The organism is Lwoffella lincolnii (assembly GCF_002014765.1).
Classification (GTDB): domain Bacteria; phylum Pseudomonadota; class Gammaproteobacteria; order Pseudomonadales; family Moraxellaceae; genus Psychrobacter; species Psychrobacter lincolnii.
On the sequence record NZ_MUYT01000012.1, the window covers coordinates 1 to 57671 of the forward strand.

Genomic DNA, 57671 nt, shown 5'->3' on the forward strand with positions numbered 1-57671 from the left:
GTAGTGTCAAGGGGTTTTTTAAAAAAATTCTGTTTTTTGAGCCTGGCTGATGGCAGGTGTCAGCCGGGAGCTATTGTTTTGACTGTATTTTTTGTTTAATGGTGGTGATAAATCCTGAAATGGCATAGATGATGCCAATGGCAAGGATGCCGACAGGAATGTCATTGATGACAATGCCCATCACAAGGACAGCAACGATAAGGGCGACAAAGGGAACTTTGCGTTTATCAAATTCTTTAAAGCTATGGTATTTAACATTACTGACCATCAGTAAACCACAGATAACCACCCAAACCGCTGCAATGATGGAGATGGTCAGACCAGAGGTGCCAACCAATTCACTGTGATCAATGGCAACCATAACAAAGCTGGTAACCAAAATGGCGGCTAAAGGGCTGGCTAAGCCAACAAAGTATTTTTTATCAACCACACCAATTTGTACGTTGAAGCGTGCCAAACGAAATGCTGCACAGGCGGTAAAAACAAAAGCACAGGCGATGCCAATGCGTCCAAATCCGCTTAAAGCGTAGCTATAAATTAAGATGGCTGGGGCAACACCAAACGCCAACATGTCAGCAAGTGAGTCAAACTGTTCGCCAAAAGGACTTTGGGCATTGAGCATTCTTGCGACTCGTCCGTCCATACCGTCTAAGATGGCAGATAAAAAAATTGCCAATGCAGCTTTGTAAAATTGTCCATTGGTACTCGATAAGATGGAAAAAAATCCAGATAAGAGTGAGATGGTGGTGATGAGATTGGGAGCAAGATAGACTCCACGACTGGCACGTTGTCCATTGGTGTGTGCTTCATTTTCGATGACTTCAAAAGTCAATCCGTCATAGTCATCAGTGTCTGCTAACCGAAGATTGTGTTCGTGTTCGGTATCGGCATGATATGTGGTATTGCCTTTGTGTGTGGTGCTGTTGGGTTTGGAGGTTTTTGGCTCTGTCATGGTGGTGTCTTTTAAGCGATTTGGTTTTAAACGATTGACTTTAGGTAATTGATTTTAAGCTACTGATTTTAAGTGATTTGGGTTGTCAGCCATGTGAGATGAGTACTGTGTCATCGTGATGTCGTGATTTTTTGCTTTATTCATTTTTTGCTTTATTCACCAACCAACCATTTGACTTGATGGCTCTGTTCGGCAGTCATGGCAGGGGCATCATTCGCTTTTAATATGGGGGCAAGATAACTTGTGATGTCTTTGGCATGACGGTCAAACTGCCAAGGTGGGTTAATAATCAACATGCCTGTGCCACTCAATCCGACTGGCACGTCAACAGGATAGGCATTCAGTTCACAAATCAGCTGACGTTTGATGCCTGTGCGTTTCATTTTTTTATGAAAAATTTGTACGGCATCTATATTTTTAATGGGATACCATAACACATAGATACCCTGTTGCCATTTATGGTATGCCAATTCTAATAAGGCAACCAAGGTGCTAAAATCTTTATGTTCTTGTTCAAACGGTGGGTCAATAAACACCATGCCTCGACGTTCTTTTGGGGGAATAACGCCCATGATTCCTTCGTAAGCATCACGATGATGAACACCTATGGGTAATTGGTGAAGTTGATAGTTTAAGGCATCAAATTCATCGGCATGTTTTTCAAAGGCTTCTGCTCGGATAAGAATGTCTTGGTTTTGGGCATTGTTATTTTGGGCATTGTTGGCTATCCACCAAGGAGAACCTGGATAGACATTTTTGTCATAAAACTTGCGAGCTTGAGCAAGTTGTTCAAGATAGGTTGTGATTGCTGATGGCATGGGTTGGTTGCTCTGCTGGGTGTGGACAGCTTGCTCAAGTTTGCCAATGCCGTTTTTAGATTCGTTGGTGGCGGTGGCTTCGTTGCTTTTTAAGGAGTATAAGCCACGACCACCATAGGCATCTAGTACATAGTAAGGCTTACCTTTGTGATTCATTTGGGTGAGCAGTTGTATCAATAAAATGTGCTTGACAACGTCTGCAAAATTGCCTGCGTGATAGGCGTGTCGGTAATTCATAACAGCAAATCCAGTCGATTATGTGAATTGTAACTATTTTATCATGTTAACACACTCAAGGATTGGCTTAAGAAATTTCTTCACCAAATTATGATGCCAAATTATGATATAATACAAACCACTTGCAAAAAAAGTCATCAGATGACATTAATAACTATGGCATTAATAACATGCTGTTTGACAGCATCATGATGAAACAAAAAAAAGCATGAGACAAGACACAAAACAAGGAGCTAACATGAACAACGACCATGGTCAAGCCAAACAGACTTTAGAGAGCTTAAAAGAAGAGTTGCTGACTCGTATTCGTAAAATTGAAGACCATTTATATAATCCTCAAGATGAGTTGAACGAACATTGGGATGACCAAGCCATTGCCATGCGAGATAATGACATGCGTAAAAACTTGCTGGTTGAAGCCAAACAAGAGTTACAACACGTCTATAACGCCCTAAGCCAAATTGAAAATGGCACTTATGGCGAATGTAGCGTCTGTGAGGAAGCCATCGAGCCTAAACGGCTTGAAGCCGTGCCATACGCCACTTTATGTATGCAACATGCCCAATAAATGGGGGCATTTAGTGGTTGGTGTATGGGCAGTGGTTGGTGTATGAATTGGGGCATGGTTTAAGTATATTTAGGTATAACGACGCATCGATAAACTTTGGATAATGTTTTCTGCATCACGCCAACGTATCGCTGAGCTGTCTGCACCCAACAGCACCACCACCGCAGGGCGGTTGTTAATGCGAGTTTCCATCACCACACAACGACCCGCCTCGCTAATAAATCCTGTCTTAGAGATGCCAATTGGGTATAGTTTATCTTTCACCAAATAATTTGTATTCGTGGCATAATAGCGACGGTTGCCACTGCTGTAATTCGAAACATAAAAATCATACTTTGGTGTGGTTGAAAAGCTTCTAATCACATCATATTGCCCTGCTGCTTGCACCAGTTTGACCAAGTCACTGGGTGATGCCACGTTGCGCTTATCCAACCCTGTTGGATCACCAAAGTAGGTAGATGTCATGCCCAATGATTGAGCTTTTTGATTCATGGCTTGGATAAAAGCACCATACCCCCCCGGATAATGGCGTGCCAACGTTTTGGCTGCTGGATTTTCAGATTTCATCAGCATCATCAGTATCAATTCAGCACGATTCATACGATCGCCAGATTGTAGGCGTGATGATGCTTTTTTTGGTCCTACAAAATCAATTGGCTCAAGCACAATCTCTTCGCCCATATTTTGCTCAGCATCTAGCAAAACTATCGCCGTCATGATTTTAGAAATAGAGGCAATCGGGCGAGATTGATGGGCATTTTTTTCATAGATACTACGCCCTGTGCTTAAGTCATAGACCATGACCCCACGAGAGCCTGTGCTGATGGCAAGTTCTTCAAAGGCATTATAATTGGCAAAGTTTCGTGGTTCACTGGGATAAGAATAAGCGGTGATGTTGTTAGCATCAGTGTTTTTGCCACCATAGCCAGTGCCACCATCACTGTTGTTGTACATAATGCTACGAGCACGTTCTAGATTATCTGAACCACCCCAAGCAATACGACCTTGTGATGTTTGGGGTGATGCTTGGTGAGATGATTGGTCGACACCATTGATGCTTAAACCTGCTTGTGCTGTCGTTGATAAGCATACTACCCCAACCAATATCATTGACGTTAAAAAAGCGGTTTTTCTTGCCTTCGCTGTGGTGTTGTCAAAAGATGGGGTTGTGTTTGCCATGCTGAGCTTTCCTTGTTGATGCCATGCCATAATGTCTAAATAAATATCTAAATAACAAAAAATAACCGTCAATTTTAAACAACATCAATTATTGTGTCATTGCTTCTTACCATCAATTAAGCACATGCGTTATTGGTAAAAAACCAATGTTAAATCGTGTGTTAAATTGTGTGAATAACATAACTTATCATCATGTATTTTACAAGTCTCTTATCATCACAAACCTTGATTTTTCAGACTTTCTTGCTGGTTTGTTACAGATATTAACTTTGTTATTTTGTGTAAATTTACTGTGTGTCAAGTCGTTTGACCTAAAGCAACTGTGTTAATCACCACGCATCATACCTATTGATTTATTCACGATTTTATTCATGATTGAGTGAATCATTTTCAACCACACAAAATATGTATAAAAAAATCCAACGTTACGATAAATTTAAGCAATAAATCATAAAAAAAAGATGACTTATCAGCTAATCCATCAAGTTCTGATGACACAGATGTTATAATAAATAGCAAATAAATTCACGGTAACTAATCCATACAGTAACTAAAAGAGACACAATTATGATTACAGTGATGGTGGTTGATGATCATGATTTGGTGCGTACTGGCATCAGTCACATGTTGCATGACCATGCAGACATCAACGTGGTGGCAGAAGCTGGTGATGGCAGCACCGCCTTACAGTTGGCTCGCCAATTACGCCCCAACGTGGTGCTGTTAGATGTCAATATGCCTAACATTGGTGGTGTGGAAGCAACCAAACGACTATTACAACTTGATAATGGCATTAAAGTGCTGGCGGTGAGCAGTCTAAGTGCTGAGCCGTATCCGTCCATGTTGTTAAAAGCTGGTGTGCATGGCTATATCACCAAAGGCACAGGGTTTGATGAGATGATTAAAGCCATCAAAAAAGTGGCTCAAGGTGGCCGTTATTTTAGCAGTGATGTGGCAGAACAGTTGGCACAGACCGTGTTAAACGAAACGCCCCAATCACCCTTTGACATACTCAGCGAACGTGAAAAGCAAGTTGCCATGATGGTGGTGAACTGCCAAAGTCCACAACAAATTGCTGATCAGCTGTTTGTCAGTGTCAAAACCGTCAATACTTATCGTTATCGTATTTTTGAAAAGTTAGGCGTGGACAGCGATGTTAAACTTACCCATTTGGCGATGCGTCATGGGTTAATAACACCATAATGATGACTCATCATGATACATTCATCATGACACATAATGATGGCAAAAGGGCATATCAAACCATAAAAAGGTAATAAAAATCATGGCGTTATTTAAGTCCTTATCTGAGCATTGGCAAACACAATCTAAGCTGTCTTTGCCACTTTCACAAATACGCAGAATTGGGTTACTTTATTACGCTTATCGCTTGTTCATCAGTGTGATATTGTTTGTTACCAGCTATGCGTTGGTATATGATGCCTCACGCATCATGGTAAGACTGCCATCTTTACTTCAGCAGTTGATACTGATGTTTTATATTCTGTTTAGTCTGTTTGCCATGACTTTATTTGTGTTGGTTAAGCATAAATCACAGCGTCAGTTGTTGGTGGCGTTTGTGGTTGATGTGATATTTTTTAATTTTTTGATATTCATTAATGGGGCAGCAGACATTCAGATGATGCTACTTATCATGGTGGTGGTGGCAGCCAGCTTTATGCTGTTGATTTCTTATCAAGCTGTTGTCATCACCATGTTGGCGGTGATTTTAATCATTTATCAGCAGTTTTTTTATGCCATCGCAGGGAGCATGACCCTACTTCGCTTTAGTGATGCCATGCTTATGGCATTGAGCTTTATCAGTGTGGGTTTTTTGAGCTGGACGTTGTCAAAGCGGCTGGCTCAAGTTGAACAGATTGCCAGTCAGCATGCTGAGACATTGGCAACACTCAACCGCATCAACACCGAAGTCATCAGTAAAATCAATCATGGGGTTCTGGTGTTAGACACAAAAAATAACATTTTACTGCACAATCATGCTGTTACCAGTTTGTTACATGTTACTGACTTGTATGTTACCACCACAAATAATGCCTTTTTTTCTGATACTCAGCATAAACCAGCCATTTCATCAGTAAGGTTGGGTAAAACAAGATTGGGTAAAAAAATGTCAGCAAGATTTAAACGGCTCATCGGCAGTCAAAGCCAAGAGTTTGAACAAGAACAGCTAAAAGCCGTTAATCAAAACAATCTTAAGCTCAATGAATTCATCAAAGAGCAACTGCCTAGGCTACAAGATAAGCTTGATGCTGCCCGTCTTATGCAACAATCACAATTTGAGCTACAACCGTTTAAACACATTGACCAACCATTACGGTTTAACACCACTTTATTACAAGATAATAGCTTGCTTGTCATCATCGAAGATGTCAAACGAGAACGCAATAACGCCCAACAGCTCAAGCTGGCGTCCTTAGGACAGCTCACCGCCAGCATTGCCCATGAAATTCGCAACCCACTTGCCGCCATTTCCCAAGCCAGTCAGCTATTGATTGCTGATGCTGACGAATGGCAGTTGACTGCCAATACCATCACCGCCTCTGCCATCAGCCCCAGCAATGATGCTAACGCCGAGTTGTATCAGATGATTTTTAAGCAGACCAAACGGGTCAATCGTATTATTGAAGATGTGTTAAGATTGTCAAGACAAGACAAGCCCAACCTGCAAGTATTGAATTTGATTGAATGGTTAACAGACTTTATTGCCAATCACTTTCAAGGACATGATGTGTTTTTACAGGGTCAATGTGATTGTCAAATATTTTTTGACCCCCATCATCTTGAACAAATTTTAATCAATCTGATTAATAACGGTCTAAAATTTAGCGGTAAGGTACACGCCCATGCCTTTGTTATTCTTAAGGTGGGTTGTGATGTGCATGTTACCATTGATGTCATTGATGAAGGCGTTGGGGTAACCCAAGCACAACAAGAACAGCTATTTATGCCATTTTTCACCACCGATAATCAAGGCACAGGACTTGGGCTATATTTGTCGCAATCATTTGCCCATGCCAATCACGCCCAGTTATCGTATGAAGCAGAACATGAGCATACGTGCTTTCGCTTGATGATACCCAAAGCGGTGCAATCGCCAACAGGACACATGACGCAATCATCACCTTTAAAATGAACAGTGAATGAACAGTAAAAATAAAAAAACACAGCAATAGTAAGGAATATCCATCTATGCCCCACGCCCTTGTAATTGACGATGAAGCAGATTTGTGCCGTTTGATGCAAATGACCCTAACCAAAATGGGAATCACCAGCGATATTGCCTATGAACTTGAGCATGCCAAAACCAATCTGGCAAATAAGGCATATGATTTTTGTTTGACTGACTTAAAACTCCCTGATGGCTCAGGGTTAGACATTGTGAAACTCATTACCAAAGAATATCCCTTAACCCCCGTTGCGGTCATCACCGCTCATGGCAACATGGACTTGGCAATCGAAGCCTTAAAGCTTGGGGCATTTGATTTTGTTAACAAGCCACTAGAGCTACCAAGGTTAAAACAACTTGTGTATCATGCCCTAAAAGTCGGTCAAGAATTCAAAGCCCAGCCGACAGACACGCTTAAGAACACCCCATCTCCCAGCCAACAATTGTTGGACAAACATCTGATTGGCACATCTGATACCATGACACAGCTTAAAAGCACCATCATCAAGCTTGCTCGCTCACAAGCCCCTGTGTTTTTATGGGGAGCATCGGGGACAGGCAAAGAAGTGGTGGCACGCATGATACACCAACTAAGCCCCAGACAAGAAGGGGCATTTGTCCCTGTCAACTGTGGGGCTATCCCATCTGAGCTGATGGAATCAGAGTTTTTTGGCCACAAAAAAGGCAGTTTTACAGGTGCAACCACGGACAAAATGGGTTTGTTTCAACAGGCCAATGGTGGTACGTTATTTTTAGATGAAGTGGCAGATTTGCCTTTATCTATGCAGGTTAAGCTACTAAGAGCCATTCAAGAAAAAACCATCAGAGCCATTGGTGATACCAAAGAAGTGCCTGTTGATATCCGTATCCTATCTGCCACCCATAAAAACTTATATGAGCTGGTTGAAAAAGGACAGTTTCGCCAAGATTTATTTTATCGAATCAATGTCATTGAGCTAAAACTGCCCACATTAAACCAACGCAGGAGTGATGTGCCAATGTTAGCAGGTCATTTTTTACGCTTAATTGAACAAGAATGGCAACTTGAGGAGCCATTACATCTCACTGACACTGCCATTGATTTTTTACAACATTATGACTTTGTGGGTAATGTGCGTGAGTTAAGAAATTTGCTTGAACGGGCAATAACCATGACCGACAGCACAGACATAGACGTCACTCATCTACAGCCCACACATCTGTCTCGTAACGCACCAACACAACACCAACAAACTCAACAAGACACTCACAGAGCCAATCAATTCAACAACCAAATGGCAAACAGCCCAACCATAAATAACGAACCAAGACCGAACCAAACCAGTACTTTATTGCCACCCCAACCCAACATCAGCATGAATGCCAATGCTTTAACACCACGCTATGGCAATGCCAATGTCAACATGCCAAGCTCCATCACCGTCAGCACAGCCCCCAACACCTCCCCTAATTTCACAAACAATACAAACAATACAAACAATACACAAAACCAACACCAAACTGATGCTTATCTTTTTCCCATAAGCCACTCACCCACAAGCCAGCATGACGATAAACACAATACTGGACAAAACAACATCGAACAAAATAATGATAAAAACACACACCAAGAAGAGATGAATCGATTGAGTGCCAATAATAAAGTGGGGGCTAATCTGACCATTTGGCAGAGCTTTTTAGATGAACATCTAAAGCCAAATAACCTGCCCAAATACGGCATAGAAGCGTTTTTACAAGAACAAGAAAGAATCCTGATTGCTGAAGCACTCAAATTGTCTGAAGGCAATAAAACAGAAGCTGCCAGATTGCTTAACTTGACCATGCGTTCTTTGCGTTATCGCATGGATAAGCTGGAAATTGACTATGAAGCCGATGATGCTGACATGTGATTAAATACAACAAAACAAACGCAAAAAAACAAACGCAAAGAAAAAAACACAAAGAAGCTTAAGTAAATTCTAACAAGATGACAGTGTTAAATATTAATGTCATCACATAAAAGTTACGGCATGTTATTTATCTGCCCAGATAAGCGTATGCCATGGGGAAAATGTGTGAGCCAAGTTTTGTGATTTTGGGGTTGTTTGGCATCTAATAGCTCTGGATTTAATGATTGACCTGTTACCCAAAGTAGGGCTTGTTGTAGCCAAGGGTCATCTGCCCCATCTGATCTGTCTAGAGGATTAAAAGGTTTGGGGATAAACTTATTGTCATCTGCTTGGGTGGGCATTGCTTGGATAGGCAATGGTAACAAGGCAACATCAGGCATGACACCTTGACCATGAATGTTTTGTTGATTGGCATCAAGATAATGAGCAACCGTCAATTTAATGGCATAATCTTGGTCAAGCTCAAACACACTTTGCACCGAACCTTTACCATAGCTGGTTTCACCCATGATAAGGGCAGTGGGATTGTTTTTTAAACCACTTGCCATGACTTCACTGGCAGATGCTGAATGGCGATTTTGCAACACCACCACCGGTAAGCCTGCCAATATTGCCCTACCCTTAGGATAAAACACCTCTTTGATGCCTTGCCGATTTTCGAGATAAGCGATGGGCTTATGATTGTTTTGAAACAAACTGACAATAGCAACCGCCGATTCCAAAACCCCACCAGGGTTATTACGCACATCAAATATGACTCCACGCACAGGTTCTGGGTAACGCAACAGCTCTTGCAAAATTTGTTGGCGGCTCACTTCTTGAAACACAGGTATGCGAATAATGGCAACACCATCTTGCCAAGACACAGACACCGATGCGTCTGTATTGATGCTACGTGCCAAACCAACTTGACGCTTTTGTCTGCCTGCCATCGACACCGACAGCTCAACGTAAGAGCCAATCAGCCCTATTAACTTGGCTTTGACGTCCTCAGGATTCAGCATTTTGGTCAGCTTAACCCCATCAATGGCATGAAGATAATCCCCAACATTGATGCCTTGCTGTTCTGCTGGCGATTCAGGCAACACGGCTTCAACCACCCAATGAGCCAAGTCGTCATGATATGCCACATCAATACCCACCTGACCCAAACCCCCTTGGGTGATTGTCTGTAGGTCATCATATTGTTGTCTGTCCAATAGCTCAGAATAAGGATCTAACCCCTTTAACATGCCTTTCATCGCTTGAACAAACAAGTTTTCATCATTAACAGCATATAGATATTGGGTTCTGATGGTATTTATCAAATCCACAAACATCGCCAACGTCTTTGGCGAGATGGCATTTAATGGCACGCTTTGGGTAACAGGAGACAATGGTTGGGCAGAGTCAACGGTGTCTGCCTGCCAACTTAGGTCTTTTTGCCCCAGAACTTCCACATCCAAACCATCATTAGAAGGAAGCGATTCTTCAACAGAAAAACCATGTTGATGGTTGGTCAGTAGTGATGATAAAGGGTTGGGATTGATGGCAGAAGAAGCCAAGGCAATGGGCATGATGACCATCTGTAAAACCAGCGATATCCCCCATCGCCATGCTTTATTTGAATGAGTGATGCCAACCACTGAACGTCTCATATCACGGTGGCTAACAAGGTGATTCATCGAACAAGATTTTATCAAGGCAAATGTTCGACATTCATTCATACACAGTACTCAATCAAAAAAACACCCAATCAAAAAACCAGACAGATACTTATTAACCCAAATATTGACCAACCTAAATATTAACTAACAAGCTATGACCTGTCATTTCATCAGGCTTATCAAGCCCCATCAAGTCAAGCAATGTCGGTGCAACATCGCTTAAACGACCACCTTCCACCACCTTAACAATTCTATTACCCACGTATATCAATGGCACAAGCTCGGTGGTATGTTGAGTATGCACCTGTCCGCTCACATAATCTTGCATCTGCTCACAGTTACCATGGTCAGCGGTGATGAGCAGATGTCCGTTGGCTTTTTTTATGGCATCAACCACCCGTCCAACACACCCATCCAAAGTTTCTACCGCCTGAACCGCTGCCTCAAACACGCCTGTATGACCCACCATATCGCCATTGGCATAATTCACCACCAACACATCATATTGACCTGATTCAATGGCTTCAACCAGTGCATCAGTCACCTCTTTGGCACTCATTTGGGGCTGTAAATCATACGTCTTCACATTGGGTGATGGAATTAAAATGCGTGTCTCACCTTCATACTTTTGTTCACGACCCCCACTAAAAAAGAAAGTGACATGGGCGTATTTTTCGGTTTCGGCAATGCGTAATTGGGTTTTTTTTTGGTTTTGCAAGTATTCGCCTAAGCTGTTGGTCAATTTGGTGGGCTGATATGCCACCAAAACATTAGGCTGACTGCTAAGCAAATCAGAATAAGGGGTCATCATCACAAAGGCGGACAATTTTGGGCATTTTTCTCGGGCAAAACCCGAAAACTCTCTGTCTGACAACAAAAATGCTGCTGACAACTCTCTGGCTCTGTCAGCTCGAAAGTTCATAAAAAACACCGCATCGTGGTCATTGACGGTAAAAGGTGTTTCACCATGCTCAATCACAGTGGTTGGGCTGACGAATTCATCGGTTTCTCGTGATTTATACGCCGCTTGTATCGCCCCATCGGCACGGGTTGCCATGCGTTCTGCCTTACCTTCGGTTAACAGCTCGTAAGCTTGTTGCACCCTATCCCAGCGTTTGTCCCTATCCATGGCAAAAAACCGCCCACAGATACTGGCAATCTGTACTTGGCTACCATAATGGTCGTTTAAGCCATTAAGATATCTTCGAAACCGCTCAATGTATTTATCCGCTGACTTTGGTGGGGTGTCTCGCCCATCTAAAAAACAATGCACATACACTTTGGTAACCTTATGCACCACCAAACTATGACACATGGCTTCGATGTGGTCAATATGAGCATGTACGCCCCCATCAGACAAAAGCCCCATCACATGCACCGAACCGCCTGCCTGCTTGACCTTATCAATGGCAACATCAATGGCAGGGTTTTGATAAAACTCACGAGAGTCAATTTCTTTGGAGATGCGGGTAGACTCTTGGTAAATAATCCGTCCAGCCCCTAGGTTCATGTGACCCACTTCAGAATTACCAAATTGCCCTGCTGGCAAACCCACATCTTCACCAGAGCCTGAAATAACCCCATGTGGATAATCTTGATAAAGTTGGTCTAAATTAGGCGTATTGGCATGGGCGATGGCATTGTCATTTTTTTCTTTACGATGACCAAATCCATCTAAAATCATCAAAACATGGGGGGTTTTTGCGTGTGGTTCTTTAGCCACATTAGCCACATTCTTTTGATTCATTAAGTTGTCTTGGCTCATAATATTGCTCCATTTTTTGTTATAAATTAAATGTTGCCATGATAGCACAGCCACCCCACAAAAGCTAATTAACCGACTTTAGTTTAATATTTAGCTAAACATATCATGTCAGCATGTCACACCAGTTATCACGCCAGTTGGTCATCACATCACTTGCATCTGAGCCTGTTTTTGATTACCATAGTCTCCTTCTGGAGTATTCGCCAGTGAATGGTATTCCCTGAGCCGATACGCATCACTTAGGACATGCAACCTACTGTTTTGTTGTGTATGCCTGCATCATGTTTGATATATCAGGAAACCTAAAAAGACAGTGTCATGTCCGCCCTGAACTTTACGGTTCATGGGTTCTCATCTCACAGCGGTACTCTGGTTTTTATTATTATTGTGCGGTTTTTGTTGTTGTGATGTTTGGTTTTTTTTAATAAAAAATCCCCAAAATTTATGGTTTTGGGGATTTTTTGGTTTGTGCTTATTTATTTTTATTCATCATTTTTATTGTTTATCTTTATCATTTATCAGGTTGATTACTCGTCGTTGGCAGAAGACAGTTTTTTGATGTTTTTTTTGACATCTTTTGCTGTTCCTTCTACTGTGGTGGTCGTGCGTCCAAAGTTGCCTTTAGCAAAACCACCGCCAAATGGTGATTTACCAGCATGATTAAAGGGATTATTGCCAAATGGATGTTGACCTTGTTGCCCCATGCCCCCCATTTGGTTTAAGTCGCCCATATTGGGAAATCCTGCCATACCCCCCATTTGCTTTGCCATCATTTGCATCATTTTTTCTTGGTTTTTTTGTACATAATTATTGGCAAAGGTTTTAAACTTATTTTGAACAGGTGGCAACAGCACAATGACCGCCAACACATCGCTGATAAGACCAGGAATGAGCAACAGCACCCCTGCCAATGCCATCGCCACTGTCTTTATGATGGTGGACTCAGGTGGTCGCATGGCAGGGTTGAACATACCACCTGACTTGATTTGTTTAGCCATTGGGTTTAGTACCGCCATGCCTTTACGCATCAGCATGATGCCAATAATTGCTGCCGCCACAAACCAAGCAAATACCCACCAACCGCTGATAAATTGGGCAATCAGATACCAAATCAACATTTCAATAATAAACCAAACCAAAGTAACGCCTACCGCTGTACCCATGCTCTATCCTAAGTCCTAATTTTTGTGTGAATTTGTGTGAATCAATCAATTAAATCAATTAATACGCTTACGCCCATCATATGGGGGCTGTTATAATGACATTCAATCTGTGACGATGCAAGTCAACATATTTTCTTGTTTATTAAGACTTGTTTTTTTCAAGATGATGTTTGGGTTTAAGAAGGTGTTTGGGTTTAAGATAGTATTTAGGGCATGTCCCTAATATCAACTGGGTGATAAGTTTATGGCATTGATTTTGGGCATTGACCCTGGTTCTCGAATGACAGGTTATGGGCTGATACAGCAAATAGGTGATAATTTGACATTCATTGATGCAGGCACGATACGCACCGACAGCGACGCCATGCCTGAGCGGTTACAACAGATTTTTTTTGGCATTGAACGAATTGTGCATCATTATGGGCGTTATCATCATCAACCCATTCTCGCTGCCATCGAGCAGGTATTCATGGCATCTAATCCTGATTCTGCTTTAAAACTTGGACAGGCGCGGGGGGCTGCCATTGCCGCTTTGGTGTCCAATCAACTCAAGGTATCTGAATACACCGCCAGACAAATCAAACAAGCCGTCTGTGGCTATGGGGCAGCTGATAAAGAGCAGATTCAAGCGATGGTGTGTCGAATTTTAAGCTTGGACATCACCCCACAGGCTGATGCTGCTGATGGGCTGGCATGTGCCATTTGCCATGCTCATTCTAATCACTCTGTTAATAAGCTGATGGGCAATATGTTGGGCAATACAGGCGGTGGTGGACACAATCGCAGTAAGAAAAAGGGGCGTTGGCGACTGACCGAAGAAGAACTTAAGCAGTTACGCTAAAACGGACTGGTCTTCAACAAACATGGCGTTTGTTGAAGACCATATCATGTCATTTATTTGACCCGATTAAGGTTATTTATTAGGGGCTGGGGTGATGCGTAAGTAAGGCTTGATTTCAGTGAAACCTTTGGGATAGTCGGTATCTTTGATGTCTTCAGTTTTAATGCTTGGTGGAATGATGACATCGTCGCCATCTTTCCAATCCACTGGTGTGGCGACATGATGGTCATCAGTCAGTTGTAGGGCATCAATGACACGCACGATTTCATCAAAGTTACGTCCAACACTGGGCGGATACGTCAGCGTCAGACGGACTTTATGCTCAGGGTCAATGATAAACACACTGCGTACGGTGACGTTGGCATTGGCTTTGGGGTGTATCATGCCATATAATTCAGCAATCTTTTTGTTTTCATCACCGATGATGGGGAAGTTGGGTGCGGCGCCTTGGGTCTCAGCTATGTCGCTTGCCCACTTTTTATGATCGTCCACATTATCTACCGACAAGCAAATGGGCTTGACATTACGTTTGTCAAATTCCGATTTTAAAGCAGCAGCACGACCTAACTCAGTGGTACAAACGGGGGTAAAGTCAGCAGGGTGCGAAAACAGCACCACCCATTTACCTTTGGACCAATCATGAAAGTTAATCTGACCTTCTGTGGTGTCAGCATCAAAGTCTGGGGCAATGTCGCCTAATTGAATATTCGCCATGATGGTGTTCCTATTTTTGATTCAAAGTTTTAATTGGCTTAAAAACTGTTTGAATCTTTATTCAAACAGTTAAACCAGTGTAAACGAACTTAATGGCATCAAACCACTGATATTTGTAACAGCTGATGACAATTTTGGCTAAAACCTTGCTGATTACCAACTGATGGGGTCAATGTCTAGGGTTAATCGCATGTATTTGGCATCGGATAAATCTTTGACTGGCAACCACCATGTTAATAACAATTGGTGTAAGGTCTGACGCTGTTGCGACAGCAACAATAACTGAGCGTGATGGCGGTTGTTTTTTTTTGCCATTGGGGCAGGAAAAGGGCCTAAAATTGCCAAATTATTGGCAGGTAATAAGCATTTGGCTTGTTGCAGTACATTTTGTACACTGGCTAATGATTTGCCTTCACAGCGTATCAAGGCTGCATGACTGTATGGTGGTAATCCCAGCTGTTGTCGCTCTGTTAATAACATGCGAGCAAAGGCTGAATAGCCGTTACGCATCAGCTTAAGAAGTAAAGGATTATCAGGTTGGCGAGTTTGGATAAGCACTCGTCCAGATTTGTTGCCACGTCCTGCTCGCCCTGCCACTTGAATGATTAGTTGAGCAGTCTGCTCAGGTGAGCGAAAATCTGCTGATAAAAACCCCCTATCTGCGTCAGGCATCACCACCATGGTAACATTAGCAAAGTGATGCCCTTTGGCAAGCATCTGAGTTCCCACTAAAATGGCTGGCTCACCGCCATTGATTTTTTGATATAACCGCTCCCAACTGCCTTTACGCCGTGTGGTGTCTCTGTCTATTTGAATGATGGGGTAGGTGCGTTTACTGGTTTGTGGGTTGGCAAATAGGGCATGTAAATTATCGCTAAGTCGGGTTGTTCCCATGCCTAGGGCAGTCAGATTGCGACTGCCACAACTGGGGCAAGATGATGGCATGGCACTTTGCCAATCACAATGATGGCATTTGAGCTGTCCTTTTTGCTGAGTAAGCTTATGGTGATGCACGGTCATGTGAGTGTCACAGCGAGGGCAATCGGCTTGCCAGCCACACGCATCGCACAGCAAGATGGGCGCATAGCCACGCCGATTAAGGAACACCAATACTTGCTCACCAGCATCTAATGTCTTAGCGATGTGATTGATGGTAATGGGGCTAAGCCCTGTGTCATCAGTGGGTTTATCAAACACCGCTTTATCATTGGTTTGAGCAAAATTGAATAAAGAGGGCTGTTTGACATATTCGGTGTGTGCTTGCTTTTTATCAGGTTTAGCACCACGCCTAAGGTCAATCAACTCAAACATGGGAGGCAACGCCTGCCCTGCCCGTTTGGTCAGTTTTAGCTCAGTTAATTTGCCATCATCAACCAGTTTAAGGTGTTCAAGTGCTGGTGTGGCACTGCCCAAAATGACAGGAATGCCCAATTGATGCCCACGATACAATGCCACATTACAAGCGTGGTATCGCAAGGTATCTTGTTGTTTATAAGAGCTGTCATGAGCTTCATCAACAATAATCATGCCCAAATTGGCAAAAGGATACAACACGGTGGAACGTGTGCCAATGATGATTTGAGCTTGCCCATTTTGACAATCCAGCCACCCTTGCATACGCTGACTGTCGGACAATCCTGAATGCAACAGACACAACCGTGCCGAAAAACGACCAGCAAAACGAGCCTGCGTTTGTGGCGTTAAGCCAATCTCTGGCACCAGTATCAACACCTGCCGACCTGCTTCTAAGACGGCCTGCATGACTTGTAAATACACTTCAGTTTTGCCAGAGCCTGTCACGCCATTTAACAAAAATCCTTGATAACGACTGGTGATGTCAGTTGGCTGAGTTTCAGCATACACAGACAATACCGCATTCACCGCTTGTTGTTGCTCAGCGTTTAATGGCAAGGGCAATTTAAGCAGTCGCACAGGCTTAGGGGCGGTTTTTTCTTCTTCAAAATGTTCAATAAGGGCTTTTTTGTGCAACGTTTTTAGCGTTTGTCGGTCAAAACCTTCCAGCATCAACACCTCTTCACTCGTACCATGGTACTGGTGCAGTGCCAACCAATTAATCAACTTCAGCTGTTTTTTAGCCCTGCCACTGACATTGTCCAACGCCTGTATGCCTTGATTATCAATACGCATCAAAACTTCTGGCAACAGTCGCCAGTGTCTTGTCAACCGCTGAATTGGCTTACCTTGCCTAATGAAACTTGGCAACATGACTGCCAATACATCTCCCAATGGATAATGATAATAAGCCGCCAACCACTTGGCAAAGTTCATCATCTGAACGTCTAAGAGGGGTGATGTGTCCAAAACAGCATCAATGGCTTTTAGCTTGCCAGTGGCAATATCGCTGTCATCGGCTGACACATGAGCAACAACAACCCCAATTAAGGTACGCTTGCCAAATGGCACTTGCACCCGTGAGCCAATGCCTGGTAAAGGAGAGCTTGGGGGGGTGGATTGGACAGGTAAATAATCAAAACAGCGGTACAAAGGCACAGGTAAAGCCACTTGGATAAGTGACTGCTGTGCTAAGTTGCCACAAGCCGTGTTTGATATGGATTGGGAAGACATTGATGTGTGTGAATGAGCATGTGTGAATGGGATTGTATAACCCACCAAAACCTATTCTTCAAACACCATGATTGCTTCAATCTCAACCACCGCTCCCTTAGGCAAGGCAGCGACTTGGACAGCAGCACGAGCAGGATATGGTTCGGTCAATCTATCAACAAACAATTCATTTAAAGCAGCAAAGTTATCAAGGTCAGTCAACGACACATTGAACTTCACCACATCAGACAAGCCACCACCTGCCTTTTGACAAATCGCTTCGATATTGTCCATCACTTGTCGAGCTTGTGCTTCAAAGCCTTTTTGTAAGGCCATGGTATTTGGGTCAAAGCCAATCTGCCCTGAAATATACACAGTATTAACCCCTTGATGGGTGATTTTGACCGCTTGTGAATATGTGCCAACGGCAGCAGGGGCGTTGTCTGTGTGAATGGTTTGCTTTTTCATGGGAATGCTCCTTTTGTGTGGCTTAAGGGTAATTTATGGGCATCAACATCATCACATCTTTATTGACTTTGATGATTGACATTGATGCCAATTAACGATGCTTTTTTGTGAAGCGTTTGTTTGTGAAGCGTTTGGCAGTTTTATTGAGTTTTTTTGTTGGGATTTTTTATTGGATTTCTTTTATTGGATTTCTTTTATTGGATTTCTTTTATTGGGTTTCTTTTATTGGGTTTCTTTTATTGGGTTTCTTTTATTGGGTTTCTTTTATTGGGTTTCTTGGCTTGATGGTCATCAAAGCGGTTGGGTGCGTACAATCGTTTAATGCTGATGAAGTTATACAGCTTTCTTAAAGCGTCAATGCCTTCTTGGGCATGACTGCGACTACGCACCACCACATAAAACACGCTATGGTTGATAAAGGTCACATAACGCACCACACCAATGTTAAGCTGTTTTAGCAATATCATGCCTTCACTGATTTGCTCTTCATCAAGCAACACTTGAATGCCCAAATAAGCGGTGAACTGAGCCCGTTCGCCTTGAGTAACCTGTTTTAGACTGTCTTTGTCACGCCAAGACAATGGAAATACTCGGTTAGGCTGTTCTTTTTTGGTGTTTAGTATTTCAAAACATTTGTGTCTATGCACAATCAAGCCTTGATTGACAGAGTTATAGCCTAAGATTTCATCACCATAAATGGCATTACAGCATTTGGCAAAGTTAATCTCTACCCCACTCATGTTTGCCAATAAATTACGGGGATGGCTTAAGTTGGCATTATCCTGCTCAGTTACGGCAATGTGGTCACTAAACAAGCGAGTCACCACCAACTGTGGCAACAATGCCCCTGAACTGATTTGTAAAAACAACCCTTGTTTGTCTGTTACTCCTTGCCACTCAAGCAAATCTGCCCAATCATCATCACTCAGATTACTTAAATGCTTATCATAAGTCGATAATGCCCGCTCAAGGGCTTGTTCACCGTGCTGGCATTTTTCGACATCAGGCAAGGCTCTGAGCCATTTACCAATCAGATTGCGTGCCTTAGTTGTTACCACAAAACCAAGCCATTCTGCTTTAGGCATACCTTGAGGGTCGGTGATGATTTCGACGGTTTGTGTGCCTGTCAGCACCGTTGAGAGACTGACCGCTTGCCCATTCACCACCGCCGACACAGCCGCATCTCCAATCTTAGGACCAACTGCATACGCAAAGTCTAAGGCGGTGGCACTGCGTGGCAATTCATACACTTGCCCTTGTGGGCTATAAATCAGGATTTTTCGCCCATTGAGATAATGAATAAGGTCATTGACCGCTTGCTCGCTAGAGTCAGCCTCATCAGCAGACCCTAAAAGTCCGATGGCGTTTTCACTGCTCACCAAGTCTTTCATGGCACTCAACGATGCTTGAATAACCGACTGACTGACTTTAGACGCATTTTCTAACGCCATCACCCCAAGACGAGCGGATTGTTGCATTTTTTTGGTCAAAATAGTCACTTGAATGGTGTCAGTGTCATAACGATAAGTCAAAGTTAAAGACTGATTGCCACCTGCTGGCGGATGCTTGATGTGATCTGCCACCTGCTCGTTGGGAATGTCATAGCGTTCAATAAAAAAGTTCGCCAGCTGATGACAATGCTCGATGGTCTCCACCACCACTTCAAAGGCATATTGGCGTAAGATGGCATTGAGTTCACCACGATTGCGAAAAAACTGACGAAACATGGATACTTGATGGTCAATGACCTGCACATGCCCTTTAATGTGCTGTTTATGTAGCACGTGCTGTAAGTTCTCTTGAATGAGATTTTTTTTATAATGACGCCCCAAGCCATGTTGAATCAGTTTATCAGACAACTTGCCATACATGTCATTATCCAAATTACGATAGCATAACAATTCAATGGCATTGGCAATGTCATTTAGCCCCATGACTCTGGCAAGCGGGATATAAAATGACAGCGTCTCTTGTGCGGTGGCACGTTGCTTTTCAGGTTTGACCGCTCCTAACGTGGACATGTTGTGCAAGCGGTCAGACAACTTAATGATAAGCACTCGTGGGTCTTTTAAAGTGGCATCGACAATTTTATAAAAGGTTGCCAGTTTGTTTTGATGCTTATTGTGGCCAGATGATTTTAATTTGGTCACACCATCGACCAATTTTGGCACGTCCCCACCAAATACCTGCTGTAATTCATCAAGGGTGACAGGCGTGTCTTCAACCGTGTCATGTAGAATGCCTGCAATCAATGTATCTCTATCCAAGCGAAACCCTGCTAAAATCTCCGCCACCGCCAATGGGTGGGTGATATACGGCTCACCTGATTTACGACGGTCTTGAATGTGTGCTTTGTCACCAAAGTGAGCCGCTGCTAAGATATCTGCTTGTTCGGCTTCGCTCAGATAACTGGTCGCCAGCATCAAACTGTGATAGGCTTCATCAACCAAAGTATGACTAAATTTAAACAAAGACTTTTTTGGCAAAACTGCCACTGGCAAGCCACCATCATCGGTGAATGAATACTGCTCAATGTCTTGTAAATGAATGGTTTTATCTTGTTCACTACGCTGTTTGGCGGTGGTCATAACCGCTTGAGATACCGCTTGTAATGCTTTGTCGGTCATGATGTTTTGCCCTATTATCTACCATAAATCCAGCTACTGAAGATGTTGATGTTGTTAAATTTTCTTAAAGCCTTGTTGTACAATCTTGTTGTTACTAGTTTTGTCATGTGATTGACACAATGTTGATAAAATTTAATGTTGACAAAATTAATGACAAAAAAAACCGCAACGAGAAAAACAGACCAAAGACAGGGATAACCATTGAATTTTATGGATTTAACGCAGTCCCTTTCATTCTTTTAACAGTCATATTTTCAGCGGTAATACGAGTGATAAACCTATAAACTACTCATTATCCCATATTTAGTCAATGCCTTTTATCTAAATAGTGATGCTGTTAATCGACAATCGCCCTTTTTTCATCGCTTGTTCTTTATCGCTTATTTTTTGTCATATGCTTCTGTCTTTCTTTATTTTACCTGCTTTCACTTTGTTAATAGGCAAAGTTGACAGGCAAAAAAATGATGATAAAAAATGACCGATAAAATCAGTTGCAAATCGATACGGACAAACAGATAAGAATTTGCTAAGATTTGGGATTATTTAGCCACATGACGCAAGCCAATAGGAACACATAGGAGACATGATGACCTCTTTTCACTTAACCAAATTTGACTTAAGCAAAACAAGCCAACAACGAACCAAATCAACCAATAAAGCCACCTCTATCTCATCGATGTTGGCAATGTATTTTGCGGTTTTTATTTTGTCAGCATCACCAAGTTTTGCAACCGCCGCCACCCCAAGTCAGCAGTCGGTAGAAAAACTGATGCGTATTTTACAAATGGACAACATGGCAGATGACATCCAAGCCCAATCAGCTGACCTTATCTATCAAGTCATCACAGCCGAGGTCATCAAAAATAACCAACCACTTAGCCAAGCACAAGACAAACAGATACATACCTTGGTTCAGCTAGATGCCTTGGTTGACAAATACGTCACTCAATTAAATCGTAAAACCAATCTCCAACAAATCCGCCAACAAATGAGCCAAAGCTATGTGCAAGCTGCCCAAACGCACTTTACCCAAGCAGAAGTAGATGCTCAAATTGAGTTTTATGGTTCTACCACAGGTCAAGCCATCTTAAAAAAACAACCTGAGGTCATGCAATCTTATATGCAGCATCTGTTACCCACCTTGATGCAACAGACACAAAAAAATCTCAATGAAATTTTACCCAGTCTAAAACAAGAAGTGCAACAAATATTGGCAGGGTCTTAGATGATGGTAACTGATGACGTAAGCATCTGATGGCACAAGCATCTGACAATAAAATAAACTGATAACAAACTGATAACAACATAAAAAAACCACACCATGAGAATGCCAGAACCAAGAAGCAGTCGCCAACTCAACCAGCTTGCCAGCCAACTGCAAGATGAGGCTCAAATCACTGGGGTAAATGCCAGTGGCACACAAATCTCTAGCCGTGCTTTTGATATGGTCACTGACTTTGTGCCATCAGGTGACCAGCCACAAGCCATTGACAAACTGGTCAAAGGGGTTGAATCTGGTATGCACGGTCAGTTACTGCTTGGCGTAACAGGCTCTGGCAAGACCTATACCATGGCAAAAGTCATCAGCCGTTGCGGACGACCCACCATCATCATGGCACACAACAAGACGCTTGCCGCTCAGCTATACGGTGAGTTTAAGGCATTTTTTCCTAATAATGCGGTGGAATATTTTGTCAGTTATTATGACTATTATCAGCCCGAAGCCTATGTGCCTGCCAGCGATACCTTTATCGAAAAAGACAGTGCCATCAATGACCACATCGACCAAATGCGACTGTCTGCCACTCGTGCCTTGCTGGAGAGACGTGATGCCATCATCGTTTCATCAGTGTCATCTATCTATGGTTTGGGCGACCCAGAAAGCTACCTAAAAATGTTGTTACACCTTGTGGTGGGCGATTGTATTGACCGTCATGCCATCATCAAACGCTTGGTGGAGTTGCAATATACCCGTAATGAGTTGGACTTTGGTCGAGGAACGTATCGGTTGCGAGGTGAGACCTTAGACATCTATCCTGCTGAAAGCGAACAGTTGGCAGTGCGAGTCAACTTATTTGATGATGAAATCGAAAAAATTGCTTGGTTTGACCCATTAACAGGTAAAAGTGTCCGCAGTGTGCCACGCATCACCATTTATCCAAAATCGCACTATGTTACCCCCAAAGACAAACTGGAAGCCGCTGCCAAAACCATTAAAGCAGAGCTAGAAGAACGCTTAACCTATTTTCAAGAACATGGCAAACTGATTGAAGCCCAACGCATCAAAGAACGCACCCAATACGACCTTGAGATGATACAGCAGCTTGGCTATTGTAACGGCATCGAAAACTATTCACGCCATCTGTCTGGCAGACCTGCTGGTGAAGCACCACCCACCCTGTTTGACTACATTCCACCTGATGCCCTGCTGTTTATTGATGAAAGTCACGTAACCGTACCACAAATCGGTGCAATGTACAAAGGCGATAAAAGTCGCAAAGAAACCCTTGTACAATATGGCTTTCGACTGCCCAGTGCCATGGATAACCGCCCCATGAAGTTTGAAGAATGGGAACGCATCGCCCCGCACACCATCTTTGTGTCTGCCACCCCTGCCTCATATGAACTTGAGCATAGCCAACAAGTGGTTGAACAAGTGGTACGACCCACGGGCTTGGTTGACCCCATGTTAGAAATTCGCCCTGTACTGACACAAGTAGACGATGTGCTGTCAGAGATTCATATTCGTCGTGAGCTGGACGAACGAGTGCTTATCACCACACTGACCAAACGCATGGCAGAAGACCTAACCAGCTATCTAAAAGAATACAACATCAAGGTCGCCTATCTACACTCAGACATTGACACAGTAGAGCGAATGAAAATTATCCATGAATTAAGAACAGGCGTACATGATGTGCTGGTTGGCATCAACCTATTACGAGAAGGTTTAGACATACCAGAAGTGAGCCTTGTTGCCATCTTTGACGCTGATAAAGAAGGTTTTTTACGCTCAGAACGCTCGCTGATTCAGACCATTGGGCGTGCAGCTCGTCATGTCAATGGCAAAGCAATTTTATATGCTGACAGCATCACCCCCAGCATGCAAAAAGCCATTGATGAAACTGAACGTCGCCGTGCCAAACAAATGGCGTTTAATAAAAAACATGGTATCACGCCAAAATCCGCTCGTCGCAACATCACTGATAAAATTGACACAGGTGAACATTTAGATGATGTCAATATTCATGTCAATGACAATCAAACCATTGCCAATCAGTCCAAACTACCCGATGTGGACATTGCCATTTTGCGTAGCCCAGATTTGCTCGCCAAAGAAATCAATCGCCTAGAAAAACAAATGCAAACCTTATCAAGAGAGCTAAAGTTTGAAGAAGCTGCCCAAGTGCGAGACAAAGTACTGACGTTAAAGGCGTATGTGATACAATAAGCACATCAACCAAAGCGTATAAACTACCTTACCAGCAATTCATCATATAATACAATCAAGCCAAACCATCAGGGCATAAACCAAATGAAAAAATAAAGGTCGCCACCAAACTGTTGACAATGACAAACGCCCAATCAATGCCTTGATGATGCAACACAAATTGTCCCAACGCCCATGACACAACCAACATCAGCACAAAAAATCCCATCAAAATACGAATAACCTTAGGATGAGTTAAGTCAAAATAAGATTGATTGGCTTGGAATTTGGGCATTTTTTCTAAATCATGTTTTTTTAGATGATGTTTTTCTAGATAATAAAGTCGCACTGCCCAACCCAACCCTAAGGCAATCACTCCCATCAGCAAATAAGTTAAAAATCCCATACGTTCCTTTTTTTACTTGTTAGTTATTAATTGTGTATGACTTGATTGCTTAAAGATACTGAATTTGTTTGTGGTGCATTGGCGATATCCACAACAATATCCACAGGGGCATCATCACACACCACTTTATAAATGGTATTTGCCCCCCGATAAATATATGCCAAATATTCACTATCAAGCAGTGGATCAAGGTTGGCATGGCTGGTTTGTACTTTAGCCAACACCATGAGCTTATCAGGGCGAGCAATGATGGCATCTAGCTTCTTTGCATCAATGGCAAAGTAATTTGCCACGTCTTTTTTTGTCAAAATTTCTAATGGTTCAGGGTTATCCCAAACTCGATTGGCATTGGCAGGTTCTTTCATTTGCATCACAAGCTTGCCTGCATGGGTGCTGATTTTGATTTGAGCAGGTTCATCATGACTGATGGTGTAACACCCTACAAACATTTGTGCCACATCAGAGTCAGATAAAGTTAACACTGTGTTAGTTGTATTGGCATCAAATTGCATTGGTGAATGTTGGTCATTTTGAGAATCACAGCCCACAAGCGTTGCCAAGCAAACAAACATCAATGTTATTTTTGTCATCATCATTTTTACTATAGACTGGAGGGTATTTTCTGTTATCATGTTGCTGTTCAAGTTTGAAAACCAAATGCAAAAACCAAGTTTAAAACCAAAAACCAAGTTTAAAACATAGTATAGCAAATTTGCACATTGTTCACCCCTTAAGACCGATGATGACAAATCATTACCTTTTATAGATGGTTTTTTAACACTTCTTCTTATGACTGACGCACACACCAATCCATTTTTTGAAGATGTCATTAACATCACACTCAAAACCAACACCACCATTGCTTATACCGATGGGGCGTGTAAAGGTAACCCCGGTCAAGGCGGTTGGGGCGTGTTATTGGTATTGTCAGATGGCAAACAACGCCAATATTATGGAGGCGATAATCCCACCACCAATAACCGCATGGAGATGATGGCAGCCATTAAAGCCATACAGCTTAGCCCAAGCGAACATGACATCGAACTGTGGACAGACTCAGGCTACCTAAAGCAAGGCATCACCACTTGGATACATGGCTGGAAAAAAAGACACTGGAAAAAAGCCGATGGCAAACCTGTGCTTAATCAAGATTTATGGCAGCAGCTTGATGCCCTTTGTGAACAAGATAAGCAACAGCATAAACGCCAAATTCATTGGCATTGGGTTAAAGGACATGCAGGACATGCAGGCAACGAAATGGCAGACAAACTTGCCAACTTAGGTGTGCAATGTCCCACAGGCAACACAGGTAATAATGATGTAGAAAAAAAGTCTGACGTAAAAAAAAAGCCCAAAACCATTTGGCTCAGCAACGTCAAACGCACGTAACAAACCACACAATCAACCATGCCAACCCTACAATGAACCACTCAACAGACGACTGGCTACATATTGATCCATTAGGTCTTGATACTCTAAATCTTGATACTCTAAGTTTTGATGACCCAAGTTTTGATGGCTTAAATAATGATACCAACCACATGCCCAACACACAGACCAACGCACAGCCAAACATACAAGCCAATATGAACATGCCACAAGACATGCCAGCCATGACTTTTAACGGTGATACCAGCCGAGCCAATCCTAGTTTTTGCCCCTTACTGCCCCCACCCATCAACCGTGGACAGTCAGAGCGTCAGCTTATCATGGATACTGAAACCACAGGCATGAACTTTACCGACGACCGCATTGTCGAAGTGGGCATTATTGAACTTATTGGACGCAAGCCCACAGGTGAAAAATTGCATGTGTACATCAACCCACAAATGCAAATGAGTGAAGAGGTCATAAAAATTCATGGCATCAGTAACGCCTTTGTGGCTGACATGCCTACCTTTGATAAAGTTGCTCAGCCAATTTATGATTTTATGATTGGTGCAGAAGTCATTGCCCACAACGCTGACTTTGACATGAACTTTTTAACCGCTGAATTCAACCGAGTGGGTCTGACTGATTTTGCCAAGCGTGTAACCATTACCGACTCACTCGCCATCGCCAAACAGCTCTATCCAGGACAAAAAAATTCCCTAGATGCTTTGGTAAAACGCCTAAATGTCGGCAAGCAAGACCGTACTTTTCACGGAGCATTGCTTGACTCAGAGATTTTGGCGGAAGTTTATCTGGCATTGACAGGCGGGCAAGTGTCCCTTGCCATTGATGACGCACTGCCCAACCAAGGCGGACAACCACATGCACAATTTACCAAACTTGCCAATCTGCTTATCAAAGACAACCACGATGACACCGCCCATAAAGATTGGATAAACGCCTTAAAAACCCAATACCCTGATGTGGTGGCACCATGGTCGTGATGTTTTTTATCAAAAAAATCACAACCACCATCAATATCCACCTTGCATCACAGCATGCTTCATGATGTAATGCTAGCAATTTATTCAAAAATCTGTCTTTACCGTATCCATGACCGCTTAAAAAAGCACCATACGACACAATAACAAACAATAGGAATTTTGTTCATGAACAGCACCCTCCCCACTGCTCAGCCAACTCACAGCACCACCAGTGCCACCAACTTTGATTTACCTTCTTTGCACATATTGCGAACTGAGATTAATGTGGCTTTGTCTGATGCAGAAAGTCATTTGAGTGAATTTAACGATGATGAAGAACAAGCCCCTCTACTTTTAGATTCTTATGAAGTCATGCTACAGTTGGCTCAAGTGCTTAACTTAATGAGCCTAGATGGTGGCAGTGACTTATCTGAAGCCCTAGGACTTAGCCTAAAACTGCTTCATGATAATGGCGATAACACCGATGATGAACTTATCATGGACATCTCTGAAGCCATCATGACCTTAGACCGCTATATTGAATTTGTCTTATTAAAAGAAACTCTAGAACCTATTTTATTACTGCCCATCATCAATAAACTGTACACCCACCTAGGCAAGTCGCAACTTGACAAACAAAACTTCCACCAACGTCAAAGTGGTCGCATTTCTATTTCTAACCCTGAAGAAAACTATCAATCTTTATCTCAGTTGCCTGTGGAAGTTGACACACTCAGCCATGCCTATCGTGCAGGCTTGGCGGTATTGCTTGCTAATCACGGACAAGCCTTAAGTGAGCCACAACTTAAAAAAATCCACACCATGCAACAAGCCAGCCAAATCATTGCCCAACAAAGTAACAGCTTGTTTTGGCAAGCATCGACCGCAGCGGTGATGGACATTGAAAAACATTTGCCCTTAACCCATGAACAAAAACGCATGTTTGTCTTTATCGAACAGCAGTTCCATGATTATCTGTCAATTAACGACAAACGATTTGCCGATTTGGTCAGTTTTGCACTCAAGCGTGATAATCCTTTGTCAAAGAGCATTCGTGAGCAATACGCCAACAACGCTTTGTCCGTTGAACAACAAGAGCAGTTAAATCGCTTTTTATTTGGTCCTAACCGAGAAGTAACCGACACATTAAACCAACTGATTCAAGAACAAATCAACAGCATCAAAGACCAAGTTGATGGCTTTGTTCGTGGTGATGGCAACATCAATACCCAAGGGCTTGGGGTGGAAGACATCGCCACTGAACTCAACAAATTGGCATCTACCCTAAAACTGCTCAACTTAGATGACGCAGCTCAAACCGTCATCAACGAATCCCAACGAGTGAGTCAATGGCAGTCCGCTGACCCTGATGAGTTAGATGAATTTTTGGTATCCATGATTGTGGCAGAAAATGCCGCCATTCATATGGCAAAACTGCACACGCCAGGGGCTGTGAACATGTTGCCATCAAACAAAAAAGTATCGCTACATCAGATTGACACCGCCCATCAAAAACTGGTGCTGGAGAGCCGTACCACCCTTGCCACCGTTGAGCAAGCAATCAATGACTACATCGCTGATGACAATCACGACCACTTACACATTGCCAATTTGCCAGAAATGCTCAAGCAAGTGGCAGGTTCGGTGCGTTTTTTATCCATGAAAGATTCAGGCAACATGCTTAATCGCTTGGCAAATTATGTGCAAGTGCATCTGCTTGACAAGCCAAAACCATATGACGACAACGTATTGGCAAAAATTGCTGACATTGTGGCAGCCGTGGATTATCAACTTGACGGTTTAGAAAACAACCGCCCTGTTGGCAAGCATGTGTTGAATGTTGGACACCACAGCTTAAACACCTTGTTGGCGGCGTGATGCTCGGTTTGTGTGATTTTTATTCATATTGATTGTGTTAATTTTTATCAATGATACATAAACCATGGACAATGACTGACCTGCCAACACTACTGCAAGCATTGCAACTTGATGCGTTAAATGCACAGACTCAAAAGCTCATTGCCACGGTTGATGCCTGCCTGCCACAAACGCAATGTGGGCTGTGTGAGCATCCAGATGGCTGTCTGCCCTATGCCCATGCCATCGTTGTGCATGGTGAACCCATCAACAAATGTGTGCCAGGCGGGCAACCTGTTACTGATGCCATCGCTGAAGCGTTGGCATCATCGACCCAGCACTCCAATTCAACAATCACCCCCACTGCTGCCCCCATTGCCACCCCATCTAAACACCCCATTGACCCTGCCACCAACCGCCCCCAAGAAATGCGAGCGGTCATCATTGAAGATGAATGTATCGGCTGTACCAAGTGCATTCCTGCCTGCCCTGTTGATGCCATTGTGGGGACGGGCAAACACATGCACACCATCTTCACCGACCTATGCACAGGTTGTGAGTTGTGTCTGCCCCCTTGTCCTGTCGATTGCATCAAACTTGTGCCAATCAAACGCACATTAAGCCAACAAGCACGAGAGCAAGAACAGCATGACTTACGTCAACGTTATCACACCCACTTGCACCGAGTACAAGCTCAGATACAAGATAAAGCCAATGCCAAACCTGTGGTCAGCATGGTACAAAGTAAGCTGAATAATGCCGTCAATGCCCAAATTAGCATTGATGCTGACGATGCCAAAGCCACCATTGAGACCGCCAAATTACGAAGCAAAATTAAAAAATTACAAAAGCAACTGTCGGTCAAAGACAATATGAACAAACGCCAAGAATTGGCTAACTTACAAGCACAATTATCGTCATTACTTCAGACATAAGGTTATGTTGATATCACGCATGAAATCCAATAAACCCCTTATTCGCCACAAAACTGCCGACACGCCCCCATCACGGCGAATGTCAAAAGCCAATGTACAGCTCTTTTTTGAAAAACTTGCCCAAACCATCAAGCAACCAGAGACTGAGCTTCATCATACTTCCAACTTTGAGCTTTTGATTGCAGTGATTTTATCTGCTCAAGCCACCGATGTCAGTGTCAATATTGCCACGGCTAAGCTGTTCAAAGTTGCCAACACGCCAGAGGCGATGTTGGCGTTGGGAGAAAATGGCTTAAAGGAGCATATCAAAACCATTGGTTTGTATAACGCCAAAGCCAAAAATATCATGAAAACCTGTCAAGATTTGATTGAGAAATTTGACAGTCAAGTACCCAATCATCGACCCGACTTAGAAAGTTTGGCTGGTGTGGGGCGTAAAACTGCCAATGTGGTACTCAATACCGCTTTTGGACAGCCAACCATGGCAGTAGACACCCACATCTTTCGAGTAGGCAATCGCACAGGATTGGCAACGGGCAAAAACGTCCGAGAAGTGGAGAACCATCTGCTTGAGCGAATCCCACCAGCATTTTTATTAGATGCCCATCATTATCTCATTTTGCATGGTCGCTATACTTGCCAAGCACGCACACCAAAATGTGATGCTTGCCCTGTTTATCAAGAATGTATGTTTAAAGATAAAGCCACCTTTGCTCAGCGATGATTGTTTGCTCAGCAATCGTCTTTAAACTTTGATGGTCTTTAAATTTTGAATCAGCCCAATAAAATCCAGCCAAATTTAGCTATGGTGATTATTGGTAAAATTGAGTAAAATGGTCAGATTTATCGTCAAATTGTTTATCATCAAATTTCAGTGGAAAAGTCCTTATGCGTGATTATCAACTGTTCACATCAGAATCTGTCAGCGAAGGTCATCCTGACAAAATGGCAGACCAAATCTCCGATGCCTTATTGGACGCATTTTTACAAAAAGACATTCATGCTCGTGTGGCGTGTGAAACCTTGGTAAAAACAGGCGCAGTGGTGCTGGCTGGTGAAATCAGCTCAACTGCCAATGTGGACATTGAACGCATCGTGCGTGATACGGTCAAAGGCATCGGCTATCAGCATTCGGACTTGGGCTTTGATGGAGAAACTTGTGCGGTCATCAACATGATTGGCAAGCAGTCGCCAGAGATTGCTCAAGGTGTTGACCGTGCCAAACCAGAAGAGCAAGGAGCAGGTGACCAAGGCCTGATGTTTGGTTATGCCAGTAACGAAACTGACGTACTGATGCCTGCTCCAATTGAGTTTGCTCACCGCTTAATGGAACGCCAATCAGAGCTGAGACGCTCAGGAAAATTGCCTTGGTTACGCCCTGATGCCAAAGCCCAAGTTACCTTAAAATATGACGGCGGACTGCCATCTGCCATTGATGCGGTGGTACTGTCTACCCAACACGACCCCAGCATCAGCCAATCTGACCTAAAAGAAGCGGTCATGGAAGAAATCATCAAACAAGTCATTCCCGCCAATTTGTTACATACCAATACTCGCTACCACATCAACCCAACAGGCAAATTCGTCATCGGTGGTCCTGTGGGCGATGCTGGTCTGACAGGGCGTAAAATCATTGTCGATACCTATGGTGGCATGGCTCGTCATGGTGGGGGTGCATTTAGTGGCAAAGACCCTTCTAAGGTTGATCGAAGTGCCGCCTATGCAGGGCGTTATGTTGCCAAAAACATCGTTGCAGCAGGACTTGCTGACCGCTGTGAAGTACAAGTCAGTTATGCCATTGGTGTTGCCGAGCCTACATCGATATCCATCAATACCTTTGGCACAGGCAAGATTGACGATGATGTCATCATTCGCTTGATTGCTCAACATTTTGACTTACGACCCTATGGCATCACCCGCATGTTAAACTTATTACAACCCATGTACCAACAAACCGCCACTTATGGGCATTTTGGGCGTGTGGGTAGCAACACCGCCTTTACTTGGGAATTGACCGACAAAGCTGATGCCCTAAAAGCCGATGCCAATTTGTAAGCCATCAAGTTGGCATCTATTAAATAGTCCATAACTCCATAGTAATACCCCATAAAACTTAAGCCCCATAGCCATCGAGAACACCCAAATGACAAACAATCACAATGCCAGCCCCAACCAATCTGGCAATACTGAGCCAGAAATCACCGAACAAATGCAAGCATTTTATCAGCGTGCCGATGCCATCATTGAATTGGCAAACAGTCAGCTTAGCTCGCAATCGCATTCTGGTCAGGTAGGGGCATCACTGCTGTATGCTGCTGCTCGCTACAGTGCGTCGGTGGCATCCATTGGGTTTGTTAAAGGTGATGACTTATTAAAAGAAAAAGAAGACATCATTGAGTTTTATGCCAAGCAATACCGACAGATGCTCAATGATAATTTGGAAGATTATGCCAATAATTTTGATGACTATGTACAACTAAATCAACAAAATTAATTTAAATCAGACGAATTTAAATCACATGAATTCAAATCAGTCATTAAAACATGCCACTGAATTGATTTGGCTAATATTGATTTAAGGGGCATGGCATGCGTTGGTTGTTTATCGGTGGGGTGATTTTACTGGTTGAGCTGTTTGGCTATTTGACCATTAAAGAATTGCTTTGGTTACTGGGCATCAACAAGCTTAACAACCCCCATAGATGGCGTGTGCTGTTTTGGGGACTTTTGGCATGTCTGAATGTGTGTGTTGTGTTTGCCATGTCAGGCATCATTCCATTTGGCTTTCGTTGGTTGAGTTATCTGTTGGTGGTGATGTTATACGCCCAATTTGCCACTGTGTTTGCAATCATTGCCCATCAGTTGGTTAAGCACATTGACAGAAAATTAACAAAAATTGACAAACAATCAACAAAAAAAGCAACCACAAAGGCGAACACTGTCAGCAAAATGCTGGTTGGTAAAAAAATGCTGGTTGGTAAAATGGTGGCAGTTGCCAGTTTTGTGGGGTTGTTTTGGCTAAGCCATCATAACGCATACACCCCTGTGGTCAAGCATTTGGCAATACAGATTGATAAACCCTTATCACAGCCGTTGCGTGTGGCGATGGTCAGCGATTTGCATTTGGGCAATCGGGTTGGGGTTAATGAGCTTGGGCGTTTGGCTCAGATATTAAAAGAACAACAAGCCGACATGCTATTGATACCAGGCGATATCATGGACGATGACATCGTCGCCTATACCAAGCAGAACATGCAGCCTGCTCTTGAACAAGTGGTGAATAGTGTGCCGTTGGGAGTCTTTGCCAGCCTAGGGAATCATGACCTTTATCAAGATGAAGCAGGAATCAGTCAAGCCGTTCGCAACACTGGCATACATCTGCTGGTTGATGAGGTGATGTCCTTAAATCTCAACGAACAAGATCGCATTTGGCTGGTCGGTCGCTATGATGACCATCACTCAGACCGTGCCAATACACAAGACTCATTGGCACACACCAACGTGCGTGAGCCTGTGATTTTGTTGGACCATCGTCCGACTCAGATTGAACAACACCAAGCGTTACCGATTGATTTACAAGTATCTGGACACACCCACAATGGGCAAATATTCCCTGCCAATTTGATAGTACAAGCCATCAACCGCATTGGCTATGGATACGAACAAATTGGACAAGGGCATTATCTGGTGTCTTCTGGCTATGGCTTTTGGCATTTGCCCTTGCGACTTGGCTCACAGTCTGAAGTGTGGATAATTGATTTGACTGGGCTAACTGAGCTGACTGGACAACCGCAATAACCCACTTGGTCTTACTGTCTGATAAACTGTCTGATAAAAAGAGCAATACCATGCAAGCACCTCAACAACATTACCCAAAAACCAGCAATCAAGACAGTCATGCTCCAAGCACTCAACACGCTCAACATACTCAACTAAGCCGTGTTAAAAAAATCACCATCACAGACATGCCAAGCGTTATCGACACACATAAACAGCTTGAAACACAAGCCTCAAAGCCATTTGAATGGCGGTTTTTATTGCCGCAATATTGGAGTATTTGGTTGGGCATGTCGCTATTATTACCGTGTGTGTTTTTGCCTTTACGTGGGCAGTTTTGGCTTGGGAGACAGTTAGGCAGGGTGTTTTATGCCTTGGCAGGCAGCCGCCGTCAGGTAACTTTGGTTAATCTAAAGTTGGCATTCCCCAACAAATCAGATGATGAGCATCAACGAATGGCAAAACAGGTATTTGTCAATCAAGGGATTGGTATTTTTGAAAGCCTATCGGCATGGTATCGCCCCAATCTATTTACCCGTACCGTATCGGTATCAGGCATGCAACACCTATTGACGGCTCAAAAAAACAACCAAGCGGTGATTTTACTTGGGGCTCACTACACCATGTTGGACTTAGGCGGACTGCTGTTTAGCCAATTTTATCCGATTGATTGCGTGTATCGACCACAGAACAACGCCCTATTTGAATGGTTGGTATTTAACGCTCGCCGTAAGATTTTTGGGCAACAGATTGACCATAACAACATGCGTCAACTGATTCGCCATATCAAACAAGGTCGCATCATCTGGTACAGTCCAGACCAAGATTATGGGCTAAAACAAGGGGTTATGGCAGACTTTTTTGGTGTGCCTGCCGCCACATTGACAGCACAGCGTCGCTTAGCCAAGATGGGGAATAAAACCACCCCCCCTGCCGTCATGGTACTGCATTTTTATCGACAAACACCAGATAATCTGCCTCGTGGCAAGCGTCCACATTATCACATCAGCGTTACCCCTGCTTTAGATGATTATCCAAGTGATGATGAAGCCCAAGATGCTCAGCGAATCAATGACATTTTTGCAAGCTTGATTTGCATTGACCCCACGCAATGGATGTGGTTTCATAAACGCTATAAAACCCAACCTGATGGTACGGATTATTATCAATAATTGGCTATCAATAATTGACCATCGGTGATGGTGTTGCATTTATCCATCAATAGACAATAGAAACACACTGAAATACTGACATATTGGAACATTAAAAGACAACATTAAGAGACGAGATATAGTATGACCACTGCAAGCAAACGCATTCTCACTGGCATCACCACCACAGGCATTCCCCATTTGGGCAACTATGTGGGAGCCATTCGCCCTGCCATTCGTTCAGTACAAAATCACGATGATGCCTTTTTCTTTTTGGCAGATTATCATGGCATCATCAAATGCCATGACCCTGAACAAATTCACGCTTCTACCAAAGCCATTGCTGCCACATGGTTGGCGTGTGGACTTGACCCTGAGCAAGTAACGTTTTATCGCCAATCTGACATACCAGAAATTCCTGAGCTTGCGTGGATACTCAACTGCAGTTGTGCTAAGGGGCTAATGAACCGAGCCCATGCTTACAAAGCCACTGTCGATGCCAATGCTGATAAATCTGATGTTGACCCTGACCATGGCATCACCATGGGCTTGTTTGGTTATCCTGTGTTGATGGCAGCAGACATATTGATGTTCAACGCCACCCACATTCCTGTTGGTAAAGACCAAGTACAACACATTGAAATGGCTCGTGACATCGCTGGCACATTTAACTTTAAATACAACGAGTTGTTTACCTTGCCCACCGCTGTGGTGGATGAAAACATGCCATTATTAACAGGCTTAGACGGCCGCAAAATGAGCAAAAGCTATGGCAACACCATTCCACTATTTGGCGACAATCCACACACAGATGGCGAAAAAGCCCTAAAAAAAGCAGTGATGCGAATTGTTACCAACTCACAACTGCCCGAAGAACCCAAAGACCCCAATGACAGCACGATTTTTGAGATTTATAAGGCGTTTGCCACGGCAGATGAGATTGCCCAATTACGCCATCATTTTGAGCAAGGCATTGGGTGGGGTGAAGCCAAAGAGATTTTATTTAACAAAATCAATGATGAGATTGCCCCATTTCGTGAGCGTTACCATCATTTAATGGCAAACCCTAAAGAATTAGAACACATCTTACAAATGGGGGCAGAAAAAGCACGTCGCCATAGCCGAAAACAACTGGATAAAACACGCCGAGCGATTGGCATTAAACCGTTGGCGAAGTTAAAAAATTAATTGTGGCTCATCAATGGTTCAAACCGCCCATGACCAATCTATCCATTCGACTTTATCAAACTGTTGTCCAGTCACTGCCTGAAGATTTATACATTCCGCCACAAGCCTTTGCCATTTGGCTTGAGCAGTTTGAAGGGCCACTGGATTTTTTGTTGTATTTGGTAAAAAAAAATAACTTCGACATCACCGAAACTGCCATTTTGCCCATTACTGAGCAGTACCTTGGATATATCAAAGAGCTGGACGAAGCCCATTTTGAACTGGCAGGGGACTATCTGTTGATGGCATCGACATTGATTGCCATCAAATCAGAATTGCTATTACCCAAACCAGATGTCAATGACGATGAGCATGACCCAAAAGCTGAGCTAATTGAGCGACTAGAAGCATACGCCCAAATCAAAGAAGCCAGTCGCCGTTTAGACGCACTGGTTCGCCTTGAGCGAGATGTGTTTTTGGCATTTGCCAGTTTGCCCAATCCTGAAGCGTTGGCAAAAGCTCATTTAGACAATCAGCCACCCTACCCTGCAACCCTGCTGACTGATAGTTTGCTTAAAATGCAATTAAAACCCAATCATCACATGCACCATATTAAGGCTGATATCGTACCCCTTGCTGACCGTATGGCGACGATTAGCCGAATGCTGGCAACTCAAGGGCAAAGCACATTTTTTGATATTTTGGATAAATCACAAGGCAAACTTGGCATTGTGGTGAGTTTTGTGGCAGTTTTGGAACTGGCAAAACAGCGAATGATTGAATTTTTGCTTGATGAAAAAAATGCGGTTGAGATGAATGGTTTCACATTAATCTGGGTAAATCAAGATTTGGGTAAATTAAATTGAGATTTTTTTTAATTAAAATCAGCACAGACAAAAACACCATATGCTTTCAATAACATACTCTCAATAAGGACAGAATATTGACCATTGCATTGCATACGTTTAACCAACAACACCAATCTGCCCAAAGCCACAGCAAAGCCATTGAAGCGATTTTGCACGCATCAGAAACCCCCATGCCTGCCAAACAGTTACGCCAACATCTTAACATCAGCCAAAATCAGCTGGACATGGCGTTGATGGTGTTGCAAGAACGGTTGTCCCTTGGTGCATTGACTTTAGCACACACCGCCACAGGCTATCGATTGCAAATCGCCAACGAATTTAGCCCAATTATCCAAAAAGTCTTTCCACAACGCCAAGAAAACTTAAGCCAAGCCCTACTTGAGACCTTAAGCGTGATTGCCTATAGACAGCCTGTGACTCGTGGTGATATTGAAATGGTGCGTGGGGTAACGGTATCGTCACATATTTTGCGTCAGTTGTTTGATAAAAGATGGATTATTGAAAAAGGTCATCGTGAAAGCATCGGTCGCCCTGCCTTATTACACACAACCGATGAATTTTTGGTGGCATTTGGATTAGATAGTTTGGCTCAACTGCCACCACTGCCTGATATGCAAGCCTCACAACCCTGATTTTAGACTCGCTTCAATAAACTGGTCTAAATCACCATCTAGCACCGCTCCTGTGTTAAAGCTTTCAACACCTGTGCGTAAATCTTTGATGCGTGAATCATCAAGCACATAAGAGCGGATTTGACTTCCCCAACCAATATCAGATTTACTGTCTTCTAAGGCTTGCTGAGTTTCCATGCGTTTTTGCATTTCTCGTTCATAAAGTTTGGCTCTGAGCATTTTCATGGCGGTGTCTTTATTGGCATGTTGACTACGCTCATTTTGACACGCCGCCACAATGCCTGTAGGCTCATGGGTGATGCGTACCGCTGAGTCAGTGGTGTTGACGTGCTGACCACCTGCTCCGCTTGAACGGTAAGTGTCTATGCGTAAATCTGCTGGATTGATGTCAATGTCGATGTTGTCATCAATTTCTGGGGACACAAACACCGATGCAAAAGATGTATGGCGACCATTGTTGCTGTCAAAGGGTGATTTACGCACCAAACGGTGTACCCCTGTTTCGGTACGCAACCAACCAAAGGCATAATCGCCCTTAATATGCAAAGTTGCTGACTTGATGCCTGCCACGCTACCATCTGACACTTCCACCACATCAACTTTAAAGCCGTGAGCATCACTCCAGCGGGTGTACATTCTTAACAGCATTTGAGCCCAGTCTTGGGCTTCTGTACCGCCAGAGCCTGACTGAATGTCTAAATAACAATGATTAGCGTCCATATCACCATTAAACATGCGTTTAAATTCCAAGTCTTCTACTCGGGTTTGGGCTTTGTCCAACTCAGCTTGTACGTCTTTTAGCAAGCTTGCTTCTTTCGCTTCTACTGCTAACTCTAGCATGGCTTTGGCATCTTCTAAAATGCTGTCTAACTGGTCAATGACATCAATCACGCCATCTAGCTGGGCTTTTTCTTTACTGATTTTGGTGGCAAGGTCAGGGTCATGCCAAATATTTGGATTTTCTAGCTCCAAATTCACCTCTTCTAACCGCTCTTGTTTACCAGCAATGTCAAAGATACCCCCGTAACGCTTGCCCACGTTGGCTTAAGTCTTTGATTTGCTCTTGATAACTGTTGATTTCCATGATGCCATTCCAAAATATCAAATAAAAAGGGGGTTAAATAAAAACGGGTAAATAAAAAAGACATAGTGTAGCAAAATTGGCAAGCTTTTGCTAAATCGACCAATCTTCCACCGCCCAGCCATGAGCCAAGGCATGGGCTTGCAACACATCATCAGGAGTTATGCACACAGGCACGTCCGCCCATTTTAATAATGGCAAGTCGTTTTTTGAATCCGAATAGGCATACGTTTTATCAAAGGTGATGCCTTTTTTTGCCTTGGTATCTAGCCATTTTTGTAAATGATATAGCTTGCCTGTTTGAAAGTTGGGTTTATCGGTGAGCTTGCCTGTGTACCGTTCGTTGCAGATTTCCAGTGGGGTGGCCAACACCTTATCAGCTGACACGCCCACTGCGTCGGCAATGACACTGACCACAAAGTCATTGGTTGCAGAAATGATGACCACGTCATGCCCTTGCCCTTGATGCCAACGCATGGCATTAAGGGCTTGTGGGCGAACATGGGGTAAGATTTCACTTTGCAGATAATCGGCTCGAATGCGACACAACTCAGGTAACGGCAGACTTGCCAAAAATTGGGCGACAAACTCGTTATATTCGGTGGCATCTAACGTGCCTGCCACATACTGTTCATAAAACGCTTGATTGGCGGTGCGGTAGCTGGCTTCGTCCACCAACCCTTTTTTAACCAGATATTCCCCCCAAGCATGGTCGCTATCAATGTCTAAAATGGTGTGGTCTAAATCAAACAATGCCAATACAGAGCTTGAATGCGGTTTGTGTCTTTCTGGCATGACGGCGCTCCTTTTATCAGTTTTATCAGCAAACATCAACATGATGTTTTCTAAGACGCTTTATCGTGTATTCATAACGATTCATAATAACAGAAGAAATCATTAAATTTAGTCAACAAAAAAAATAATTCTGCTTACTTTTTAGCAAAAAATTTAGCAAATCATTTGGCAAATAGGATACAATCAAATTACTCAACATTTATCATCTAACTGATTAAACGCTCAACATCATGAATTCATTAAACCACACCAGCCACCATCATACCCAGCACAATCCTACCGATTTAGAGCAACCCATTTTACCGACAGTTGTTGACATGGTTGATAAAAACATGGTTGATAACGACATGGTCGACATTGAGATTGATTTTACACAAAATAAAGACACCCGTTCACATCAACCATTCATCAAGTACTCTGTGGGGCAACCTACGGGGAAAATCGTGGCTTTACCAAGCACCTTTTCATCAACCAGCTTTGCATCAACCAGCTTAATGAATTCAACAGCCCCCAGCACATCAAAATCAAAGGCTTCCACGTTATCTGATTCTACTTTATCCGCTTCTGCTCTATCGGTCTCTACTTATACCCCGTCCACTTCCACCATGCCTAAACATGTGAGCAACAGCCCTGCTGTGGTCAACGCATCTGCCAGAAGACGACAGTCCCACACCCAACAACAAGAACAACAAGGTGTGACCGACCATTTGTTTTATGCGTTTATCTGTGGCGTGATGTTAGGCATGGTTGGTGGACTGATTGACGTGATGTTGATGGTCATTGGTTCTTTAACCACCACCATATCAACAATTCAGTGGCTATTTACCCCCATTTTGGCAGTGATGGGCGTGCTGTTGGGATTGTTCGCTGGCAATCATGCTGGCGGGCATGCCATGCAGCTGTTTCATGTCTTCGGGTCGGATAATTTCCCTGGCAACAATGATGATGCAGGGATTTTTAAAGCCATTGGTTTTGGGCTTATGTTATCCTGCTTAGGCTATGTTATGTTGATGATGATGGCATGATGTCAGATGGCATGGGCGTGAGTGTCTGAGCAAACTGTCTGGCCTTTTGTATGTATTGCTTGGCAGATTGTTGCAACATGGTGATTTGCTCTTCACTTAAGGTTTTAACCACTTTGGCAGGACTGCCCATGACCAACGAATTGTCAGGAATGATTTTGTTTTCTGTAACCAGCGATTTTGCCCCAATGACACAGTTTTTGCCTATTTTAGCATGATTCAGCACCACCGAACCAATGCCAATTAAGCTGTTATCTCCCACTTCACAGCCATGTAACATCGCCATGTGTCCGATGGTCACATAACGACCGACATTAACAGGTATGCCCACATCGGTATGAATGACGCTGTTTTCTTGCACATTACTGCCTTTACCAAGGTGAATGTGGTCATTATCCCCACGAATGACCGCCCCAAACCACACGCTGACATCTTGCTCGATGGCAACATCACCGATGATTCGAGCGGTCGGTGCTATCCAGCCGTTAAATGGGGTGGCCAGCGTTGGTGAAAGGTCTTTAAACGTGTATAACATGATGATTTCCTTAAAAATATATAACAAATCTTATCTTTGTTATCATATCGTCATGCTAAAATTCTGCCAAATTTATTTTATAAGTTTATTTGACGAGATTTTTTATGCTAAAACACTTTGGTTTTGACATCATTTTTACGCTCATTTGCTTGTTGGTCGCCAGCTGGTGGGGGTTTTCTCATGGTGGCATGGCAGGGCTTATCACTGCGTTATCGGTGACGCTGATGCTAGCGATATTGGAGATTTCTTTGTCTTTTGATAATGCGGTGGTCAATGCGTCGGTACTAAAAGGGTGGAATGCTTTTTGGAAAAAGATATTTTTAACCGTGGGTATTTTGATTGCGGTGTTTGGCATGCGATTGGTGTTTCCCATTGTCATTGTGGCAGTAACAGCAGACTTAGGGTTGATGGAAGTCATGCAGTTGGCACTGAAGCAACCTGATGTTTATGCCGATAAACTCAATGCTCACCACGCTGAAATCAGTGCCTTTGGAGGCATGTTCTTATTATTGGTATTTTTAAAGTTCATGTTTGGGGATAAAGAACATTTATGGTTTGCTTGGCTTGAGCGTCAGTTTTTACAATTTAGCAGTGTTGATGCCATTGCTATTTTTGTGGCATTGTGTGTGTTAATGCTGTCATTGACTTTGGTAGATGACAGCAAGCAAGCCGTGGTGCTCAGTGCTGGGGTATGGGGCGTGTTGATTTATTTGGCGGTGTCAGTGCTGTCTGCGCTACTAGAAGGCAATGATAACCATGATGTTCATACGGAGAATGACACTGATGCCAATACGGGCAAGCAAAATCATGGCACAGCTGGACTGTCTCCTGCTATTTTAAAGGGGGGCATGGTTGGCTTTGTTTATTTGGAGATTTTAGATGCGTCGTTTAGTTTTGATGGGGTGATTGGGGCATTCGCCATCACCAATGACGTGATTATCATCATGTTAGGCTTGGCGATTGGGGCGATGTTTGTGCGTTCGATGACCATTTTTTTGGTAGATAAAGGCACGCTGAGCGAATATGTTTATCTGGAGCATGGGGCTCACTATGCCATCGGTGCGTTGGCAATCATCATGCTGTTGTCAGCTCGTTTTCACATTCCCGAGCTGGTAACAGGCAGTATCGGCATTGTGTTTATTGGTTTGTCATTGTGGCATTCGATTGCATATAATAAAAAGTTGTCTGATGGGTAGCCAAAAGGTGTGATTGTCGCTATAATACGCAAAATCTAAAACAGCGAGTTGACCTATGAAAAAGCAAACCGCCTGTCCACGTATTCATACTGGATTAGGGTTGCTTTTTTTATAGTCTTCTCGTTTTTTTGTGGGTAAATTTTAGCAAAATTTACCAAAAAACAAACCAATCATGACTGACCATAAACTGCCCCTGTTTTGAGATGACCCTATTTTTATGCCCTTTATTTTTTTACCCCCTTTATTCGTCAACGGGAGATGAGATATGACCAAAGCGACAACCAAAGCCATTTTAGCCCTCGCTGACGGTACAATTTTTCACGGCATCAGCATTGGTGCAATGGGCAGTAGCGTTGGCGAAGTGGTATTTAACACCGCCATGACAGGCTATCAAGAAATCCTAACCGACCCAAGCTACGCCAAACAACTGGTAACCTTAACCTACCCACACATTGGCAACACAGGCACCAACAGCGAAGACGGCGAGTCTGGCAGTGAACATCGCATTTGGGCATCAGGGCTGATTATCCGTGATGCCACCATCATCAGTTCAAGTTTTCGCAACGATGAATCACTCACCGACTTTCTACAACGCCATGACACCGTTGCCATCGCCGAAATTGACACCCGAAAGCTGACCCGAATTTTGCGTGATAAAGGGGCTCAGCACGGTTGTATTTATACCATAGACAGCGACACGGACATCACAGCTGACGATGAAAACAAAGCGGTGCAACTTGCCAAAGAGTTTGCAGGCTTGACGGGGCTTGATTTGGCAAAAGAATGCTGCCACCCACAAGGATTTGAATGGACACAAGGCACTTGGGAACTTGCTGACAACCCTGCCACCACCGCCAAATATGGCAAAACAGACAGCCCAACAGGGGGTTATTTTAAACAGCTTGGCAAACACATTGATAAAAAATTTCATGTGGTAGCCTATGATTTTGGCACAAAAACCAACATTCTACGCATGCTGGTGGATAGGGGCTGTCATGTGACGGTTGTCCCTGCCCAAACACCAATTAGCGAGGTTTTGGCGAAAAATCCTGATGGCATTTTTCTCTCCAACGGCCCTGCTGACCCTGCCGCCTGCACCTATGCCATTGACAATATCAGACACATCATTGAGCAAACGGACATTCCAACTTTTGGTATCTGCTTGGGGCATCAATTATTGGGTCTGGCCAGTGGGGCAAAAACCATCAAAATGAAATCAGGGCATCATGGGGCAAACCACCCTGTGCAAAATTTGGCAGATGGCACGGTGATGATAACATCACAAAATCATGGCTTTGCCATTGATGAAGCGACCTTACCTGCCAATGTTAAAGCCACGCATCGCTCACTGTTTGATGGCACAAATCAAGGTATTGAGTTGACCGATAAACCTGCATTTGGCTTTCAAGGACACCCAGAAGCCAGCCCCGGCCCGCATGATTGTTCAGCTTTGTTTGATAGATTTATTATGGAGATGCAAAAGGCGGAAGTGTGAATTTGGGCAGTGACATTTTGGACGGTAAATTGGGTGCATTTGCTTTATGAAATACACCATCTAAAATAACTTGCTCTTTTGGAAAACTGTTATGAATTTTAATAATCGTGAATACCGTGATAAATGCCGTGCTTTAACATTAAAACTGATGGGTGATAATAAAGTTCGTAAACGCCAAGAGATTTATCAAGGCGTCATTCAATTGGGGGAATTTTCTGAGGAAATTTTGACCCTACGCTTTAATCATGGTCAGCCAAAAGTGGAAAATGCCATCGCTTGGTCAATCACCTCTCTAACCAAAGCAGGCATCTTAAATCGCATCAGTAAAGCCACCTATCAAATCACACCCATTGGTTTAAAAATGGCACAGCTTTGGCAAGATAAAACAGAAATTAGCGAAAAACTGTATGATGAAGCTGATTTACCTGATTGGAAAAGTTATTTAAAAAGTAGAGCAGAGATTAAACATAAAGAAAAATCATCAGGCAAATCCGCCATTAAAACTGATGATAATGATGACATGGATTTTGAAACCCAAGCTAAAAATGCCATTAAAAATCTTGAAACAGAAATTTCGGTTGAACTGTTAAATAAATTGCAACAAGGCACGCCTTTATTTTTTGAAAAATCAGTATTAAAGTTATTGCTTGCCATGGGATATGGCGGTAAAGAAAACTTGTTTGAACATACTGGCAAATCACACGATGGTGGCATTGATGGGGTCATCAAACAAGACCCATTAGGCATTCAAAATATCTACATTCAAGCCAAAAGATATGCCAGTGATAACATGATTGGTTCAAAAGAATTACAATCCTTTTCAGGGGCATTACAGGGCAATGGCGTGGAACGGGGTGTGTTTATCACCACATCATCATTTACCAAATCCGCCCAAGGATTTTCTCAAAAATTATTAGGCAGAATTGTCCTGATTGATGGGCAAGAGCTGGTTGGTTTGATGATTAAATATAAAGTGGGCATTCAAGTCAAAGAAGTGCTTGAAATTTGTGAAATTGATGAAGATTTTTTTGAATGAATATGCCCATCATGTTTGCTGACAAATTCAACCTAAGCCTTGAACAAAATCGGTTTTTGGCGAAAAAAAACATCGTTGAAGTCATTCACAGCATGTCACGCTTGGAAAATGTCAATACCACTTTTCCCCAGACCAAAACCATTATTGATGGCATGAGTGTGAGCGGCATTTCAACCCATGACATGCAAGTGCTGTTAAATCTAAAAAATGCGTGGCAATTTATTTTATCATCGGACAGTCAATTTGACCTGGCATTTGCGTGCAAAGTCAATGGCTTTGTGACATACAATGAAAGTTTGGCGTGGGGTGAGCTAAGAACTGGCAATGTTGGCATTAGTGGCGTGAGTTTTGTGCCAGACATTCCGCTTAAAAATAAGGTTGAACAAGCATTAAATGAATTGAATCACTTACCCATATCAAACACGCATCGTATTTTAAAAACCATGTATTATATGATGCGACATCAATTATTTTGGGACGGTAATAAACGCACAGCAATGATTTGTACCAATTACGAACTTATCATGGCAGGTTGTGGCGTGTTAAATATCAATGAAAATCAACTTGAAACATGGCATACATTATTATCAGCATTTTATGAAAGCAACGATGATAACAAGATTGTGGCGTGGACTTATGAGAATTGTTTATATGGCATGACAGTCTAAAACATCATTCATTAAAAATACCATTAATCCGATTTATATTTTCAATTTCAATGGAAAAAACATCAATGACAATGATTTTAAGCATTTTAATCCTATTTTTTATCATCAGACTGTTATTTTTAGCCGTCTCCATTAAACATGAAAAAGCCTTGATTGCCAAAGGGGCAACACAATACGGAAAAACCAATTCCACGGTGCTTGCGGTGGTTCATACGCTTTATTATTTGGCGTGTTTTATCTCGGTATGGCTTTTTGACACTGCTTTTAATGGCATATCCTTGGTTGGTACGCTGATGGTAGGTGCTTCATTTGTGATATTGGCGTTGATTATCAAGCAGTTGGGGGAGATTTGGACGGTTAAAATCTATATTTTACCAGAACATCAAATTAATCGTTCGTGGTTATTTAAAACATTTCGCCACCCCAATTATTTTTTAAACATCATACCTGAACTGATTGGCATCGCCTTATTGTGTCAAGCGTGGTATGTGTTATTGATTGGCCTGCCCATTTATTTGCTGGTCTTATTTAAGCGTATCCGTCAAGAAGAACAAGCGATGGCAACACTTTTTTAACCCATTTTATCAATCAAAAAAATTATCAATAATTTATCAACAAAGAGAACCACCATGCCAAAGCGTACCGACATTAAATCCATTCTTATCATCGGTGCAGGCCCCATTGTCATCGGACAAGCCTGTGAATTTGACTATTCAGGCGCCCAAGCCTGCAAAGCCTTAAAAGAAGAAGGCTATCGGGTGATTTTGGTAAACTCAAATCCTGCCACCATCATGACCGACCCGTCCATGGCTGATGCCACTTATATTGAACCGATTACCTGGCAGACGGTAGAGCAAATCATTGCCAAAGAGCGTCCTGATGCCATTTTGCCAACCATGGGCGGACAGACGGCACTTAACTGTGCGCTTGACCTTGACAAACATGGCGTGCTTGCCAAATATGGCTGTGAGCTGATTGGGGCGACCAAAGAAGCCATTGAAAAAGCCGAAGACCGTGAACTGTTTGATAAAGCCATGAAAAAAATCGGTCTGGAATGCCCCAAAGCAGAAATTGCACAGAGCATGGATGATGCTTTTGCCATTCAAGCTAAGGTTGGTTTTCCGTGCATTATCCGCCCATCATTCACCATGGGGGGTTCTGGGGGTGGCATTGCTTATAACCGTGAGGAGTTTATTGAGATTTGTGAGCGTGGGTTTGACTTATCACCCACCCATCAGCTGCTCATTGACGAGAGTTTAATCGGTTGGAAAGAGTATGAAATGGAGGTGGTGCGTGATAAAAACGACAACTGCATCATCGTCTGTTCCATTGAAAACTTTGACCCCATGGGCGTACATACAGGCGATTCCATCACCGTCGCCCCTGCCCAAACCTTAACCGACAAAGAATACCAAATCATGCGTAATGCGTCCATCGCTGTGTTGCGTGAGATTGGTGTGGAGACAGGTGGCTCAAATGTCCAATTTGGCATCAATCCAAAAACAGGGCGTATGGTGGTGATTGAGATGAACCCACGAGTCAGCCGTTCATCAGCATTGGCATCTAAGGCGACAGGCTTTCCCATTGCCAAAATCGCTGCCAAACTTGCCGTCGGCTATACCCTAGATGAGCTAAAAAATGACATCACAGGGGGCAAAACCCCAGCGAGTTTTGAGCCTGCCATTGACTATGTGGTTACCAAAATGCCACGCTTTAACTTTGAAAAATTCCCCCAAGCTGAGAGCGTGCTAACCACTCAAATGAAATCAGTTGGCGAGGTGATGGCAATTGGTCGTAATTTTCAAGAATCCATGCAAAAGGCACTGCGTGGTCTGGAAATAGGGGCGACAGGCTTTGATGAGCAATTAGACTTTGAACAAAATGATGACAGCATCATCAGCACCTTAAAACTCAAACTCAAAACCCCCACCCCAGAACGCATTTTTTATATCGCTGATGCACTGCGTTTTGGCTTATCGGTTGATGATGTTTTTGCTGACACCAACATTGACCCATGGTTTTTGGTGCAAATTGAGGACATTGTTCATACAGAAAATCAGCTAAAAACCCTTGGCATGGGCGACTTAACCCCCAATTTACTACGCCGTCTTAAACGAAAAGGCCTCTCCGATGCACGCATTGCCAAATTGATGGGCGTGTCTGAAAAACAATTTCGCAAAACCCGTTGGAACATGGGCATTTATCCTGTGTACAAACGGGTGGATACTTGTGCCGCTGAGTTTGAAACATCAACCGCTTATATGTACTCAACATATGATGAAGAGTGCGAGGCCAACCCATCAAATAAAGACAAAATCATGGTCATCGGTGGCGGCCCTAACCGTATCGGACAAGGCATTGAGTTTGATTATTGCTGTGTCCACGCCGCCCTTGCCATGCGTGAAGATGGCTATGAGACCATCATGGTGAACTGTAACCCTGAGACCGTTTCAACCGACTATGACACATCAGACCGTTTGTATTTTGAGCCAATTACCCTAGAAGATGTGCTTGAAATCGTACGCACCGAAAATCCTAAGGGCGTGATTGTGCAATATGGCGGACAAACGCCACTAAAACTTGCCCGCAGTCTTGAACAAGCAGGCGTTCCCATCATTGGCACAAGTCCTGATGCCATTGACCGAGCCGAAGACCGTGAACGCTTTTTACACATGATACAAAAATTGGGTTTGACACAACCCAATAACAGCATCGTTAAATCCTTTGAAGAGGGCATATCAGAAGCCACCAAAGTAGGCTACCCCTTAGTTGTACGCCCATCGTATGTTTTGGGCGGTCGTGCCATGGAGATTGTCTATAACGAAGATGAACTTAAACGCTACTTGCGTGATGCGGTGCAAGCGTCTCATGAAGCGCCTGTCCTGCTTGACCATTTCTTAGATGATGCCATTGAGGTGGATGTGGACTGTGTATCGGACGGCAAAGAGGTGGTGATTGGCGGCATCATGCAACACATTGAACAAGCAGGCGTGCACTCGGGCGATTCTGCTTGCTCCATTCCGCCTTACTCATTAAGTGATGACATTCAAGATGACATGCGTCGCCAAACCGTCGCCATGGCAAAAGAGCTTGGTGTGGTCGGCTTGATGAATGTGCAATTTGCCATCAAAGGTGAAACAGTCTATGTCTTAGAGGTTAACCCAAGAGCGTCTCGCACCGTGCCATTTGTCTCCAAATGTATCGGCGTGTCTTTGGCAAAAATCGCCGCCCGCTGTATGGCAGGACAGACTTTGGCAGAGCAAAACTTCACCCAAGAGATTGTGCCAAGTCATTATTCGGTCAAAGAAGCGGTGTTTCCTTTTGCCAAATTTCCAGGCGTTGACCCCATTCTTGGCCCTGAGATGAAATCCACAGGCGAGGTGATGGGTGTGGGGCAGACCTTTGGTGAGGCTTTTTATAAAGCGGTGACTGGTGGTAACCAAACCATTCCTGGTTTGCCCACCGAAGGTGAGATCAAAACTGTGTTTATCTCAGTACGTGACAGTGATAAGTCCCACCTTGCCAAGGTTGCCCAGCAGTTTAAAGACTATGGCTTTAAGCTGGTGGCAACAGGTGGCACACAAGAATATCTGACCAATCAGGGCATTGAATGCGAGCGTATCAATAAAGTACGTGAAGGCAGACCACACATCTTAGATGCCATCAAAAACGGTGATATTGACATCATCATCAACACCACCGAGGGCAAGCAGGCTCAAGAAGACTCATCATCTATCCGTCGCAATGCGTTGCAAAGTAAAGTATTTTATATGACAACATTAAGTTCAGCCCAAGCCACCGCCACCGCCTATCAGGTGCAGTTACCGTTTGCAGTTTATCAGTTACAAGACTTACATCAATCAACTCACATAAACCAACTTGCATAAACCAGGAGATGCGGTAAAATAGGCATATTATTTTATTGATATCGTGTGTTTGTGTTCATTATGATGATTTATTGACACTGGCAACCTTGCGTTTGCCAGTGTTTATTTATGTTTTTAAGGAAGAATTATGCAACGCTATCCCATGACACCCCAAGGTTACGCTGCTTTAGAAGCAGAACTCAAACAGCTAAAAACCATTGACCGCCCACGCATCACCGCCGCCATTGCCGAAGCTCGTGAACATGGTGATTTAAAAGAAAATGCCGAATACCACGCCGCCCGTGAGCAACAAGGGTTTTGTGAAGCTCGCATTCGTGACATCGAAGCCAAACTTGGCGGGGCTCAAATCATTGACCCTGCCAGCCTGCCACAAGAGGGACGAGTGGTGTTTGGGGTAACCGTTGTGATTGAAAACGTGGATACTGAAGAAGAAAAACGCTACAAGATTGTTGGTGATGATGAAGCTGATTTCAAAGCCAATAAAATTTCCATCAACTCACCCATCGCTCGGGGTTTGATTGGCAAATCAAAAGGGGACGAAGCTCGCATCGAGACACCCAGCGGTGTGGTGGAATATGAAATCATCGAAGTTCTTTATACATAAGACGTCTTTTATCATAAAGGCATATATCATAAAGGCATAACGTCATCAAAGCACCCACATGGGTGCTTTTTTTCAGCTATAATAAAGTGAGCTGTTGATAATAATTGACAATAATGGACGAATACACAGGTAAAAATCATAAAAGTAACATTCATAAGACTTCCTGCAAAACTGATGACCAATAATCGGATTATCCTTATTGTATAAGGCTTTTATAAAAAATCTGAACCTAATAAAATTGTGGTTTTGCAGGAAGTTTATATGAACTCACATAAAAAGGAAAACCGCCATGACCATGCTAAATGACCATCAAATCGCCCAAAACGCTGACATCAAACCCATTGATGACATTGGTAACAAAATCGGACTGACAGCCAAACATCTGATTCCCTATGGTAAGCATAAAGCAAAAATCGATTTAACAGACATGGCCAACCTGCCCAATCGACATGGCAAGCTGATTTTGGTAACCGCCATCAACCCAACCCCAGCAGGTGAAGGTAAAACCACCGTTACCATCGGTTTGGCAGATGCCATTAATCAGCTGACCCCATCAACAGGTAAAACTGCCATGGTCGCCATGCGTGAACCATCTTTAGGCCCTGTTTTTGGCATGAAAGGTGGGGCAGCAGGCGGTGGCCATGCCCAAGTCATTCCCATGGAAGACATTAACTTACATTTCACTGGCGACCTACACGCCATTGGGGCAGCCAATAATTTACTGGCAGCTCTAATCGATAATCACATCTATCAAGGCAATGCCCTTAATATTGACCCCAAACGAGTGCTGTGGCGGCGAGCCATCGACATGAATGACCGTCAATTACGCAACATCATCAGCGGTTGTGGTGATGCCACTGACGGCATGACTCGTGAAGATGGTTTTGACATCACGGTGGCATCGGAGGTCATGGCGGTGTTTTGCCTGGCAAATGACCTAAGCGATTTAAAAACCCGATTGGGCAACATGCTTGTCGCTTACAACCGAGACAAACAGCCCATCTATGCCAAAGACTTACACGCACATGGAGCAATGACAGCCTTATTAAAAGATGCCATCAAACCCAATTTGGTGCAGACCCTAGAAGGCACACCTGCCATTGTGCATGGTGGACCTTTTGCGAACATTGCCCACGGTTGTAACTCGGTGATTGCCAGCAAAACCGCCTTGCATTTAAGCGACTATTGCATCACTGAAGCAGGATTTGGCGCTGACCTTGGTGCTGAAAAATTCTGCGACATCAAGTGTCGCTTATCAGGACTACAACCTGACATGGCGGTGATTGTCGCCACCATCCGAGCATTAAAATACAATGGTGGTGCTAAAAAAGATGAATTAATACAAGAAAACTTAAGTGCATTGCAACAAGGTTTGCCCAATTTGCTAAAACACATAGATAACATGCAAGGCATTTTTGGTCTGCCTGTGGTGGTTGCCATTAACCGTTTTATCACCGACACTCAAGCAGAAATCGACATGATAACAGAAGCTTGTCAAAGTTTGGGGGTCAGTGTGGCGTTATGCGATGTGTGGGAAAAAGGCGGTCAAGGCGGTATCGAACTTGCCAAAAAGGTATTATCACTCACCGATGAATCAAAACACAACCCATCAAAAACAGCCCCATCATCATTTGGGTTTGCTTATGACGTCAATGACAGCATCAAAGACAAAATCCTTGCCATCAGTCAACGTGTCTATGGGGCAGATGATATTAAGCTGAGTGGCCATGCGCTGAATCAAATTCGCCGTTTAGAAAAATTAGGACTTGATAAACTGCCCATCTGTATGGCAAAAACACAATATTCTTTCAGCGATAACCCCAAACTATTGGGGCGACCCAAAGGGTTTACCATTCATGTGCGTGATTTGACCGTTGCCACAGGAGCAGGTTTTATCATCGCCATTTGTGGCAGTATCATGCGAATGCCAGGATTGCCCAAACAGCCAGCAGCGCAACACATTGATGTGAATGATGATGGTGAGATTATAGGACTGTTTTAACTGGCTAAGTTTTAACTGATTGGTTTTAACTGATTGGTTTTAACGGATTAACTAAATTGTGGCATCAGATTAAAGCCCAAAGAAGACAAAAACCCAAGGAGCTGTTTTTATGCAATCCCCCATCAAGATGCCCCAATCATTCACCGTTGATGATTTTGTGGTGAACTGGCAAGCACGGCTGACGGATGCTCATTTAGAGCGATTGGCCAATCAGGGGTTTGTGGTGTTAGATGATGTGTTCACCGACAAGGCATTAAAGGCATTGCAACTTGAAAGTGGCAGTTGTGAATATCAACAAGCTTCCTTGACCAAGGGTGAACAAATAACCCATATCCGTGGTGATAAAACCCGCTGGATAAACCAAGAGTGTGTTTTTGGCAGTCATTATTTAGCCAGCATTGACCAGCTGGCTAAACTGTGTAACCGCTTATTGTACACTGGCATTCAACACAGCGAAGCCCATTACGCCTATTATCCTGTTGGGCTTGGCTATCAATGGCATCAAGACAACCCACAAGGACGTCATGAGCGGATACTCTCAGCGGTGTTCTATCTTAATGATGACTGGGGTGATGAGGACGGTGGTGAGTTAAGCTTAATTGATTTGTCTGATAGTCAGCACCACATTTTACCAAAGGCCAATCGCTTGGTGCTGTTCCAAAGTGACTTAATGCACCAAGTGGAAATCACCAACCGCCAACGCCATTCCATCGCCACTTGGATGCGAAGATAATCACCCCATGAAGAACAATCACCCCATGTTGACCACTGGGCATTTTGGCGATGATGCGGACTTGACCACCTAAAGTTTTAATATGCTTTATACTTTTGTAAGGTGGATAGGATATCTGTGTGTCTTTGCCACTTTATGGTTGGGAACAAGTACACCCATGACATGCCCATAATTTTTATCAGTTGTGACTGGCTAAGACGTGATTAGGTAGAAGAGAACTTATCATGACCCTTATTTTTTCGTTATTTAAAAACATGATAAAAATCAACAAGTTACATCAAGGCAAAAAAAATAGGGTAAAAAAGGTTATTTTTACGATAAGCCTTGATATGACTTATGTTTATCGGTTAGAATGCTTGTTCACCACCACATGCGTGGCTTAGAAACAAAAGCTAATTTTGCAAGCATTGTTCTTTCACCATGGTCCTACCACATTTAGCACCCTGTCATCGCAATTGTTACAGGGTTTTTTATTGTTTTACGTTCTCTATTGCCCCTACCCCTTTTGCTCACCGCCAAATTTCGGTATGATGAAGCGTTTTAGGACGGAAAAAACTGACCATGAATGCCATAAATAAAGATAAAAACCAACCGCTCACAACCGCCCCCATCACTTCCCCACAAGGCACGCCCAAAGTCGGCGTTATCATGGGTTCACAATCAGACTGGGCAACCATGAAGCTTGGGGTGCAGTTATTGGCGGACTTTGATGTGCCATTTGTTTGTGAAGTGGTCTCTGCCCATCGCACCCCTGACAGATTATTTGATTTTGCCAAATCTGCCAAAGACAACGGACTACAAGTCATCATCGCTGGGGCAGGTGGGGCAGCACACTTACCAGGAATGTGTGCCAGCCAAACCCCTTTGCCTGTGCTTGGTGTGCCAATCAAGTCATCTACCCTAAACGGCTGGGACAGTCTGCTGTCTATCGTACAGATGCCCAAAGGGGTGGCGGTAGGGACACTGGCGATTGGTACGTCAGGAGCGTATAACGCTGGTTTGTTGGCGATACAAATTTTGGCATTGCAGGATGCGTCTTTGGCTGATAAATTAGACAGATTTCGTGAACAACAAACGAAGACCATTTTAACCAGCCCCATACCGGGAGTTATCAATTCTTAAGCATTGACAAACGGATTTTTAAACATTGACAAGCGATGGTTAAAACCTATTTTTATTAAAACCTATTGATTAAGACAGCATTATGACCACCAATCCAACCCCCAAAACCACCACAAACATAAGCACCAAGGCAACCAAAATCAAAACCATTGGCATCTTGGGTGGTGGGCAACTGGGTATGATGCTGGCTCAAGCCGCCTTACCACTTGGCTATCGCTGTGTGTTTTTGGAAGACAGCCCTAATTGCCCTGCCAGCTTGTATGGCAAGGTATATAGTAGCCAACAGTTTGAAGATTTTGCCAATCATGCAGACGTATTTACCTTAGAGTTTGAGAACGTTCCTGTCAAAACCGTGCAATGGCTACAAAAATTGTCTCAACCTAACCCAACGACTGACATTGATGTTGATGCCAATGTTGATGCTGATGACGCACACAAATACGGCATGTATCCCCCAGCTTATGCCCTACAAGTCGCTCAAGACCGTCTGGCAGAAAAAAAGTTATTTAATGCACTGGACATTGCCACTGTCCCCTTTATGCCAGTCAATAACAAAGAAGAACTGAACCAAGCGGTACAAACCTTGGGTCTACCACTGGTCGTTAAAACAAGCCGTGGCGGTTATGATGGCAAAGGTCAATTTATTATCCGTCATCATGATGATGTCATCACCGCTTGGCAAAAGCTAGGCTCTGCCGTTACTGGTGATGGTTCATTGACTGCCACGCCTGCCCCTTTGATTGCTGAAAGTCTTATTGATTTTAGTCGTGAAGTGTCTATCATCGCTGTTCGAGGACAAGATGGGCAAGTGCGTTGTTATGATTTGGTAGAAAATTATCATCACAATGGTATCCTTGCTAAGAGCCAAGCCCCTGCTGTGGGTGTGGGAACATTACAAGAACAAGCTCACCATGCCATTACCAAATTACTCACCCATTTGGACTATGTGGGCGTGTTGACGTTAGAGCTGTTTGTTAGCAAAAATGCCGATGGCATGCCGATTGTGTTGGCAAATGAAATCGCCCCACGAGTACACAATTCAGGACATTGGAGCATTGAAGGGGCGATAACCAGCCAATTTGAAAACCATATCCGTGCGGTGGTTGGTCTGCCACTTGGCGATACTGACAATGTACGTCCATCTGTGATGATAAATGTCTTGGGCCAATATCCTGATATCGATAAAGTATTGGCGATTGATGGCTGTCATTATCATACCTATCATAAACAAGAACGCACCGAGCGTAAGATTGCCCACATCACTGTGATGCCCAACGACGTCAGCGACCTAGAGCCTGCCTTACAAGCATTGATTGCGTCATTGCCTAACAAGGTTGGCTTAGACTGATGGGCATGAGCATTTGGGTAGATGCCGATGCCTGCCCTGTCATCGTCCGTGAGCTGATAGGCAAAACCGCCATCAGAACACAAACGCCTGCAATTTTTGTTGCCAATCAAGCCATTAAATTACCCAAATCACCCTTGATTGGCTTGCAAGTGGTGGAAGCAGGTTTTGATGTGGCTGATGCTCACATCGTTAAGCACTGTCAGCGGGGGGATTTGGTGATTACCAATGACATTCCACTTGCCAGCGATGCGATAAATAAAGGGGCATCTGTCATCACCACACGAGGGCAAGCATACACCGCTGACAACATCAAACAAGCCCTAAACATGCGTGATTTTATGGACATGATGCGTGGCACAGGGGCTTTGAACTGTTTCTTGAAATCTAACTAAATCTATCTTATAATATCCAAATGAATAGATTAATCAGTATCAACGAAGCTTCCAAACAACTTGGCGTGTCCATCTCAACCTTACGCAAATGAGACCAAATAGGTGTGCTTGTTAAGGCAGTACTACAATGACAACCATTCGTGGACACATCATAGAGCTAACCCCCAACAACACCCAAGCCACCCATCTCAAAAAGGCTTGTGGCGTTGCCAGATTTTCCTATAATTGGGCATTGAGCGAGTGGAAAAAGCAATATGAACAAGACAAACAATACCGTGATGACTGCCTAGCCAAAGGCATAACCATTGACGAAAACCGACTTAACAAACCATCACAAGGTAAACTAAGAAAACAACTTAATTCTATCAAGCGTGAACAATTCCCCTTTATGCTTGAAGTTACCAAATGCTCCCCACAACTTGCTATTATGCAACTAGGCGATGCCTTTAAACGCTTTTTTAAAGGTGAAAGCAAATATCCCCAATTTAGAAAGAAAGGCGTCAATGACCGCTTTTCTCTTTCCAACGACCAACTTAAATTAAAACTTAAAAAAGACAAGCCTTTTATTCAAATCCCCAATCTAGGCTTGGTAAGAATGCGTGAAAACTTACGCTTTGACGGTAAAATCCTATCCGCCAAAGTCTTTACAAAGGGCAGTAAATGGTTTGTGTCTATTGCTGTTGAATTAGATGACACACAAAAACCTTTACCCAAAACAGGTAAATCAGTCGGTTTAGACTTAGGCATTACCGATTTAGCCACACTATCAGATGGCACAAAAATCAAAGCCCTAAAACCACTTAAAAACAAACTTAAAAAACTGCAAAGATTGTCAAAATCTTTATCAAGAAAACAAAAAGGCAGTAGCAACCGTGAAAAGGCGAAAACCAAGCTATCACGATTGCACCTTAAAATCTTTAACATCAGAAAAGACTTTTTACACAAACTCACAACTGATTTGGTAAAACGATTTGATGTGATTTGCATTGAAAACCTTAACATCAAAGGTATGGTTAAAAATCGCAAGCTTGCAAGGTCTATCCATGATTTGGGATTTTATGAATTTAAACGGCAACTTATTTATAAAGCAAATCAATGGGGCAAGACAGTCAAAGAATTGGACAGGTTTTATCCAAGCTCTAAAACTTGTTCAAATTGCGGTTTTATTATGGCAAAAGAAAACTTGACACTTGCGGTTAGACATTGGATTTGTCCTAGTTGCCATGCCAATCATGACCGTGATATTAATGCAAGTATCAATATTTTAAATCAGGCAGATAAGGTTTTAACTTTATCTTAATATTAATCGTTGGTGGGTAAGTTCTATCCCCAATTAAAAACGCCTATGGAGTTGATGTAAGTCCAAGTTCAAACGAATAAGGCAAACAACGTTGAAGTAGGAATTAAACGCTAAATTTGCCTTTGGGTAGATTTAGGTAGGTTTTAAGGAACGGTGATTAATCCACAAGAGACAGCAAAAACTGGACAAAAGCCCTATGGCAGCAAAGACAAAAAAGCCTTCGCTGATGCGTTAAATCGTCTGGTGAGATGACAGCACACATGCCACACTTAAAAAGCAGGAATCTGTATGAACTACCAACACATATTACTGGTTACCGACCTAAAAAATGATGCCGACCTTGTCGCTGCTAAAGCCAAAATGATGCTAAATGCCCACCCTAATGCTCAACTATCGGTTTTGCATGTGGTCAAAGATAACATGGTGGGCTTTGGTTATGAGTTAATCCCAGCTTCAAGCATTTATGACGGTGTGGATAAAAAACGCCAACAAATTGCCCAACAAAAATCACAAGAGCTGCTTAAAAGACATGACATCGACAGTGGTAACATCAACATCAATACCGCCATCTCTAGCAGTAACGGCATCATCAGCTATTGCCACAGTCATCAGGTGGATTTAATGATTATTGGACGTCATGAGCGTCATGGCTTATCTGCCTTACTTAAAGGCACAACCATCGATAACATTTTGCCAGACATTAACTGTGATGTCTTTATCGTGCAATTATGAGCCACTTAAATCACCATCAATATCATCTTAAGGATAAACATGTATCACATCATGGCAATAGGCAATGCTTTGGTTGACCACGAATACCGTTTAACCGATGCCCAACTGGCAAGCACCCAGTTAAAAAAAGGCAATATGACCCTAGCAGACGCCAACCAACAACAACACTTATTGCACCAACTTGATGCCCTTGGTCTTAAACCCAGTCAGCTTATGGGTGGTGGCTCAGCTGCCAATGCCATGTATGTCATCGCCAGCCTTGGGGGCAAATGCCATTATACTTGCCAAGTGGGTGATGATGACAAAGGCACATTTTATCTAAAAAATCTTAACGACGCTGGGGTACATACCAGTGAGCAGGCCATTCATCAGGGAAAAATCACAGGTACTTGTGTGGTGTGTGTCAGCGACGATGGTGAACGCACCATGCAAACGCATTTGGGGGCATCAAGCGACATTGATGAAAAAAACATCGATTTTGGCATATTAACAGACAGTGAGTGGCTATATTTTGAAGGCTATCTTG

At 43.3% G+C, this 57671-nt stretch carries 47 protein-coding genes, 1 other RNA gene and 2 pseudogenes (1 of these 50 running past the window's edge); 35 read left to right on the forward strand and 15 right to left on the reverse strand.

Going from position 1 to position 57671, the window contains the following annotated elements; all coding sequences use genetic code 11:
• Positions 1-70: 70 nt before the first annotated feature.
• Both pssA and B0682_RS07720 read right to left on the reverse strand, forming a co-directional pair.
• On the reverse strand, positions 71-952 hold the full coding sequence (gene pssA / locus B0682_RS07715; protein ID WP_078307975.1) for a CDP-diacylglycerol--serine O-phosphatidyltransferase: 882 nt from the start codon (positions 950-952) through the stop codon (positions 71-73).
• Positions 953-1104: 152 nt separating this feature from the next.
• The gene (locus B0682_RS07720; protein ID WP_078307977.1) at positions 1105-2007 is read right to left on the reverse strand and encodes a 23S rRNA (adenine(2030)-N(6))-methyltransferase RlmJ; all 903 of its coding nucleotides are present in this window, start codon (positions 2005-2007) and stop codon (positions 1105-1107) included.
• 238 nt (positions 2008-2245) lie between these two features.
• On the opposite strand from B0682_RS07720, the gene B0682_RS07725 reads away from it, so the two are divergent.
• Positions 2246-2575, forward strand: coding sequence for a TraR/DksA family transcriptional regulator (locus B0682_RS07725; RefSeq protein ID WP_078308117.1), 330 nt, complete (start codon positions 2246-2248; stop codon positions 2573-2575).
• 69 nt (positions 2576-2644) lie between these two features.
• On the opposite strand, the gene B0682_RS07730 is transcribed toward B0682_RS07725, so the two are convergent.
• Positions 2645-3754 (reverse strand): serine hydrolase, encoded by a 1110-nt coding sequence (locus B0682_RS07730; protein WP_240494933.1) that lies wholly within the window; start codon positions 3752-3754, stop codon positions 2645-2647.
• A gap of 567 nt (positions 3755-4321) precedes the next feature.
• Here B0682_RS07730 and B0682_RS07740 point away from each other — a divergent pair.
• The 3 genes from B0682_RS07740 to B0682_RS07750 all read left to right on the forward strand — a co-directional run bounded on the left by B0682_RS07740 (position 4322) and on the right by B0682_RS07750 (position 8830).
• Positions 4322-4957: a response regulator gene (locus B0682_RS07740; protein WP_078307981.1), complete on the forward strand. Its 636-nt coding sequence runs from the start codon at positions 4322-4324 to the stop codon at positions 4955-4957.
• Positions 4958-5039: 82 nt separating this feature from the next.
• The gene (locus B0682_RS07745) at positions 5040-6908 is read left to right on the forward strand and encodes an ATP-binding protein (protein ID WP_240494934.1); all 1869 of its coding nucleotides are present in this window, start codon (positions 5040-5042) and stop codon (positions 6906-6908) included.
• A 56-nt stretch (positions 6909-6964) separates the two neighbouring features.
• Positions 6965-8830, forward strand: coding sequence for a sigma 54-interacting transcriptional regulator (locus B0682_RS07750; protein ID WP_078307983.1), 1866 nt, complete (start codon positions 6965-6967; stop codon positions 8828-8830).
• 113 nt (positions 8831-8943) lie between these two features.
• Here the strand turns inward: B0682_RS07750 and B0682_RS07755 are convergent, their stop codons facing one another.
• On the reverse strand, positions 8944-10536 hold the full coding sequence (locus B0682_RS07755; protein ID WP_078307985.1) for a S41 family peptidase: 1593 nt from the start codon (positions 10534-10536) through the stop codon (positions 8944-8946).
• A gap of 73 nt (positions 10537-10609) precedes the next feature.
• Positions 10610-12223, reverse strand: a complete 1614-nt coding sequence (gpmI, locus tag B0682_RS07760) for a 2,3-bisphosphoglycerate-independent phosphoglycerate mutase (protein WP_078308126.1) — start codon at positions 12221-12223, stop codon at positions 10610-10612.
• Positions 12224-12426: 203 nt separating this feature from the next.
• Here gpmI and ssrS point away from each other — a divergent pair.
• Positions 12427-12621: non-coding RNA, 6S RNA (ssrS, locus tag B0682_RS07765), on the forward strand.
• A 147-nt stretch (positions 12622-12768) separates the two neighbouring features.
• Here the strand turns inward: ssrS and B0682_RS07770 are convergent.
• Positions 12769-13404, reverse strand: a complete 636-nt coding sequence (locus B0682_RS07770; RefSeq protein WP_078307987.1) for an FxsA family protein — start codon at positions 13402-13404, stop codon at positions 12769-12771.
• Positions 13405-13648: 244 nt separating this feature from the next.
• Between B0682_RS07770 and ruvC the strand changes: the two genes are divergently transcribed.
• Entirely contained in the window at positions 13649-14245 is a 597-nt protein-coding gene (ruvC, locus tag B0682_RS07775; protein ID WP_078307989.1) for a crossover junction endodeoxyribonuclease RuvC, read from the forward strand.
• A 72-nt stretch (positions 14246-14317) separates the two neighbouring features.
• On the opposite strand, the gene B0682_RS07780 is transcribed toward ruvC, so the two are convergent.
• The 4 genes from B0682_RS07780 to B0682_RS07795 all read right to left on the reverse strand — a co-directional run bounded on the left by B0682_RS07780 (position 14318) and on the right by B0682_RS07795 (position 20415).
• Positions 14318-14959, reverse strand: coding sequence for a peroxiredoxin (locus tag B0682_RS07780; RefSeq protein WP_078307991.1), 642 nt, complete (start codon positions 14957-14959; stop codon positions 14318-14320).
• 153 nt (positions 14960-15112) lie between these two features.
• Complete coding sequence (locus B0682_RS07785) at positions 15113-17545, reverse strand: primosomal protein N' (RefSeq protein WP_078307992.1); 2433 nt, start codon at positions 17543-17545, stop codon at positions 15113-15115.
• A 51-nt stretch (positions 17546-17596) separates the two neighbouring features.
• A complete protein-coding gene (locus B0682_RS07790) occupies positions 17597-17992 on the reverse strand; it encodes a Rid family detoxifying hydrolase (RefSeq protein WP_078307994.1) in 396 nt (131 codons plus the stop codon).
• A 236-nt stretch (positions 17993-18228) separates the two neighbouring features.
• Entirely contained in the window at positions 18229-20415 is a 2187-nt protein-coding gene (locus tag B0682_RS07795) for a RelA/SpoT family protein (RefSeq protein WP_420845517.1), read from the reverse strand.
• A gap of 787 nt (positions 20416-21202) precedes the next feature.
• On the opposite strand from B0682_RS07795, the gene B0682_RS07800 reads away from it, so the two are divergent.
• Positions 21203-21844 carry a DUF2059 domain-containing protein gene (locus B0682_RS07800; protein WP_078307996.1) on the forward strand — a complete coding sequence of 214 codons (642 nt, stop codon included), beginning with the start codon at positions 21203-21205 and terminating at the stop codon, positions 21842-21844.
• Between the two features lie 96 nt (positions 21845-21940).
• Positions 21941-24070 carry an excinuclease ABC subunit UvrB gene (gene uvrB, locus B0682_RS07805; protein ID WP_078307998.1) on the forward strand — a complete coding sequence of 710 codons (2130 nt, stop codon included), beginning with the start codon at positions 21941-21943 and terminating at the stop codon, positions 24068-24070.
• 55 nt (positions 24071-24125) lie between these two features.
• Here uvrB and B0682_RS07810 read toward each other — a convergent pair whose 3' ends face one another.
• Entirely contained in the window at positions 24126-24455 is a 330-nt protein-coding gene (locus tag B0682_RS07810) for a hypothetical protein (protein WP_078308000.1), read from the reverse strand.
• A 26-nt stretch (positions 24456-24481) separates the two neighbouring features.
• Positions 24482-25003, reverse strand: coding sequence for a hypothetical protein (locus B0682_RS07815; RefSeq protein ID WP_158077885.1), 522 nt, complete (start codon positions 25001-25003; stop codon positions 24482-24484).
• A 241-nt stretch (positions 25004-25244) separates the two neighbouring features.
• On the opposite strand from B0682_RS07815, the pseudogene dnaQ reads away from it, so the two are divergent.
• The 11 genes and pseudogenes from dnaQ (at position 25245) to scpB (ending at position 37197) form a co-directional block, all read left to right on the forward strand.
• Positions 25245-26830: pseudogene (gene dnaQ / locus B0682_RS09660) on the forward strand (DNA polymerase III subunit epsilon).
• A 165-nt stretch (positions 26831-26995) separates the two neighbouring features.
• Positions 26996-28687 carry a hypothetical protein gene (locus B0682_RS07830; RefSeq protein WP_078308008.1) on the forward strand — a complete coding sequence of 564 codons (1692 nt, stop codon included), beginning with the start codon at positions 26996-26998 and terminating at the stop codon, positions 28685-28687.
• A gap of 71 nt (positions 28688-28758) precedes the next feature.
• Positions 28759-29601, forward strand: a complete 843-nt coding sequence (locus B0682_RS07835) for an RnfABCDGE type electron transport complex subunit B (RefSeq protein WP_078308010.1) — start codon at positions 28759-28761, stop codon at positions 29599-29601.
• Positions 29602-29680: 79 nt separating this feature from the next.
• The gene (gene nth, locus B0682_RS07840; RefSeq protein WP_240494939.1) at positions 29681-30325 is read left to right on the forward strand and encodes an endonuclease III; all 645 of its coding nucleotides are present in this window, start codon (positions 29681-29683) and stop codon (positions 30323-30325) included.
• Positions 30326-30489: 164 nt separating this feature from the next.
• Positions 30490-31656 carry a methionine adenosyltransferase gene (gene metK, locus B0682_RS07845; protein WP_078308014.1) on the forward strand — a complete coding sequence of 389 codons (1167 nt, stop codon included), beginning with the start codon at positions 30490-30492 and terminating at the stop codon, positions 31654-31656.
• An 88-nt stretch (positions 31657-31744) separates the two neighbouring features.
• Positions 31745-32095, forward strand: a complete 351-nt coding sequence (locus B0682_RS07850) for a DUF3144 domain-containing protein (protein WP_078308016.1) — start codon at positions 31745-31747, stop codon at positions 32093-32095.
• A 95-nt stretch (positions 32096-32190) separates the two neighbouring features.
• A complete protein-coding gene (locus B0682_RS07855; protein WP_078308018.1) occupies positions 32191-33399 on the forward strand; it encodes a metallophosphoesterase in 1209 nt (402 codons plus the stop codon).
• 167 nt (positions 33400-33566) lie between these two features.
• Positions 33567-34550, forward strand: coding sequence for an LpxL/LpxP family acyltransferase (locus B0682_RS07860; RefSeq protein ID WP_169832910.1), 984 nt, complete (start codon positions 33567-33569; stop codon positions 34548-34550).
• A gap of 123 nt (positions 34551-34673) precedes the next feature.
• On the forward strand, positions 34674-35717 hold the full coding sequence (gene trpS / locus B0682_RS07865) for a tryptophan--tRNA ligase (protein ID WP_078308022.1): 1044 nt from the start codon (positions 34674-34676) through the stop codon (positions 35715-35717).
• A 29-nt stretch (positions 35718-35746) separates the two neighbouring features.
• Entirely contained in the window at positions 35747-36562 is an 816-nt protein-coding gene (locus tag B0682_RS07870; protein WP_078308130.1) for a segregation and condensation protein A, read from the forward strand.
• An 83-nt stretch (positions 36563-36645) separates the two neighbouring features.
• Positions 36646-37197 (forward strand): SMC-Scp complex subunit ScpB, encoded by a 552-nt coding sequence (scpB, locus tag B0682_RS07875; protein ID WP_411350818.1) that lies wholly within the window; start codon positions 36646-36648, stop codon positions 37195-37197.
• On the opposite strand, the gene prfB is transcribed toward scpB, so the two are convergent.
• Together prfB and B0682_RS07885 are read right to left on the reverse strand one after the other, a co-directional pair.
• Positions 37186-38281 (reverse strand): peptide chain release factor 2 gene (gene prfB, locus B0682_RS07880; protein WP_143823328.1). Its coding sequence is split into 2 segments (ribosomal slippage): positions 37186-38208 and positions 38210-38281, totalling 1095 coding nucleotides; the frame shifts between segments, so codons are not numbered across the junction. The genes scpB and prfB overlap by 12 nt on opposite strands.
• 90 nt (positions 38282-38371) lie before the next feature.
• On the reverse strand, positions 38372-39073 hold the full coding sequence (locus B0682_RS07885) for an HAD family hydrolase (RefSeq protein WP_078308133.1): 702 nt from the start codon (positions 39071-39073) through the stop codon (positions 38372-38374).
• 230 nt (positions 39074-39303) lie between these two features.
• On the opposite strand from B0682_RS07885, the gene B0682_RS07890 reads away from it, so the two are divergent.
• Positions 39304-40098, forward strand: coding sequence for a hypothetical protein (locus B0682_RS07890; protein WP_078308026.1), 795 nt, complete (start codon positions 39304-39306; stop codon positions 40096-40098).
• Here the strand turns inward: B0682_RS07890 and B0682_RS07895 are convergent.
• Positions 40076-40630 (reverse strand): gamma carbonic anhydrase family protein, encoded by a 555-nt coding sequence (locus B0682_RS07895; RefSeq protein ID WP_078308028.1) that lies wholly within the window; start codon positions 40628-40630, stop codon positions 40076-40078. The genes B0682_RS07890 and B0682_RS07895 overlap by 23 nt on opposite strands.
• 104 nt (positions 40631-40734) lie before the next feature.
• Here B0682_RS07895 and B0682_RS07900 point away from each other — a divergent pair, with 104 nt between their 5' ends.
• The 15 genes and pseudogenes from B0682_RS07900 to B0682_RS07970 all read left to right on the forward strand — a co-directional run.
• The gene (locus B0682_RS07900) at positions 40735-41826 is read left to right on the forward strand and encodes a DUF475 domain-containing protein (RefSeq protein WP_078308030.1); all 1092 of its coding nucleotides are present in this window, start codon (positions 40735-40737) and stop codon (positions 41824-41826) included.
• Positions 41827-42091: 265 nt separating this feature from the next.
• Positions 42092-43321, forward strand: coding sequence for a glutamine-hydrolyzing carbamoyl-phosphate synthase small subunit (carA, locus tag B0682_RS07905; protein ID WP_078308032.1), 1230 nt, complete (start codon positions 42092-42094; stop codon positions 43319-43321).
• 91 nt (positions 43322-43412) lie between these two features.
• A complete protein-coding gene (locus B0682_RS07910) occupies positions 43413-44357 on the forward strand; it encodes a restriction endonuclease (RefSeq protein ID WP_078308034.1) in 945 nt (314 codons plus the stop codon).
• Positions 44354-45025 carry a Fic family protein gene (locus B0682_RS07915; RefSeq protein ID WP_205760124.1) on the forward strand — a complete coding sequence of 224 codons (672 nt, stop codon included), beginning with the start codon at positions 44354-44356 and terminating at the stop codon, positions 45023-45025. The genes B0682_RS07910 and B0682_RS07915 overlap by 4 nt, the downstream gene beginning before the upstream one ends.
• A gap of 65 nt (positions 45026-45090) precedes the next feature.
• Positions 45091-45600 carry an isoprenylcysteine carboxyl methyltransferase family protein gene (locus B0682_RS07920; RefSeq protein WP_078308035.1) on the forward strand — a complete coding sequence of 170 codons (510 nt, stop codon included), beginning with the start codon at positions 45091-45093 and terminating at the stop codon, positions 45598-45600.
• 54 nt (positions 45601-45654) lie between these two features.
• Positions 45655-48912: a carbamoyl-phosphate synthase large subunit gene (gene carB / locus B0682_RS07925; protein ID WP_078308037.1), complete on the forward strand. Its 3258-nt coding sequence runs from the start codon at positions 45655-45657 to the stop codon at positions 48910-48912.
• 127 nt (positions 48913-49039) lie between these two features.
• On the forward strand, positions 49040-49516 hold the full coding sequence (gene greA, locus B0682_RS07930) for a transcription elongation factor GreA (protein ID WP_078308038.1): 477 nt from the start codon (positions 49040-49042) through the stop codon (positions 49514-49516).
• Between the two features lie 289 nt (positions 49517-49805).
• A complete protein-coding gene (locus B0682_RS07935; RefSeq protein ID WP_078308040.1) occupies positions 49806-51518 on the forward strand; it encodes a formate--tetrahydrofolate ligase in 1713 nt (570 codons plus the stop codon).
• A 109-nt stretch (positions 51519-51627) separates the two neighbouring features.
• Positions 51628-52251, forward strand: coding sequence for a 2OG-Fe(II) oxygenase (locus tag B0682_RS07940; RefSeq protein WP_240494937.1), 624 nt, complete (start codon positions 51628-51630; stop codon positions 52249-52251).
• 561 nt (positions 52252-52812) lie between these two features.
• On the forward strand, positions 52813-53373 hold the full coding sequence (purE, locus tag B0682_RS07945) for a 5-(carboxyamino)imidazole ribonucleotide mutase (protein WP_078308042.1): 561 nt from the start codon (positions 52813-52815) through the stop codon (positions 53371-53373).
• Positions 53374-53455: 82 nt separating this feature from the next.
• Positions 53456-54721, forward strand: a complete 1266-nt coding sequence (locus tag B0682_RS07950) for a 5-(carboxyamino)imidazole ribonucleotide synthase (protein WP_078308044.1) — start codon at positions 53456-53458, stop codon at positions 54719-54721.
• Between the two features lie 5 nt (positions 54722-54726).
• Positions 54727-55089 (forward strand): annotated as a pseudogene (locus B0682_RS07955) (YaiI/YqxD family protein); the annotation flags it as partial.
• Positions 55090-55240: 151 nt separating this feature from the next.
• Positions 55241-56413 (forward strand): RNA-guided endonuclease InsQ/TnpB family protein, encoded by a 1173-nt coding sequence (locus tag B0682_RS07960; protein WP_078308046.1) that lies wholly within the window; start codon positions 55241-55243, stop codon positions 56411-56413.
• Positions 56414-56701: 288 nt separating this feature from the next.
• Entirely contained in the window at positions 56702-57145 is a 444-nt protein-coding gene (locus B0682_RS07965; RefSeq protein WP_078308048.1) for a universal stress protein, read from the forward strand.
• Between the two features lie 39 nt (positions 57146-57184).
• Positions 57185-57671 carry the 5' portion of an adenosine kinase gene (locus B0682_RS07970; protein WP_078308050.1) on the forward strand. 527 nt of this gene lie beyond the right edge of the window, so 487 of the gene's 1014 nt are visible here — the first part of the coding sequence; the start codon lies at positions 57185-57187; the stop codon falls past the right edge of the window.

Excerpts from the sequence above, each read along its gene's own strand:
- pssA (WP_078307975.1), bottom strand. The coding sequence starts at position 952 with ATGACAGAGCCAAAAACCTCCAAACCCAACAGCACCACACACAAAGGC.
- B0682_RS07720 (WP_078307977.1), bottom strand. The coding sequence starts at position 2,007 with ATGAATTACCGACACGCCTATCACGCAGGCAATTTTGCAGACGTTGTC.
- B0682_RS07725 (WP_078308117.1), top strand. The coding sequence starts at position 2,246 with ATGAACAACGACCATGGTCAAGCCAAACAGACTTTAGAGAGCTTAAAA.
- B0682_RS07730 (WP_240494933.1), bottom strand. The coding sequence starts at position 3,754 with ATGGCAAACACAACCCCATCTTTTGACAACACCACAGCGAAGGCAAGA.
- B0682_RS07740 (WP_078307981.1), top strand. The coding sequence starts at position 4,322 with ATGATTACAGTGATGGTGGTTGATGATCATGATTTGGTGCGTACTGGC.
- B0682_RS07745 (WP_240494934.1), top strand. The coding sequence starts at position 5,040 with ATGGCGTTATTTAAGTCCTTATCTGAGCATTGGCAAACACAATCTAAG.
- B0682_RS07750 (WP_078307983.1), top strand. The coding sequence starts at position 6,965 with ATGCCCCACGCCCTTGTAATTGACGATGAAGCAGATTTGTGCCGTTTG.
- B0682_RS07755 (WP_078307985.1), bottom strand. The coding sequence starts at position 10,536 with ATGAATGAATGTCGAACATTTGCCTTGATAAAATCTTGTTCGATGAAT.
- gpmI (WP_078308126.1), bottom strand. The coding sequence starts at position 12,223 with ATGAATCAAAAGAATGTGGCTAATGTGGCTAAAGAACCACACGCAAAA.
- B0682_RS07770 (WP_078307987.1), bottom strand. The coding sequence starts at position 13,404 with ATGGGTACAGCGGTAGGCGTTACTTTGGTTTGGTTTATTATTGAAATG.
- ruvC (WP_078307989.1), top strand. The coding sequence starts at position 13,649 with ATGGCATTGATTTTGGGCATTGACCCTGGTTCTCGAATGACAGGTTAT.
- B0682_RS07780 (WP_078307991.1), bottom strand. The coding sequence starts at position 14,959 with ATGGCGAATATTCAATTAGGCGACATTGCCCCAGACTTTGATGCTGAC.
- B0682_RS07785 (WP_078307992.1), bottom strand. The coding sequence starts at position 17,545 with ATGTCTTCCCAATCCATATCAAACACGGCTTGTGGCAACTTAGCACAG.
- B0682_RS07790 (WP_078307994.1), bottom strand. The coding sequence starts at position 17,992 with ATGAAAAAGCAAACCATTCACACAGACAACGCCCCTGCTGCCGTTGGC.
- B0682_RS07795 (WP_420845517.1), bottom strand. The coding sequence starts at position 20,415 with ATGCTGGCGACCAGTTATCTGAGCGAAGCCGAACAAGCAGATATCTTA.
- B0682_RS07800 (WP_078307996.1), top strand. The coding sequence starts at position 21,203 with ATGATGACCTCTTTTCACTTAACCAAATTTGACTTAAGCAAAACAAGC.
- uvrB (WP_078307998.1), top strand. The coding sequence starts at position 21,941 with ATGAGAATGCCAGAACCAAGAAGCAGTCGCCAACTCAACCAGCTTGCC.
- B0682_RS07810 (WP_078308000.1), bottom strand. The coding sequence starts at position 24,455 with ATGGGATTTTTAACTTATTTGCTGATGGGAGTGATTGCCTTAGGGTTG.
- B0682_RS07830 (WP_078308008.1), top strand. The coding sequence starts at position 26,996 with ATGAACAGCACCCTCCCCACTGCTCAGCCAACTCACAGCACCACCAGT.
- B0682_RS07835 (WP_078308010.1), top strand. The coding sequence starts at position 28,759 with ATGACTGACCTGCCAACACTACTGCAAGCATTGCAACTTGATGCGTTA.
- nth (WP_240494939.1), top strand. The coding sequence starts at position 29,681 with ATGTCAAAAGCCAATGTACAGCTCTTTTTTGAAAAACTTGCCCAAACC.
- metK (WP_078308014.1), top strand. The coding sequence starts at position 30,490 with ATGCGTGATTATCAACTGTTCACATCAGAATCTGTCAGCGAAGGTCAT.
- B0682_RS07850 (WP_078308016.1), top strand. The coding sequence starts at position 31,745 with ATGACAAACAATCACAATGCCAGCCCCAACCAATCTGGCAATACTGAG.
- B0682_RS07855 (WP_078308018.1), top strand. The coding sequence starts at position 32,191 with ATGCGTTGGTTGTTTATCGGTGGGGTGATTTTACTGGTTGAGCTGTTT.
- B0682_RS07860 (WP_169832910.1), top strand. The coding sequence starts at position 33,567 with ATGCCAAGCGTTATCGACACACATAAACAGCTTGAAACACAAGCCTCA.
- trpS (WP_078308022.1), top strand. The coding sequence starts at position 34,674 with ATGACCACTGCAAGCAAACGCATTCTCACTGGCATCACCACCACAGGC.
- B0682_RS07870 (WP_078308130.1), top strand. The coding sequence starts at position 35,747 with ATGACCAATCTATCCATTCGACTTTATCAAACTGTTGTCCAGTCACTG.
- B0682_RS07885 (WP_078308133.1), bottom strand. The coding sequence starts at position 39,073 with ATGCCAGAAAGACACAAACCGCATTCAAGCTCTGTATTGGCATTGTTT.
- B0682_RS07890 (WP_078308026.1), top strand. The coding sequence starts at position 39,304 with ATGAATTCATTAAACCACACCAGCCACCATCATACCCAGCACAATCCT.
- B0682_RS07895 (WP_078308028.1), bottom strand. The coding sequence starts at position 40,630 with ATGTTATACACGTTTAAAGACCTTTCACCAACGCTGGCCACCCCATTT.
- B0682_RS07900 (WP_078308030.1), top strand. The coding sequence starts at position 40,735 with ATGCTAAAACACTTTGGTTTTGACATCATTTTTACGCTCATTTGCTTG.
- carA (WP_078308032.1), top strand. The coding sequence starts at position 42,092 with ATGACCAAAGCGACAACCAAAGCCATTTTAGCCCTCGCTGACGGTACA.
- B0682_RS07910 (WP_078308034.1), top strand. The coding sequence starts at position 43,413 with ATGAATTTTAATAATCGTGAATACCGTGATAAATGCCGTGCTTTAACA.
- B0682_RS07915 (WP_205760124.1), top strand. The coding sequence starts at position 44,354 with ATGAATATGCCCATCATGTTTGCTGACAAATTCAACCTAAGCCTTGAA.
- B0682_RS07920 (WP_078308035.1), top strand. The coding sequence starts at position 45,091 with ATGACAATGATTTTAAGCATTTTAATCCTATTTTTTATCATCAGACTG.
- carB (WP_078308037.1), top strand. The coding sequence starts at position 45,655 with ATGCCAAAGCGTACCGACATTAAATCCATTCTTATCATCGGTGCAGGC.
- greA (WP_078308038.1), top strand. The coding sequence starts at position 49,040 with ATGCAACGCTATCCCATGACACCCCAAGGTTACGCTGCTTTAGAAGCA.
- B0682_RS07935 (WP_078308040.1), top strand. The coding sequence starts at position 49,806 with ATGACCATGCTAAATGACCATCAAATCGCCCAAAACGCTGACATCAAA.
- B0682_RS07940 (WP_240494937.1), top strand. The coding sequence starts at position 51,628 with ATGCAATCCCCCATCAAGATGCCCCAATCATTCACCGTTGATGATTTT.
- purE (WP_078308042.1), top strand. The coding sequence starts at position 52,813 with ATGAATGCCATAAATAAAGATAAAAACCAACCGCTCACAACCGCCCCC.
- B0682_RS07950 (WP_078308044.1), top strand. The coding sequence starts at position 53,456 with ATGACCACCAATCCAACCCCCAAAACCACCACAAACATAAGCACCAAG.
- B0682_RS07960 (WP_078308046.1), top strand. The coding sequence starts at position 55,241 with ATGACAACCATTCGTGGACACATCATAGAGCTAACCCCCAACAACACC.
- B0682_RS07965 (WP_078308048.1), top strand. The coding sequence starts at position 56,702 with ATGAACTACCAACACATATTACTGGTTACCGACCTAAAAAATGATGCC.